This is a genomic window from Streptomyces sp. NPDC006510 (assembly GCF_040611955.1).
In the GTDB taxonomy this organism is placed as follows: Bacteria; Actinomycetota; Actinomycetes; order Streptomycetales; family Streptomycetaceae; genus Streptomyces.
Genome location: NZ_JBEXPH010000060.1, coordinates 1 through 44,567, shown reverse-complemented (window position 1 = coordinate 44,567; position 44,567 = coordinate 1). Strand labels below are relative to the sequence as shown.

Sequence of the window (44,567 nt, the reverse complement as noted above, 5' to 3'; positions counted from 1 at the left end):
GAGCACCAGTGCCGCACCGATGGCCAGCTCCGGGATCAGGGTGATGCCCCGCGGCGACCAGGTCGGCGACGGCGGCCCGCGGGTCGCGGCCGGTGACCAGGGACTCGCCCACGAGCACCGCGTCGGCGCCGGCGTTGGCGTACGCGATCAGGTCGTGCGGGCCGCGGACACCGGACTCGGCGACCTTGACGATGTGGTTGGGGATCTCGGGGGCGACGCGCTCGAAGGTGGAGCGGTCGACCTTCAGGTCCTTCAGGTTGCGCGCGTTGACACCGATGACCTTCGCCCCGGCGTCCACGGCACGCTCCGCCTCCTCCTCGTCGTGCACCTCGACCAGCGGCGTCAGGCCGATGGACTCGGCGCGCTCGATCAGCGAGACCAGGGCCTCCTGGTCGAGGGCGGCGACGATCAGCAGGGCGAGGTCGGCGCCGTAGGCACGGGCCTCCCAGAGCTGGTACGAGGTGACGATGAAGTCCTTGCGCAGGACCGGGATGTCGACCTTGGCGCGGACGGCCTCCAGGTCGGCGAGCGAGCCGCCGAAGCGGCGCTCCTCGGTGAGGACCGAGATGACGGACGCGCCGCCCGCCTCGTAGTCCGCGGCGAGCGCGGCCGGGTCGGCGATCGCGGCAAGGGCCCCCTTGGAGGGGCTGGAACGCTTGACCTCGCAGATGACGGTCACACCCTCGCCGCGCAGGGCGGCGACCCCGTCCTTGGCCCCCGGAGCGCGCGCGGCGCGTTCCTTCAGCTCGTCGAGGCTGACACGCGCCTGCCGCTCTGCGAGGTCGGCGCGTACGCCGTCGATGATCTCGTCGAGCACACTCACGCGAGCGGCCCCCTTTCGGGACGGTGATGATGAGGCAACAGGATCGGACATTCAGCCATATCAATGCTATCCGCAGGAGGGCGACTGGCTCGAATCCGGTTGATGAATGTCCCAGTACCTGGGCATTCAAGGCGCCAGAGCCGAACCGATCGGTAGATTCCGGACGACCGAGAAGATCAGCAGCACAGCTCCGATCCCCCACCAGACGACGGGCTTCGCCGCGATGCTCATGGGCCTGCCACGCCAGGCACGGACCGTCCAGACCGTCCAGAGGACGGCGAAGACCGCGTAGCCGGCGACGGCGAGCGCGTTGGAGCCGAGGGCCGCGGCGATGTCGCCGTGCGCGACGGCGTGGGCGCTGCGCAGCCCGCCGCACCCCGGGCAGTAGAGCCCGGTGAACCGGAGCAGCGGGCAGAGCGGGTAGTGGCCGGGTTGGTTGGGGTCGACGGCACCGACGTAGCCGAACGCCCCGACGACGACGGCCATGACGCCCACCGGCGTGGCCAGCCGCCGGACGCGCGAGGCGGGTACGGGGGCCGGCGGGAAGACCGGCGGGGACGGATGGCCGGGAGCGGGCCCGGAGGCCGGGGCCGGCACTGCGGCGGCGGAGGTAGGCGATGCGTCCACCCGGTGATTGTCCCCGCTGACGCGGAAAGGCGCAGCCCGGGCCGGGCTGCGCCTTGTGTGCGTGCGGATGCCGCGTGGTGTCAGGAGATCTGGGCCTGTGCGGCGTGGGCCCGGGCCGCAGCCATCTCCGCCGACTCCTTCGGCATGCCGAGGCCCGCGGCCTTCATCGCGAGGCCGACGACCCCGCCGAGGAGGACGACGGCGATTCCGGCCCAGAAGCCGACGGGGTTGGCCGCGACCATGAAGACGCCTGCGACGCAGAAGCCGATGAAGGAGATGATGACACCGGTCCAGGCGGCCGGGGTGTGTCCGTGGCTGCTGCCCGCCATGAGTTGCTCCTTGTTGGTGTTGCGCTGTTGGTATCGCTGTACGCAAAGCTGGTGGCGCTGTTGGTACCGCTGTGCTGAAAGCTCGGTTTCATTGTCCCGTACGTGCGTGGCCGGACGTGATCTGGGGGTCACACGTCGCGCGTCGGGTCCTCGCCGCGGTCCAGGGCCTTCCAGAGGTCCTCGGGCCGGTCCGGGTCCGGGGCGGTGCGGGCGGCCTTGCGGGGGCGGGGGGTGCCGTCCCGTTCGTACCGTCCCGACATGGTGGGCCAGAGCTTCCCGTACCGCAGGGCGAGGAGCCCGGCGAGCAGGATCAGCAGGCCGCCGACCGCGGTGATGTAGGGCCATGCGGTGTGGGCGAGCGCGTCGATGGTCGCCGAGGTGTCACCGGTGGACCGGGCGGCCTTCTCGTCGAGCGCCGCGCTGTCGGAGGCGCCGAGGCAGGCGCTCAGTCCGGCGCCGAGTCCGCTGAGGGCGAGGAGCCCGGCGACGAGCAGCCGGCCCGCCCCGCGGACCGCGAAGACGGCGACGAGGGCGGCCAGGCCGACTATGGCCAGGGCCGCCGGGAGGCCGGTGACGTCCTGGCCGTCGGCGGTCAGCGGCAGCGAGCCGCCACCGACGGACGCCCGGCCCTCGGCCCAGGTCTGGCCGGAGGCGAGCAGCACGACGGTGGCGCCCGCCGCCCCGAGGAGCAGGCCTGCGGCCAGGCTGCGGCGGCTTCCCGAGGCGTCGGACGCGATGACGGCTCGGGTACGGGGCTGGGGTACGGGGACAGCACTCACGTACTCCACTATCCCCTACCGGCTCATGCGCCGTGGAGCCGGTTGGCCGTATGCACCGCGCGGAGCACCGCCGCGGCCTTGTTGCGGCATTCGGTGTCCTCGGCGACCGGGTCGGAGTCGGCGACGACACCCGCTCCGGCCTGGACGTACGCCGTGCCGTCGCGGAGCAGCGCGGTACGGATGGCGATGGCGGTGTCGGAGTCCCCGGCGAAGTCGAGATAGCCGACGCAGCCGCCGTACAGTCCGCGGCGGGTCGGTTCGAGCTCGTCGATGATCTGCATCGCGCGGGGCTTGGGGGCGCCGGAGAGGGTGCCCGCGGGGAAGCACGCGGTCAGTACGTCGAAGGCGGTGCGGCCCTCGGCGACGCGGCCGGTGACGGTGGAGACGATGTGCATCACGTGCGAGTACCGCTCGATGGACATGAAGTCGACGACCTCGACGGTGCCGGGCGCGCAGACCCGCCCCAGGTCGTTGCGGCCGAGGTCGACCAGCATCAGGTGCTCGGCCCGTTCCTTCGGATCGGCGAGGAGTTCGTCGGCGAGCGCCTGGTCCTCCTGCGGGGTGGCGCCGCGGTGCCTGGTCCCGGCGATCGGGTGGACCATGGCGCGTCCGTCCTCGACCTTGACGAGGGCCTCCGGGCTGGAGCCCGCGACGTCGAAGCCGTCGAACCGGAAGAGATACATGTACGGCGACGGGTTGGTGGCGCGCAGCACCCGGTAGACATCCAACGCGCTTGCCGTGCACGGGGTTTCGAAGCGCTGGGAGGGAACGACCTGGAAGGCCTCGCCGGCCCTGATGCGCTCCTTCACGTCGTCGACGGCATCCTGGTACGCCTTGCCGCCCCACAGCGCGGTGTACGGAGGCAGCTCGGACGGCGGGAGGGCGGCGGGGGCGTTCTCGACGGGGCGGGAGAGGTCCCGTTCCATGGCGTCGAGGCGGGCGACGGCGTCCGCGTACGCCTCGTCGACGCCGGTCGAGAGGTCGTTGTGGTTGATCGCGTTGGCGATCAGCAGGACGCTGCCGTCCCAGTGGTCGAGCACGGCCAGGTCCGAGGTGAGCAGCATGGTCAGCTCGGGGAGGTGGAGGTCGTCCTCGGCGCTGTCGCCGATCCTCTCCAGGCGGCGCACGATGTCGTAGCCGAGGTAGCCGACCATGCCGCCGGTGAACGGGGGCAGTCCGTCGTCGACGACCAGGTCGTGCGGGGTGTGCAGGGTCTCGATGGTGGCGCGCAGGGCCTCCAGCGGGTCGCCGTCGACGGGGACGCCGACGGGCGGGACGCCCAGCCAGTGGGCCTGTCCGTCACGTGCGGTGAGGGTGGCGGCGCTGCGTACCCCGATGAAGGAGTAGCGCGACCAGGTGCGCCCGTTCTCCGCGGATTCCAGGAGGAAGGTGCCGCTGCGCTCGCCCGCGAGTTTGCGGTAGAGCCCGACGGGGGTGTCGCCGTCCGCGAGGAGCCTGCGGCTGACGGGGATGACGCGCCGGTCGACGGCAAGTTTGCGGAAGGTATCGAGATCCATGGTGGCTGGCCCTTTACTGCGCGAGCGGGAGGACGTCGGCGTCGAAGCAGGTGCGGTCGCCGGTGTGGCAGGCGGCACCCGTCTGGTCGACCCTGACGAGGACGGTGTCGGCGTCACAGTCGAGGGCGACGGACTTGACCTGCTGGATGTGGCCCGAGGTGTCGCCCTTGACCCAGTACTCCTGGCGGCTGCGGGACCAGTAGGTGCAGCGGCCGGTGGTGAGGGTGCGGTGCAGGGCCTCGTCGTCCATCCAGCCGAGCATCAGCACCTCGCCGGTGTCGTACTGCTGGGCGATGGCGGGGACGAGTCCGTCGGCACCGCGCTTGAGCCGGGCCGCGATGGCCGGGTCGAGGTTTCCGGACGGTGTGGGGGTACTGGGCGTGGGCGCGCTGGTCATGCGCCCATTGTGCCGTGGCCGCGGGGGCGTTTCCGTGCGGCGTCCACTGGGCGGACCGGGTGCGGCGGTCGTACGCTGGCGACCATGTCGACCCATGCGAAGCGTGAACGACTTCTGCTCGCCGACCTGTTGGAGGCGGCGGGACCGGAGGCCCCGACCCTGTGCCACGGCTGGACGACCCGGGACCTGGCCGCCCATGTGGTGGTCCGGGAGCGCCGGCCCGACGCGGCGGGCGGGATTCTGCTGGGCGTGCTGAAGAACCGGCTCGAACGGGTGCAGGCCGAATTCGCCGCGAAGCCGTACGAGGAGCTGATCCAGCTGATCCGTACGGGGCCGCCGAGATTCTCCCCGTACGCCGTGAAGCAGGTCGACGAGGCCGCCAACACCGTCGAGTTCTACATCCACGCGGAGGACGTCCGCCGGGCCCAGCCGGACTGGTCGCGGCGGGAGCTGGACCCGGTGTTCGCCGATCTGCTGTGGTCGCGCACCGAGAAGACGGCCCGGCTGCTGGGCCGCAGGTCCCCGGTGGGTCTGGTGCTGCGCCGTCCGGACGGCCGGACGGCGGTGGCGCACAAGGGCACCCCGGTGGTGACGGTCACCGGCGAGCCGGGCGAGCTGCTGCTCTTCGCGTTCGGGCGGCAGGACGCGGCGGCGGTGGGCCTGGAGGGCGACAAGGAGGCGGTGGACCGGCTGCACACGGCCCAGCTGGGGATGTAGGGCGTGCAGGGACGGGTCAGCGCGGGAGTTCGGCGCGGCGCAGCCGGGTGAAGGCGAGACCGGCGGCCCCTCCTGCCGCGCACACCGCGGCGCTGGCCAGGAAAGAAAACTTGCGCAATTCTTATTGCGCAATAAAAGCTGCGGGCGGGTCCTTGCTGCCGCGCCCCGGCCGGGAACGGCCCCTCAGAACGCCGATCGCCGTACGGGCCACAACGGCTCGTACGGCGATCGATGAGTACTGCTCTATGAGTACTGCTCCATGTGAGTACCGAGGGGTCAGCGGACCGGGTGTCCGGCCTCCCTGAGCGCGTCCTTGACCTCGGAGATCCGCAGATCGCCGAAGTGGAAGACGGACGCGGCGAGCACCGCGTCGGCGCCCGCCGCGATGGCGGGCGCGAAGTCGGCGAGCCGGCCGGCGCCACCGGAGGCGATGACGGGGACGGTCACATGCTCGCGCACCGCCGCGATCATCTCGGTGTCGTAGCCGTCCTTGGTGCCGTCGGCGTCCATCGAGTTGAGCAGGATCTCGCCCGCGCCCAGCTCGGCGGCCCGGTGCGCCCATTCGACGGCGTCCATGCCGGTGCCCCTGCGGCCGCCGTGCGTGGTGACCTCGAAGGTGCCCGCGGGGGTGCGCCGGGCGTCCACGGAGAGCACCAGGACCTGGCGGCCGAAGCGCTCGGCGATCTCCCGGATGAGCTCGGGGCGGGCGATGGCGGCGGTGTTGACGCCGACCTTGTCCGCGCCGGCCCGCAGCAGCTTGTCGACATCGTCGGCGGTGCGGACGCCGCCGCCGACCGTGAGCGGGATGAACACCTGCTCGGCGGTGCGGCGCACCACGTCGTAGGTGGTCTCCCGGTCGCCGCTGGACGCGGTGATGTCCAGGAAGGTCAGCTCGTCGGCGCCCTCGGCGTCGTACAGCTTCGCCATCTCGACGGGGTCGCCCGCGTCGCGCAGGTTCTGGAAGTTGACGCCCTTGACGACCCGGCCGTTGTCGACGTCCAGGCACGGGATGACGCGTACCGCGAGGCTCACCGCGCACCTGCCCGGTAGGCCTCGACCTCGACCTCGACGACCAGGCTCGGGTCCACGAAACCGGACACGATGATCATCGAGGCGGCCGGGCGGACGTCGTCGAAGAGCTCCTTGTGGGCGCGGCCGACCTCGTCCACGTCCCGGGCGTGCGTGATGTACATCCGGGTGCGGACGACGTCCTCGCGGCCCAGGCCGAGCTGCTTCAGCGCGTCGAAGGCGACCTTGAAGGAGGTGACGGTCTGCTCGTACGGGCCGCCCGCGGAGATCTGTCCGTTCTCCACCGATGTGCAGCCTGCCACCAGGACGAGGCCGTTCGGCAGCTGCACCGCGCGGGAGTAGCCGAACTTCTCCTCCCACGGGGCGCCGGAGGACACGCGGTTGACGGAGTCGCTCATCCGGAGACCACCTGCAGCGCTTCTTCGAGGGTGAACGCCTTCGCGTACAGCGCCTTGCCGACGATCGCGCCCTCGACGCCGTCCGGGACGAGCGAGGCGATGGCCCGCAGGTCGTCCAGCGAGGAGACGCCGCCGGAGGCGACGACGGGCTTGTCGGTGGCGGCGCAGACGTTCTTCAGGAGCTCCAGGTTGGGGCCCTGGAGGGTGCCGTCCTTGGCGATGTCGGTGACGACGTAGCGGGCGCAGCCCTCGGAGTCGAGACGGGCGAGCGTCTCGTAGAGGTCACCGCCGTCGCGGGTCCAGCCGCGGCCGCGCAGCGTGGTGCCGCGGACGTCGAGGCCGACGGCGATCTGGTCACCGTGCTCGGCGATCACCTTGGCGACCCACTCCGGGGTCTCCAGGGCGGCGGTGCCGAGGTTGACCCGGCGGCAGCCGGTGGCGAGGGCGGCGGCGAGCGAGGCGTCGTCGCGGATGCCGCCGGAGAGCTCGACCTTGATGTCCATGGCGCCGGCCACCTCGGCGATCAGCGCACGGTTGTCCCCGGTGCCGAAGGCGGCGTCCAGGTCGACGAGGTGCAGCCACTCGGCCCCGGCACGCTGCCAGGCGAGGGCGGCCTCCAGCGGGGAACCGTAGGAGGTCTCGGAGCCCGACTCGCCATGGACGAGGCGGACGGCCTGGCCGTCACGGACATCGACGGCGGGGAGCAGTTCAAGCTTCGGCATTACAGCGTCTCGATCCAGTTGGTCAGCAGCTGGGCGCCGGCATCGCCGGACTTCTCGGGGTGGAACTGGGTGGCCCACAGGGCACCGTTCTCCACGGCGGCGACGAACGGCTCGCCGTGGGTGGCCCAGGTGACCCGGGGGGCGCGGATCTTGGGGTTGGTGACTTCCAGGCTCCAGTCGTGCACCGCGTAGGAGTGCACGAAGTAGAACCGGGCGTCGGGATCGAGACCGGCGAAGAGCTGGGAGTCCTCGGGGGCCCGCACGGTGTTCCAGCCCATGTGCGGGACGACCGGGGCCTTCAGCGGGGCGACGGTGCCGGGCCATTCGTCCAGGCCCTCCGTCTCCACGCCGTGCTCGATGCCGCGCTCGAAGAGGATCTGCATTCCGACGCAGATGCCCATGACGGGGCGGCCGCCGGAGAGCCTGCGGCCGATGATCCATTCGCCGCGGGCCTTCTTCAGCCCGTCCATGCAGGCGGAGAACGCTCCGACGCCGGGCACCAGCAGCCCGTCGGCGTTCATCGCCTTCTCGAAGTCGCGGGTGATCTCGACGTCCGCGCCGACGTGGGCGAGGGCCCGCTCGGCGGAACGGACGTTGCCGAAGCCGTAGTCGAAGACGACGACCTTCTTGTTGTCGCTCACAGCTCGTTCCTCAGTCCCAGAGTCCCTGGATCCGCAGAATGCCTGCCAGCAGGCACATCACGGAGGCGAGCGAGAGCAGGACGATGACTCCCTTGGGCATGCCCTGCTTCGCGAAGGAGTAGACGCCGCCGGCCAGGAAGAGGCCGACGACGATCAGGATGGTGTTGAGGCCGGTCACAGCGCGCCCTTCGTGGAGGGGAGGATCCCGGCGGCGCGCGGGTCGTGCTCGCTGGCGTAGCGCAGTGCGCGGGCGAGCGCCTTGAACTGGCACTCCACGATGTGGTGGGCGTTGCGCCCGTACGGCACGTGGACGTGCAGGGCGATCTGCGCCTGCGCGACGAAGGACTCCAGGATGTGCCGGGTCATCGTCGTGTCGTACGCGCCGATCATCGGCGCCATGTTCTCCGGCTCGGTGTGCACCAGGTAGGGGCGGCCGGACAGGTCGACGGTGACCTGGGCGAGCGACTCGTCCAGCGGGACGGTGCAGTTGCCGAAGCGGTAGATGCCGACCTTGTCGCCGAGGGCCTGCCTGAACGCGGCGCCGAGCGCGAGGGCGGTGTCCTCGATGGTGTGGTGCGAGTCGATGTGCAGATCGCCGTCGGTCTTGACCGTGAGGTCGAAGAGCCCGTGCCGGCCGAGCTGGTCGAGCATGTGGTCGTAGAAGCCGACCCCGGTCGACACATCGACCTTGCCGGTGCCGTCGAGGTTTATCTCGACGAGCACCGAGGTTTCCTTGGTGGTGCGTTCGACTCTTCCTACGCGGGCCGCGCGAGTCATGCGTCGTGCTCCTTCTTCAGTTCGCGTACCGCATCGAGGAACGCGTCGTTCTCTGCCGGAGTGCCCGCGGAGACCCGCAGCCATCCCGGTACGCCGTTGTCCCGGACGAGGACGCCCCGGTCGAGGATCCGCTGCCAGGCGGTGTGGCTGTCGGCGAAACGGCCGAACTGGACGAAGTTGGCGTCCGAGTCGGTGACGTCGTAGCCGAGCGCGCGCAGCTCGGTGACGATCCGGTCGCGCTCGTTCTTGAGCTGCGCGACGTATCCGAGCAGCGTATCGGTGTGCTCCAGGGCGGCGAGCGCGGTGGCCTGGGTGACGGAGGACAGGTGGTACGGCAGCCGCACCAGCTGGACCGCGTCCACCACGGCCGGGTCGGCGGCGAGGTAGCCCAGGCGCAGTCCGGCGGCACCGAACGCCTTCGACATGGTGCGCGAGAGCACCAGGTTCGGCCGGCCCTCGATCAGCGGGAGCAGCGAGGCGTGGTGGCTGAACTCGCCGTACGCCTCGTCGACCACGACCATCGACGGCCTGGCCGCCTGGGCGGCTTCGTAGAGCGCGAGGACCGTCTCGGCGTCGACGGCGGTGCCGGTGGGGTTGTTGGGAGAGGTGATGAAGACGACGTCGGGCCGGTGCTCGGCGATGGCCCGCTCGGCGGCCTCGACGTCGATGGTGAAGTCCTCGTTGCGCGGTCCGGAGATCCAGCCGGTGCCGGTGCCGCGGGCGATGAGGGCGTGCATGGAGTACGAGGGCTCGAAGCCGATCGCGGTGCGGCCGGGGCCGCCGAAGGTCTGCAGCAGCTGCTGGAGCACCTCGTTGGAGCCGTTGGCCGCCCAGACGTTGGCCAGGGCGACCTGGTGCCCGGCGGTGCGGGTGAGGTAGCGGGCCAGTTCGGTGCGGAGCTCGACGGCGTCCCGGTCGGGGTAGCGGTTGAGGTCGCGGGCGGCCTCACGGACCCGCTCGGCGATCCGGTCGACGAGCGCCTCGGGCAGCGGGTAGGGGTTCTCGTTGGTGTTCAGCCGCACGGGTACGTCGAGCTGCGGGGCCCCGTAGGGGGACTTGCCGCGCAGTTCGTCGCGGATCGGGAGATCGTCGATGCGGGTGCGAGGGGTGTTGCTGTGCGTCACTGCTGCGGGACCTTCCAGCCGAACCTGGCCTTGAGCGCGGCGCCGTGGGCGGGGAGGTCCTCCGCCTCGGCGAGGGTCACGACGTGGTGGGTGACCTCGGCGAGTGCGTCGCGCGTGTAGTCGACGATGTGGATGCCGCGCAGGAAGGACTGCACGGAGAGGCCCGAGGAGTGGCAGGCGCAGCCGCCGGTGGGCAGGACGTGGTTGGAGCCGGCGCAGTAGTCGCCGAGCGAGACCGGGGCCCAGGGGCCGACGAAGATCGCGCCGGCGTTGCGGACCCGGTCCGCGACGGCCGCGGCGTCGGCCGTCTGGATCTCCAGGTGCTCGGCGGCGTACGCGTCGACGACCTTGAGGCCGTCCTCCAGGTCGTTGACCAGGACGATCGCGGACTGGCGGCCGGCCAGCGCGGGCTCGATCCGGTCGGTGACGTGCTTGGTCGCGGCGATCTGCGGCTTCAGCTCGGCCTCGGTGGCCGCGGCCAGCTCCGCGGAGTCGGTGACCAGGACGGCGGCGGCCATCGGGTCGTGCTCGGCCTGGCTGATCAGGTCGGCGGCGACGTGCACCGGGTCGGCGGTGGAGTCGGCGAGGATCGCGATCTCGGTGGGGCCCGCCTCCGCGTCGATGCCGATGCGGCCCTTGAGGAGGCGCTTGGCGGCGGCGACGTAGATGTTGCCGGGGCCGGTGACGAGGTTCACCGGAAGGCACTCGGCCGTTCCGTACGCGAACATCGCGACGGCCTGGGCGCCGCCGGCCGCGTACACCTCGTCGACGCCGAGCAGGGCGCAGGCGGCGAGGATCGTCGGGTGCGGCAGACCGCCGAAGTCCTTCTGCGGCGGGGAGGCGACGGCGATGCCCTCGACGCCCGCCTCCTGGGCCGGTACGACGTTCATGACCACGGACGAGGGATAGACGGAGCGCCCGCCCGGTACGTACAGCCCGACGCGCTCGACCGGCACCCACTTCTCGGTGACGGTGCCGCCGGGGACGACCTGGGTGGTGTGCGTGGTGCGGCGCTGCTCGCGGTGGACGAGGCGGGCGCGGCGGATCGACTCCTCCAGGGCGGCCCGCACGGCCGGGTCGAGCCGCTCGACGGCGTCGGCGATCGCCTCGGCCGGGACCCGGATCGAGTCGATCCGTACGCCGTCGAATTTCTCCCCCCACTCGATCACTGCCGCGGAGCCACGATGGCGTACGTCCTCGCAGATGGGCCGCACCGTCTCCAGGGCGGCTTCCACGTCGAACTCGGCACGGGGCAGCAGGTCGCGCAGGGCTCCACCCTCGGGGAGGGCGTTGCCGCGCAGATCGATTCGAGAGATCACACCGCAATTCTCGCAGACCGCCTCCGGCGTCCGGTCGCCCGTATCACTGGCTGATACATGTCCCGGATGTCACTGCTGACCAATAGCGTTCACGTCGTCACCCAGGGGGAAGAACAGCTCCGAGCGGAAGGGGCACCCGTGACCGAGCCGCACGATGGCGATTTTCCGGATGGTCTGAGCGCAGCCGAGCTGGGTATGTGGCAGGCCTTCCGGAACGGCAGCACCTACGATCTGCGCGCCCGCGACCCCGCGCGGGACGATCCGTTCGCGCCGCGTGTCTGGGGACCGGAGCGCAGTGTGGACGGGCGCGTCGTCGCCCGGCTGCTGCTGTCCGGTCCGCCGCCGCGGCCGGGGCGGGTGGCGGCGCTGAAGTTACGGGGGGTGCGGATCACCGGAACACTCGATCTCGCGGGCGGGCGCGTCGCGCCGTACGTCGAGATGACCGGCTGTCGCTTCGAGAGCGAGGTGGTGCTGCCGGAATGCCACTTCACGACGTTGCGGATCGTCGGCTGTGCGATGCCGCGGCTGGAGGCGGCCCGGCTGCGCACCGAGGGTGATCTGCATCTGCCGCGCTGCCGGATCCCGCGCGGGCTCCGGCTCACCGACGCCCAGATCGGCACCGATCTGCTGATCAACCAGATCGAGATCGGCCCGGACCGTGGCGGGCGGGCGCTGGCCGGGGACGGGCTGGCGGTCGCCCAGGATCTGCAGGCGGAGCTGATCGAGGCGCGCGGCGAGCTGAGTCTGCGCGGGGCGAAGGTCGGCGGTTCGCTGAGCCTGCGCGGCAGCCGGCTGCGGGGCAGGGAGGGGCGGCGCGCGCTGAACGCCCCGCAACTGACCGTGGAGCGGACGCTGTACATGAGCGAGGCGTGGGTGAGCATCGACACCGGGATCCAGGGCACCACTCCCCCGTTCGGCATCGTCATGGCGTCGACCCCGGCGAACGGCACGCGTTCGCAGGTCTTCGAGTGCCGCGGCGGGGTGCGTCTGGACGACGGGCGGTTCGGCGACGCGGTCGATCTGCACAAGGCGCGGTTCGTGCTGGCCCGGCACGAGGAGCTGTCGCTGCGCCGGATCGTCACCCCGGAGCTGCGGTTCAACGCGGAACGGCCGGAGGAGGGCCGGGTCGTGCTGAACGGCGCGAAGGTCGTCACGCTGATCGACGTGTCGACCAGCTGGCCGGGGCCCGGCGGGCTGGCGATGGGCGGTTTCGTGTACGAGAACCTCGTCCCGTACGGGCACTTCCCGCTCTCCCGGCGCCTGGAGTGGGTGGCGGCGGCGACCCCGGAGTACGTACCGGAGCCGTACGAACGCCTGGCGACGGTGCTGCGCAACTGCGGGGAGGACGCGGACGCCCGGGAGGTGCTGCTGGCCAAGCAGCGGCGGCGGCGCGAGACGCTGCCGCTCGCCGCGAAGCTCTGGGGCTTCCTCCAGGACTGGACGGTGGCGTACGGCTACCGGCCTGGGCGGGCCGCGCTGTGGATGGCGTTGCTGTGGGCGGCGGGGGCGATGGCCTTCTCGCAGCACGTCCCGGCGGCGATCAAACAGGACGAGCACCCGCAGTGGAACCCGGCGCTGTACGCGCTGGATCTGCTGATCCCGGTGATCAATCTGGGCCAGGACGGTTACTGGCGGATGGAGGACGGCTGGCAGTGGGCGGCGGCCGTGCTCGTACTGCTGGGCTGGATACTGGCCACGACCGTCGCGGCGGGCGCCTCCCGGCTGCTGCGCCGGGGCTGACCGGAATCCGGCCACGGCCGGCTGGACGACGGGCCGTGGGACCGTTCGGAATCCCCTCTGCCGAACGGTCGGCGCGGTGTCCATGGACCGTGGTCGAACGATCGCCCGAGCTGCGCTCGAAGGGCCGTACACCATCGGCCGGAACAGCGGGAACAAGCCAGATTCCGCACTTTCCTTTACTTCTTCTTGACCCGGTCCGATACAACCCATTCACTCGGCACCAAAGCTTCACAGCGCGCCTCTGGCGCCGCCCCGACCAGGGCTTTTCAATGGTCTGCACCATGGCAATCCTTCGCTCTCTGCTCCGTGCCGCGTGCACGATCCGGCGCCCCTCACAGGGGCCCGCCACGCTGCCCGCGGACGACGAGGTGCTGCTCGACGCCCCCGACGAGCGGCTCTCCCCCGCACTGGTCGCCGCCGCTCTCGGGGAGTACGGACCGGCCGCGAAACTCCTCGCCACCACCCGGGACGGCGCCGAGTGGGAGAACCGCGACCGCTACCTCGGCCGGCTCGTCACCTTCGCCCGCAACCGCGACGGCTGGCTGACCGACTGGCTCGCCGCCGCCCCGCACGACCCGGACGCGCTGCTCGTCAAGGCAGAGCTGGCGGTCCGCCGGGCCTGGGAGTCGCCCGCGCGGGCCGAGCAGCTGCGCGAGCTGGGACCGCTGATCACGGCGGCGGCCGAGAGCGATCCGCGCGACCCGGTGCCCTGGCGCCTCGCGCTCGACCACGCACGCGGCACCCATGCCACGCACACCACGTTCGAGGCGCTGTGGGAGCAGGCGATCCAGCGCTCCTCGCACCACTACGGCTGCCATGTCGCGGCGCTGCGGTACCTCTCCGCGGCCTGGTACGGCTCGCACCGCGAGTGCTTCGACTTCGCCGAGCGGGCCGCCGAGGACTCGCTGCCCAGCTCGCTGGTGCAGGCGCTGCCGCTGCGGGCCGCCTTCGCCCTGCTGATCGAGGGGCCCGGCGCACGGACCACCTCGGTGCAGGAGGAACGTATCGACGCGGCGGCGGATCTGGCCATCGCGCTGTCCGCCTCGTTCGAGCCGGGCGACCCCTGGCCCGGCGAGGTCCGCAATCTGCTGGCGTTCGTGCTGGTCAGCCGGGGCCGCTGGGACGAGGCACTGGAACAGTTCCGGCAGATCGGACCCCATGCGGCGTCGTTCCCGTGGTCGTCGGTCTCCGACGATCCGCTCGGCCGGTTCCTGGAGGCGCGGGACGACGCACGGCTCCGGACGGCCTGCCCGACGCCGTTCCCCGGACGGGCCGACCGGGGCAGGGCCGGCGGCCATTACGCTTGACCGTTGTGACCACCGCTCGCCTGCCTCTGTTCCCGCTGAACGCGGTGCTGTTCCCCGGCCTCGTGCTGCCGCTGAACGTCTTCGAGGAGCGTTATCGCGCCATGATGCGCGAGCTCCTGAAGACCGACGAGGACGAACCCCGCCGCTTCGCCGTGGTCGCGATCCGCGACGGCCGCGAGACCGCCCCGACGGGCGCCGGAATGCCGGACGCCCTGAACGTCCCCGCCGAACGCGGCCCCTCGGACGGCTTCGGCCCCGACCCCGTCCAGACCTTCCACCGGGTCGGCTGCATCGCCGACGCGGCGAAGATCCGGGAACGGCCGGACGGCAGCTTCGAGGTCCTGGCGACCGGCACCACCCGGGTGAAGCTGCTCTCCGTCGAGGCGAGCGGCCCCTTCCTGACGGCCGAACTCGAAGAGCTGGGCGAGGAGACCGGCGAGGAGGCGGGGGCGCTCGCCGAGGGCGTACTGCGGGCCTTCCGCAGCTACCAGAAGCGACTGGCCGGGGCGAGCGAACGGTCCCTCACGACCGGCGCGGACCTGCCCGACGACCCCTCCGTCGTCTCCTACCTGGTCGCGGCGGCGGCGGTACTCGACGTACCGACCAAGCAACGGCTGCTCCAGGCACCCGACACCGCGACCCGGCTGCGCGAGGAACTGACGCTGCTGCGCTCCGAGACCGCCGTCATCCGCCATCTGCCGTCGCTGCCCGCGGTGGATCTGACCCGCGCCCCGACCCACCCCAACTGATCCGACCGATCCGACCGATCCGACCGAGGACCGTTTCCCCGTGGCGAAGAAGCCCAAGAAGCAGCAGTCCGGCGGCACTCCGGCAACGGTCGCACTGACCGCGTCCGGCACGGCGTTCACCGTCCACTCCTACGACCACGACCCGGCGTCGGCCTCCTACGGCGAGGAGGCGGCCCAGGCGCTGGGCGTCTCCCCCGACCGGGTCTTCAAGACCCTGGTGGCGGACGTCGACGGCACGCTGACCGTGGCGGTCGTCCCGGTGGCCGGCACGCTGGACCTCAAGGCCCTGGCCTCAGCGGTGGGCGGCAAGCGGGCCACGATGGCCGACCCGACGGCCGCGGAACGCACCACCGGCTACGTACGGGGCGGCATCTCCCCACTGGGCCAGCGGAAGCGGCTGCGTACGGTGCTGGACGCCTCGGCACGGTCCCACGAGACGATCTGCGTCTCGGCGGGCCGCCGCGGCCTGGAGGTCGAACTCTCCCCGGCGGATCTGGCGTCGCTGACGGGGGCGGTGTTCGCGGAGATCGGCCGGGGGTAGGGGGACTGCCCCGGCGGCGCTTCATCAGCCCGCCCGGCACTGCTCGGCCGGCTCGGCACTTGTTCCGCCCGGAGCCGGCGCCTCTCAGCCGGCTCGGCACTTGTTCCGCCCGGCCGGAGTTTCTCAGCCCGTCCGGGCACCTTTCAGCCCGTCCGGCGATTGAGGACCGGGTCCGGGGCAGAGCCCCGGTTTCGGGAAGGGGCGGGTAGGGGACAAGCCCCGCGCAGCGGCCCACCCCAGCCACCCCCACGCACCCGCACCGCACCGCACCCGCCCTACGACCCCACCGGCGCCCCGCCCCCGGCCGCCCCGGAACCAGGCGCCCCACCCGGGAACACCCCCCACTCCGGCTCCGGATCCCGTGGCCCGAACAGCGCGGTCAGCCCGAGATGGACCGCCATCGCACCCAGCGGCCAAGCCAGCAGCGCCCCCTTCGCCCGCAGCTGGAGCGGCGCGTCGAAGACCACGCCCTTGCCGACCGCCCGCGCGTGCGCGACCACGTCCTGGGTCGGCCCGAGCCACACCCCCAGCCGCCAGGCCAGCAGCGAACCGAGCAACCCGCCCAGCGCGAGCCCCACCACCAGGGCGATGCCGCCGCGCCGCTGGAACCAGAAGAGCAGCGCCGCGGAGAGCGCCCCGAAGGCGAGGGCCAGCAGCACGAACGTACCGTCGGCGCCGATCGCCTCCTCGCCCTCGCTGTCGCTCAGGAAGACGGCGGTGCTGTCGGAGACGAGCGGAACCCTCGGCGCCAGCCACAGCCAGAGGAGCCCGAGCGCGATGCCCGAGAGAGTCACGAGAGCGGTGACGATCGCGGCCCGCCGCAGATCCGACCGGAGATCCTTCTCCTGCTGCGCCTCCAGCAGGGTTCCGGGGTGGTACGCACCGGACCCGCCGGGCCCACCAGGTCCACCGGGCCTGCCCGGTCCTCCCGGGCCACCCCAGTTCGGCGGGGTCTGCCACGGATCGTTGGACGAGGGCTGGTGAGGCGGCGTCAGAGGTGCGGTCACCGTGCCATCGTGCCAGGCGCCCCCGCGCCGCGCCTCACCGGACCGCTGCCCTGCGGTACGCCCAGGTCGCCACGGCCAGCGAGAGGACGCCGACAAGGGCACAGACGGCGAGGTCCAGCGCGACGACCGCCCAGTCCGGGTGGGCGCCGAAGGACCGCGAGAGCGCCTCGACGCCGTAGGTCGAGGGCAGCAGATCGCGCGCCCAGCCGACCGGCGTCGGCAGCCGGTCGGCCGGGAGCACACCGAGCAGCAGCGCCGCCGACATGCCCAGCTGGCCGAGCAGCGTGGCCAGCTCCTGCCGGGGCGCGAGCAGCCCCAGCGCCGCGCCCAGCCCGGAGAGCGCCGCCCCGGAGAGCGGGATGACGGCGACGAGCACCCACAGATGCGTCAGCGGCAGCCCGAACAGCACGCTGCCGGCCACGGCCGTGACGATCGTGCCGGGCACGGTGAAGGAGGCGTACGCCCCGGCCGCGCCGAGCACCACCGCGGCGGGCGGCACCGGCAGGGTGGCGTAGTGGTCGAGCCCGCCGCCGGCCCGCAGCTGCCCGAAGTACTGGGCGAGGAGATTGAGCGCCACGAAGGCCACGACGAGGACGCTGGAGCCGGCGACGACGGCCCGCGCCTCGGAACCGCCGTCGACGACCCCGCGCATCAGCACCATGATCCCGACCGACTGGAAGGTCGCGACGAAGAGCAGCGGGATCCGGGCGACCCTGGCCCTGGACAGCTGGGCGCGGTAGACGGCCGCGAGCGAAGGGAACAGCCGGGCCCGCGGTGCGAGCGGCGCGGGCGCCGCCCCCTCCCGGCCGACGCCGACGCCGGCGCCGTCGCCGAGGGGACCGGCACGGCCGTCCTCCGCGGCCCGGACGGATCCGGTCACCGCGTGCGCGGGAACGATGCTCGTCACCTGGCGCTGCTCCTGTTCGCTCCCGGCCCGGCCGCGCACCCGCACCCGGTCGTCCCGCTCACCGCGGTCATGCCTTCACCAGCCCCTTGGCCGCGTCCCCGCCGAGCGCGAGATAGACGTCCTCCAGGCTGGGCGTCGCCAGCGTGAAGTCGTCGAGTGCGGCGAAGGCCGCGCCGCCGGTCACCGCGGCGACCGCCACCCGCGCCGCGTCGGGGCCGAGCCGCAGCACCCAGCGCCGCCCGGACTCCTGGGCCGCGCCGCGCAGCGCGGCCACTTCGGGGACGTCCAGCGGCGCCCGCTCGCGCCACACCAGCTCGACCCGGACCTCGCCCGCGACACGCTCCTTGAGCCCGGTCGGCGTGTCGCAGGCGATGACCTTGCCGCGTTCGATCACGGCGACCCGGTCGAGGACCGTCTCGGCCTCGATGACGTTGTGGGTGACGAGCAGCACCGTCGTGCCGCGCTCGGCCCGGCGCCGGTCCACGGCGGCCCAGACGGCGCGCCGCGCGACGGGGTCCATGCCGGTCGTCGGCTCGTCCAGCACCAGCACCGGCCGCTCGCCGACCAGCGCGGCGGCGAAGCAGGCGAGCCGCCGCTGCCCGCCGGAGAGCTTCTTCAGGGGGCGTCCCGCGATCCCGGTGAGGCCGAGCTCGTCGAGTACGGCGTCCCGCTCGGCGCGGGCATCCGCCGCCGCGAGGCCGCGCAGCCGTCCGGTGGTCTCGGCGGCGAGCGACACGGTCAGCTCGTCGAGGGCGGTGGACTCCTGCCCGAGGTAGCCGATCAGCCGGGAGGCGCGCTCCGGATGACGTACGAGATCGTGGCCCAGCACGGTGACGCTGCCGGAATCGGGGCGCATCAGGCCGGTGAGCTGCCGTACGAGGGTGGACTTCCCGGCGCCGTTGGGGCCGAGGAGGCCGAAGATCTCGCCGCGCCGCACATCCAGGCTGATCCCGTCGGTGGCGCGTACCTCGGGTGCGGCGGGTGTGCCGCGGCGGCCGCGGGCTGCGGGATAGGTCTTGACCAGATCACGCACCGCGCACACGGTCCCGGTCGCCGGCTGCGCCTGTGCTGTGCCCGTACTCACGAGGTACGAGGGTACGGGGTCGGAGGCCCCGGATCGCGTCCGGGGCCACGGCGGCCGGGCGCCGACGCGGTGATCGGCGGCCGGTTCGTCCGCCCGCGGCTCCGCTGCGCGGTCAGCCGACGGACGGGGTCGTCCGATCCGCGGCGGGGGTCTGCTCGGCCGCGGCCCGTACATCGATCTCCCGCCAGAATCCCGCCCGGATCGCGTAGCGGTCGTGCTCGTCGATCTGGTCGTCCTTGTGGGCGAGCAGGCCGAACCGTGCCGCGTAGCGCAGCAGTTCGCCGTCGATGCGGTGCGGGATGCGCGGATACATGGTCGACAGCTTCTGCAGGTGGACGGTCTCCGGCAGTCGCTCCATCCAGCGACGGGCGAATACCTGGCCCACCTCGAAGGGGTCACCGCCGACGGTGGTGATGTCCTCCTCGCGGTCCGCCCAGCGCTGCTCGGCGCTGGTGAGCTGGGCCAGCGTCGGCAGCGAGGCGGTCTCGGCGGGCTCGCCCAGCGGTCCGCCGCGCTCCGCCCAGCTCTTGTCGGAGGACCAGCGCAGGGTCGCGCCGGCGGGCGACGGCTGCGGGAGGTGCCGGTCGGGCTGGGCGCCGGGGCCGCGCAGGCTGCCCGCCAGGTCCTTGGGGGTGGGGACGGCCTTGCCGCCGGGTACGGGCCGGTCGGTGGCGGCGCTCTCCTCGGGCGGTGCCACGGCGCCGTTGGCGGCGGCTGCCGCCTGGGCCTCCGAGGCCCGCTCGGCGGAGGCGGCGAGGGCGGCCTCGGGCAGCGGCGCCGAGAGAATCGCGGCGATCTCCGGGCGGGGCACGGGCTGCGGGGCGCAGACGCCGCCGGTCTCCTTGGGCCGTACGGCCTGGGTGATCCAGGCCCGGTCGAGCACCCTTCGTTCATCGGCCTCGGCCACCAGGTCCTCGGACTGGTTGTAGTCGCCGTCGGCGGCCTGGACGGCCCACAGATGGACGGCGACTCCGTGCTCCTTGGCGGACATCAGACCGGGCAGCAGATCGCCGTCGCCGGTCACCAGCACCACGTCGGAGCAGGCCCGGTTCCTGGCCAGTTCGGTGAGCTCGGCGTGCATCGCGGCGTCGACGCCCTTCTGTGCCCAGCGCCCGTCGCTCCGGGTCAGGGCGCCGAGGCGGACGGTCACCCGGGGCATCACACGCAGCCTGCGGTGCTCGGGCTGCGGCACGCGGTCGGGGGCTCCGTCGAACCAGTAGATCCGCAGCAGCGGCTGCTGCGTATCGGCCTCGGCCCGCTCGCGCAGGCCCCGGATGAGGGCCGCGTGGTCGACCGTGATGCGGGAACGGGCGGGCTCTCCGGCCAGCAGGCTCGCGGCTGCGCCCAGCAAGTAGCCGGCGTCCACCAGGACGACGCAACGGTCCACGCGATCCACCCTCTTCCAGAAGTTCGGGTGCGGTCTTTGCCAAGGGTTTCCTTCGAGTCTGCCCGACCGCGCAGGGGTTGACGTCCGGAACTCGATCATCGGCGTGGCGGATCCGGAAAACGACGCACCATGCACCCCCACTACGCACGGTAATGATCCAACATGCATGGTTTACCCCGCTATGTGAATCTGAACGCGGTCCTGGCCCCGAGAGTCCCCACAGGAGGAACACCATGGCCAAGAACAAGAACCGCAAGCAGGGCAGCCGGCAGAACCGCGCGTCCGGTCCGGAGCGCGGCGCGGAAGAGACCAAGACGACCGCGTACGAGTCTCAGATACAGCCTCAGTCGCAGGCCCAGGGCAGCCCTGCTGATGTTGCCCGTAAGCACCAGCGGCGCTTCGGCCACAACTGACCGGAGATGTCTCCGGTCCGGTCGCGGGCCGGGTAGCCGAGAGGGGCGCTCCCGCTTTCGCGGGGCGCCCCTCTCGTACGTCTGCGGGAGAGCCGGATCAGCCGGCCAGGCAGGACGGGCCGAGCAGCACCTTCAGGTCGCCGAAGAGCGCCGGGTCGGGCTTGACCCGGTGCCGGTCGAGCCGGAGCACCGTGGTCTTGCGGGGACCCTGGAGCTTGATCCGCACCTCGGTGTCGCCGCGGTGGCTGCTGAGGACCTCGCCGAGGCGGCTGACCATCGGCGGGGTGATCTTGACGGTGGGGATGGTCAGCACCACGGGGGCGTTGGTGCCGGCCGAGGAGATGTCGGGGACCTGCATCTCCATGGCGACCAGCCGCGGCACGTCCTCCCGCTTGTCGAGGCGGCCCTTGACGAAGACGACGGTGTCCTCGACGAGCTGGGTGGAGACCAGCTGGTAGGTGGCCGGGAAGAACATGCACTCGATGGAACCGGCCAGGTCCTCGACGGTGGCGATGGCCCAGGCGTTGCCCTGCTTGGTCATCTTGCGCTGGAGGCCGGAGATGATGCCGCCGACGGTGACGATGGCGCCGTCGGCGTGCTCGCCGCCGGTCAGCTGGGAGATCGAGGAGTCGGCCTTGTCGGACAGCACGTGTTCCAGACCGAAGAGCGGGTGGTCGGAGACGTACAGGCCGAGCATCTCGCGCTCCTGGGCCAGCAGGTAGGACTTCTCCCACTCGATGTCGGAGAACTCCACATCGAGCCCGAAGCCCGGCTCGTCGCTCTCCTCCTCGCCCATGCCGCCGAAGAGGTCGAACTGCCCCTCGGCCTCCTTGCGCTTGACCTGCACCACGTTGTCGATCATCGGTTCGTGGTGGGCCACCAGGCCCTTGCGGGTGTGGCCCATCTCGTCGAAGGCGCCGGCCTTGATCAGCGATTCGACGGTGCGCTTGTTGCAGACGACCGCTTCGACCTTGTCCAGGAAGTCGGGGAAGGAGCTGTACTTCCCCTTCGCCTTGCGGCACCGGATGATCGAGTCGACGACGTTCTGGCCGACGTTGCGCACGGCGGTGAGGCCGAAGAGGATCACGTCGTCGCCCTGGGCGGCGAAGTTCGACAGGGACTCGTTCACATTGGGCGGCAGCACCTTGATGCCCATGCGACGGCACTCGTTGAGGTAGACGGCCGACTTGTCCTTGTCGTCCTTGACCGAGGTCAGCAGCGCCGCCATGTACTCGGCGGGGTAGTTCGCCTTGAGGTACGCGGTCCAGTAGGTGACCAGGCCGTACGCGGAGGAGTGCGCCTTGTTGAACGCGTATCCGGCGAACGGGACCAGCACGTCCCACAGGGCCTTGATCGCGGCGTCGGAGAAGCCCTTCTCCTTGGCCCCCGCTTCGAAGAGGACGAAGTTCTTCGCCAGCTCCTCGGGCTTCTTCTTGCCCATCACACGGCGCAGGATGTCGGCCTCGCCGAGCGAGTAGCCGGCGACGATCTGGGCGGCCTTCTGCACCTGCTCCTGGTACACGATCAGGCCGTAGGTGAGGCCGAGGACCTCCTTGAGGGGCTCCTCCAGCTCCGGGTGGATCGGAGTGATCTCCTGGCGGCCGTTCTTGCGCTCGGCGTAGTTCGTGTGCGAGTTCATGCCCATCGGGCCCGGCCGGTACAGGGCCGAGACGGCGGAAATGTCCTCGAAGTTGTCGGGCTGCATCTGGCGCAGCAGGGAGCGCATCGGACCGCCGTCGAACTGGAACACGCCGAGCGTGTCACCGCGGCAGAGCATCTCGTACGTCTTGGCGTCGTCCAGCGGGAGGCCGAGCAGGTCCAGCTTGACGCCCTTGTTGGACTCCACCATCTTCACGGCGTCGTCCATGATGGTGAGGTTGCGCAGGCCCAGGAAGTCCATCTTCAGCAGGCCGAGCGACTCGCACTGCGGGTAGTCCCACTGCGTGATGGTGACGCCGTCGGTGTGCCGCACCCAGATCGGGGCGTGGTCGACGATCGGCTCGCTGGACATGATGACGCCGGCGGCGTGCACGCCCATCTGCCGGACCAGGCCCTCGACGCCCTTCGCGGTGTCGATGACCTTCTTGACGTCCGGCTCGTTCTCGTACATCCCCCGGATCTCGCCCGCCTCGCTGTAGCGCGGGTGCTTGGGGTCGGTGATGCCGTTGAGGTCGATGCCCTTGCCGAGGACGTCGGCGGGCATGGCCTTGGTGAGCCGGTCGCCCATCGCGTAGGGGTAGCCGAGGACCCGGGCGGAGTCCTTGATGGCGTTCTTCGCCTTGATCTTTCCGTACGTGCCGATCATGGCGACCTTGTCGGCGCCGTACTTCTCCGTCACGTACCTGATCACTTCGACGCGCCGGCGCTCGTCGAAGTCGATGTCGACATCGGGCATGGAGACGCGCTCGGGGTTGAGGAACCGCTCGAAGATAAGTCCGTGCTCGATCGGGTCGAGGTCGGTGATGCCCATCGCGTACGCCACGATCGAACCGGCGGCGGAACCTCGGCCGGGGCCGACCGCGATGCCGTTGTTCTTCGCCCACATGATGAAGTCGGCGACGACCAGGAAGTACCCCGGGAACCCCATCTGGATGATGATGTCCATCTCGTACTCGACCTGCTTCTGCCGGTCCTCGGGGACACCGCCCGGGAAGCGCCGGTTCATCCCGACGCGGACCTCTTCCTGGAACCAGGTGATCTCCGTGTAGCCGTCCGGGATGTCGAACTTCGGCATCAGGTCGCGCTTCTCGAACATGCCGGTGGTGTCGATCTGCTGCGCGACCAGCAGGGTGTTGGCGCAGCCCTCCTGCCAGGCGTCGGAGGAGTCGACGGCGTACATCTCGTCGGTCGTCTTGAGGTAGTAGCCGGTGCCGTCGAAGCGGAAGCGGTCCGGGTCGGAGAGGTTCTTCCCGGTCTGGATGCAGAGCAGGGCGTCGTGCGCGGTGGCCTCGTGCGCGTAGGTGTAGTGCGAGTCGTTGGTCACCAGCGGCGGGATGTTCAGCTTCTTGCCGATTTCGAGGAGCCCGTCACGGACCCGGCGCTCGATCTCGATGCCGTGGTCCATCAGCTCCAGGAAGTACTTGCCCTCGCCGAAGATGTCCTTGTAGTCGGAGGCGGCCTGGACCGCCTCGTCGAACTGGCCGAGCCGCAGCCGGGTCTGCACCTCGCCCGAGGGGCAGCCGGTGGACGCGATCAGGCCCTCGGACCACTGGGCGATGGTCTCCTTGTCCATGCGCGGCCACTTCTGCAGCCAGCCCTCCGCGTACGCGTCCGAGGACAGCCTGAAGAGGTTGTGCAGGCCCGTCGCGTTCGACGCCCAGATCGTCTTGTGGGTGTAACCACCCGAACCCGACACGTCGTCGCGCTTCTGGTGCGGCTGACCCCACTGGATCTTCCGCTTGTGCTTGCGCGACTCCGGGGCGACGTATGCCTCGATGCCGATGATCGGCGTGACGCCCGCCTTCTGCGCCGAGTGGAAGAAGTCGTACGCCCCGTGCAGGTTGCCGTGGTCCGTCATCGCGATGTGCGACATGCCCATCTCATTACAGGCAGCGAACATGTCCTTGAGCCGCGCGGCACCGTCCAGCAGCGAGTACTGGGTGTGGACGTGAAGGTGCGTGAAGGGCGGCTTGGTCACGGCGCTGTGCCTCCGGGAAACGGACGATGACGGTTTTGGGGGACAGCGTGGAAGTCTACGTCTCCGAGGTGCCGGGCGACGGGCACTCCCCGGTACGGTCGCGCGTTGAAGGGCTGGGACGCCCGTCCCATTTGTCATGCACGTCTGTCATGCACGTCAGGTACCAGGAGGCACCCAGAGATGTCGGAAGCGCAGACCGGCGCAGCGCAGCGCGGGGAGCAGATTCTTGAGGTCTTCGACACCGCGTTCGGGGAGCTGCTGGCCGCCGATCCGGCTGCCTTCCGGGTCAAGTTCCGCAAGATGGCGGGATCTGCGTTCGCCTTCTACCGGGGCACGGCGTGCCTGTTCTACAACGACCTGGAGCGGGAGCGGCACGGCGGCCCGTACCTGGACGAGCGGACCGGCCGGGTGTGGATCCACGGCGATCTGCACGCCGAGAATTTCGGCACGTACATGGACGCCAACGGCCGGCTGGTCTTCAACGTGAACGACTTCGACGAGGCGTACGTCGGCCCGTTCACCTGGGACCTCAAGCGGTTCGCCGCCTCCGTCGCGCTGATCGGGTACGCGAAGGCGCTGAGCGACGACCAGATCACCGAGCTGGTCCGGGTCTACGCGGCGGCCTACCGCGAGCGGATCCACGCGCTGGCGACGGGCGCGAAGAACGACGAGGTGCCGCCCTTCACGCTGGACACGGCCGAGGGCCCGCTGCTGGACGCGCTGCGCGACGCCCGGTCGCTGACCCGGTTCTCGCTGCTGGACTCGATGACGGAGATCCGGGACTTCGAGCGCCGGTTCGCGCCGGGCGGCGGCTCGATCGATCTGGACGCGGCGACGCGCTACAAGGTGCTGGCCGCCTTCGACGGCTATCTGGAGACGCTGCCGGAGTCGAGCCTGACCCGCCCCGACTCCTACCGGGTGAAGGATGTCGTCGGCCGTCGCGGCATCGGCATCGGTTCGGCCGGGCTGCCCTCGTACAACATCCTTCTTGAGGGCAACAGCGACGCCCTGGAGAACGATGTGGTGATCTACCTCAAGCAGGCGCAGACACCCGCGGTCTCCCGGCACGTCACCGACGCGGCGGTGCGCGAGTACTTCCAGCACGAGGGCCACCGCACCGTGATCTCGCAGCGCGCCCTCCAGGCGCACGCCGACCCGTGGCTCGGCTGGACCGAGCTGGGCGGGGCGGGCCAGCTGGTCGCCGAGGTGTCTCCGTACGCGGTCGATCTGGACTGGTCCGACATCGACGAGCCGGAGGAGATCGCGGCGGTCGTCGCCGATCTCGGCCGGGCGACGGCGACGATGCACTCCGCGGCGGACGACGAGAGCGGCCACTCGCTGGTGCCGTTCTCCACCGAGCGGGCGATCGACGCGGCGATCGCGGCCGACGAGGAGGGCTTCGCCGGTCTGCTGGTGGACTTCGCCCACGGCTACGGCTCCCGGGCCCGCGCCGACCACCAGATCTTCGTGGATCTCTTCCGCAACGGCCGCATTCCGGGGCTGTAGGCCCGCCCTTCAGGGGTCACTTACAGGTAGGCATGCGACACTCCTCGGCGATGGACATATCCGGGACGCAGCTCAGAGTCGTTCGCGCGGCGCTTTTCACGGCGCTCGTCGTGACGCTCTCCGCTGCGTCCCATGTGCTGCTCTCCCGGGTCCCGCTGCCGCTGACCGCCGTCGCCGTGCTGGCCGGCGCGGTCTTCGCCGTGGCGTACGCGCTGGCCGGCCGGGAGCGCGGTTTCGGGGCGATCGCCGGGCTGCTGGTCCCGCTGGAGCTGGCCGCCGACACCGTCTTCACCACCGGTCAGCACCTCTGTTACGGCGCGGCCGGCGGCCCGATCGCGGGGCCGCTGCGTTCGGTCGGCGTCGATGTGCTGTGCGGCGGCGAGTTCGGCACCGGTGCGGCCGGGGCCGGTGACGTCGGCACCCCGCTCGCCTCGGTGACCGATGCCGGGCACACGACGGCCGCGCTGCTGGCCTCGCCCGGCCCCGCGGTGCCGTGGCTGCTGCTCGGCGCCCATGTGACGGTCGGCCTGCTCGCCGCGGCCTGGCTCCGGCGGGGCGAGTCCGCGCTGGCCGGCCTGCTGGAGGCGGTGGCCGTCCTGGCGTTCCGGCCGCTGCTGATCGCGGTCGCCGTGGTCGGTACGGCCGGCCGCCGGGTACGCCGCCGGGTGCGGCCCGCCGGACACGGCCCGCACCTGCTCGTACACGCCCGTCTGCTCGTTCACTCCGTGGGACGGAGGGGACCGCCGCGCTGGGCACGCGCCTTCGCCTGAGCACGCACCTCCCCGACGACGTACCACTCACACCATGGAGATACAGACATGAGCAAGCGCAACAGCCAGGCCAACAAGGCAGCGGCCCGCGAGCGGCTGCGCGCCGAGCGCGAGCGCCAGGCCAAGAAGGACAAGGCCCGCCGGCAGATCATCGTCGGCGTCTCGATCGTCGGCGTGCTGGCCGTCGTGGGTGCCGCCACCTGGGGTGTCATGCAGCTGAACAAGCCGTCCCACTGGGAGGCGGCCAAGGACGCGAAGAACGTGACCGCGCCCAAGAACACCTCGGGCGACAACGGCACCACCGTCGTCATCGGCAAGTCGACCGCCAAGAAGACCCTGGAGCTGTACGAGGACTCGCGCTGCCCGATCTGCGGAACGTTCGAGCAGGCCATCGGCGAGACGGTGCACAAGGACGTCGACGCCGGGAAGTACAAGATCAAGTACATCGGTGCCACGTTCATCGACGACATGGCCGGCGGCGAGGGCTCGAAGAACGCGCTGAGCGCGCTCGGCGCCGCGCTCGATGTCAGCCCGGAGGCCTTCCTCGACTACAAGGCCGCGCTCTACTCCGCGAAGTACCACCCGGAGGAGACGGTCGACAAGTTCAAGGACGACTCCTACCTGATCAAGATCGCCGACTCGGTGGACGCGCTCAAGGGCAACGCCGCCTTCCAGAAGAACGTCAAGGACGGCACGTTCGACAGCTGGGCGATGAAGATGTCCGAGGCGTTCGAAAAGAGCGGCGTGAGGGGCACCCCGACGCTGAAGATGGACGGCAAGGCGCTCACCGACGGGAAGAGCGAGAACGCTCCGATGACGGTGGACGACTTCAACACCGCGATCACGGCCGCGCTGAAGGGCTGACCGGCCGGTCACATTCCGGCAGCGGCTCCCCGACGGGCAGGCGAACTTCCTTTGTTCGCCTGCCCGTTCGCTTTACCCGCCAGTAGGATTTTTGTCCGTGACCAGTCGACAGCACTCCTCACCGCTTTCCGCCCCCAGCCGCCGCACGGTCGTCAGGGCCGCTGCCGCCACCGCCGTCGCGGCCCCTGTGCTGGGCTCCGCCGCCACCGCACGCGCCGCGGACGGCCCCGCCTTCCTGCACGGCGTCGCCTCCGGCGACCCCCTCCCCAACGGCATCCTGCTCTGGACGCGCGTCACCCCGACCCCCGACGCGGTGCCCGGTTCGGGCCTCGGCTCCGATACGGCGGTGCGCTGGGAGGTCGCCGAGGACAAGGACTTCGCCCGGGTCGTCGCGCAGGGCACCACCGTCGCGAAGGCCTCGTCCGACCACACGGTCAAGGCCGATGTGCGGGGCCTGGCCCCCGCCACCGCGTACTGGTTCCGCTTCTCGGTGGGCGACGCCGCCCGGACCGTCTCACCGGCCGGCCGCACCCGGACGGCCCCCGCAGCCGGGGCCGCCATGCCCGGTGTGCGGTTCGGGGTGGTGTCGTGCGCCAACTGGGAGGCCGGGTACTTCTCCCCGTACCGCCACCTCGCCGCGCGCGCCGACCTCGACGCGGTCCTGCATCTCGGCGACTACATCTACGAGTACGCGTCGGGCAGTTACCCGGACGCGAAGTACGTCGTACGGCCGCACGAGCCGAAACACGAGATCCTCACCCTCGCCGACTACCGCACCCGGCACGGCACGTACAAGACGGACACCGACCTCCAGACCCTGCACGCCACGCACCCGTTGATCGCGATCTGGGACGACCACGAGTTCGCCAACGACGCCTGGTCGGGCGGGGCCGAGAACCACACGCCGGGCACGGAGGGCTCCTGGGCCGACCGGGTGGCGGGCGCCAAGCAGGCGTACTTCGAGTGGATGCCGGTCCGCACCTCCACCGAGGGCACCGTCTACCGGCGGCTGCGCTTCGGCGACCTGGCCGATCTCCACCTCCTCGATCTGCGCAGCTTCCGCTCCCAACAGGCGTCGATCGGCAGTGGCTCGGTCGACGACCCGGAACGCACCATCACCGGCCGGGCACAGCTGGACTGGCTGAAGTCGGGGCTGGCCGGCTCGGACGCCACCTGGCAGCTGGTCGGCACCTCGGTGATGATCTCGCCGGTCGCGTTCGGCTCCGTACCCGCCCATCTGCTGGAACCGCTGGCCGAGTTGCTGGGGCTGCCCAAGGAAGGGCTGGCCGTCAACGTCGACCAGTGGGACGGCTACACGGACGACCGCAAGGAGCTGATCTCGCATCTGCGGGACCGGTCGATCACCAACACCGTCTTCCTGACCGGCGACATCCACATGGCCTGGGCCAATGACGTACCGGCGAAGGCGGCCACGTATCCGCTCTCCGGATCGGCCGCCACCGAGTTCGTGGTGACGTCGGTGACCTCGGACAACATCGACGACATCCTGCATGTGGCGCCGCAGACGGTCTCGCTGGTCGCGGCCGCCGCGGTCAAGGCCGCCAACCGCCATGTGAAGTGGGTGGACATGGACTCGCACGGCTACGGCGTCCTCGATGTGACCGCCGAGCGCTCACAGATGGACTACTACGCGGTCTCCGACCGGACGAAGCGGGACGCGACCGCCGCCTGGACGCGTTCGTACCGGACGCTCAGCGGGACGCAGAAGGTCGAGCGGGTGGACCGCCCAGTGCACTGAGGGATCATTTTCAGCCACTCCCGCATATGTTGACGGTGCATTACATCGCTACGGCGGGTGGCGTGTCCCAGGGCCCGAATGGGGACACACCACCCGCCGGGGCAACGCCTACGGTTACGTCGCCATCTCAAACTCTGAAACACCAAGAAAGATTTCTTCCGGTTTCTACCCTTTGGCGAATGCCTGATTGGGCTTGATCATTCCTCCTCGAAGGCTGACATGCGCACGTAATCTCCCGGCGGCGGGTGAGGAAATGCCTCTCCCACACATCCGCAAGGAGTCCCTGTGCGCGCTCTTGCCCGTATATCGCCGCGTATGCGTAACCGTGCGATCGGCACCGCCGTCCTGGCCGGAACCCTGGCCTTGGCACCGCTCTCCGCTCCTTCCGGCTCCACCGCTGCGGCCGCCTCCAAGGTCTCCGCGTCATCCGCCCAGAAGTGCGCGGACGACGCGGGCACCAGTGCCACGGCCCGCGAGGCCCGCCCCTCGGGCGCCGCCCACACCGACGACCCCAATGAGCTCACCGCGACCCAGGCCAAGGCCATGGACGCGCAGTTGAAGCAGAGACTCGCGGACCGCCGGCTCAGCGGCTCCTCGCTCGCCGCGGGCGCCACGATCCCGGTGTACTTCCACGTCGTGCACTCCGGGACGACCGGCAAGCTCAGCGCGTCCGCGATCAGCAGCCAGATGAGCGTCCTGAACGCCGCCTACGGCGGACAGGGCTCGGGCAACACGGACTCCGGCTTCCAGTTCACGCTGGCCGGCACGGACTACACGGACAACAGCTCCTGGTACAACGGCGTCTCCCCGGGCTCCGCCGCCGAGAAGGCCATGAAGTCCTCGCTGCGCAAGGGCGGCGCGAACGCCCTCAACATCTACACCGCCGACCTCGGCGGCGGCCTGCTGGGCTGGGCCACCTTCCCCAGCTCGTACAAGTCCAACCCCTCGGACGACGGCGTGGTCATGCTCGACGCCTCGCTGCCCGGCGGCTCCGCGGCCAACTACAACGAGGGCGACACCGCCACCCACGAGGTCGGCCACTGGATGGGGCTCTACCACACGTTCCAGGGCGGCTGTAACGGCAACGGTGACTACGTCGCCGACACCCCGGCCGAGAAGAGCCCCGCGTACGAGTGCCCGGCCGGGCGTGACACCTGCACCAACAAGACCGGGGTCGACCCGATCCACAACTTCATGGACTACACGTACGACGCGTGCATGACCCAGTTCACCGCTGGCCAGGTGCAGCGGATGAGCGACAGCTGGATCGCCTACCGGGGCTGATCCGTCCCGTCCGTACGAAGGGCCCCGCGCGGTGCGGGGCCCTTCGCGCGGTCACAGCGTGGCGAGGAAGCCGAGCGCGACCTTCCAGGCCAGCTCGGCCGACGCCTGGTCGAAGTCGGGCAGTTCGGCGTCGGTGAAGAGATGGCCCGCGCCCGGGTAGCGGTAGACCTCGACATCGGCGCCGGTCCGCTGCATCCGCAGATACCAGGAGTTCAGCCAGTCGTGCGTCTCGAACGGGTCCGGGTCGGCGACGTGCAGCTGTACGGGCAGCTCGTCCACGGACGCGTTCTCGGCGATGTCCGAGGTGCCGTGGAACATCAGCAGGCCGCGGGCCTTCTCGTCACCGAGCGCCAGGGTCTGCGCGGTGGCGGCGCCGAACGAGAAGCCCGCGTACACCAGGCCCCGGTCCGAGTAGGGCGCGGCGGCCAGCACGGCCCGCTTGAGCAGTTCGTCCTTGCCCACCTCTTCCTTGAAGGCCAGGCCCTCCTCGACGGTTTCGAACGTGCGCCCCTCGAAGAGATCGGGCACCTGCACCTCGTGCCCGGCGGCGCGCAGCCGGCCGGCCGCGGCATGCACCGCGGGGCGCAGACCGTACGTCGAGTGGAAAAGCATGATGTTCATGGGTCCCATGGTGCCAGCTACGGTCGGGGACATGGAGAACGACGGGATGGAGAACATACTGCGCCCGCTGATCGTCGTCGGCGGCTCGGTCGTGATCACGCTGCTGGTCGGCGCGCTGGTGGATCTGCTGCTCAGACGGGCCGACGGCCGGCACCGCGACACCCCGCTGTGGGGGCTGCTGCGACGCTGCCGGGTTCCGCTCCAGCTGACGCTGTGCGCGGCGCTGCTGCGGGGCTCGTACACCCACGCCCGGCTGGAGATGATCAAGGACCATCGGACCGGGATCGGCCAGGTCCTGACCCTGGTGCTGATCGGGGCCTCGGCCTGGCTGGTGGTGCGGATCGCGACGGCCGTAGTCGATTCGCTCTACGCGAGGTACGCCGCGAACACCCCCGATCCGGCGCGAGTGCGACGGGTCCGTACCCAGGTGACGCTGATCCAGCGGGTGCTCACCGCGATCGTGGCGACGGTCGCCGCCGGCGCGATGCTCCTGACGTTCCCGGCGATGCGGACGTTCGGCACCTCGATGCTGGCCTCGGCCGGTGTGCTCGGCATCGTCGCGGGTGTGGCCGCCCAGTCGACGCTCGGCAATCTCTTCGCAGGGCTGCAGATCGCGTTCGGCGACATGGTGCGCATCGGTGACACGGTGGTGGTGGACGGCGAGTGGGGCACGATCGAGGAGATCACGCTGACCTTCCTCGCGGTACGGACCTGGGACGAGCGGCGGATCACGATGCCGGTCTCGTACTTCACCAGCAAGCCGTTCGAGAACTGGTCGCGCGGCGGCGCGCAGATGACCGGTTCGGTCTTCTTCCATCTCGACCATTCCGCCCCGGTCGCCGAGATGCGCGAGCAGCTGCGGGACATCCTGGGCGAGTGCGCCGCCTGGGACGGCCGTGACTGGTCCCTCGCCGTCACCGACACCACACCGTCGACGATCCTGGTCCGCGCGGTGGTCACGGCGAAGGACTCGGGCGACATCTGGACGGTGCGCTGTGCCGTACGGGAGCAGCTCATCGGCTGGCTGCGCGACCACCATCCGTACGCGCTGCCGAGGATCGCGACGGCGCCCGCGGTGCTCGCGCCGGACGACGGGTGGCCGCATCCGTCCCGCCCGGTGAACGAGAAGCCGTCGGACCGGGACCGGTCCCCCCGCACGGGACGCGGCTGACGGGGCCCGGCCTCACCGCAGGCTGCGGACGTCCAGCTGTCGCAGCACCCGGTCGACGATCTCCGGGTCCGTCCCCGCCTCGTTGCGGGCCGACAGCACCGCGTGGCGGGCGGCCGACATCATCTCGCGCTGGACGCGGCTGACCGCCCTGAAGCGCTCGGCCCGCTTCGCGTACGCCTCGCGGCGCTCGTCGTCGACCATGTCGGGGCTGATCCGCGCCCCCACGTCGTACGCCAGCCGCTGCAGCCGCTCGGTGACCTCGTCCGGGAACTCCTCGACCTCCTGGATCTCCTTGAGGCGCTGCTTCGCGGCCTTCGCGGCGCGGATCGCGAGGTCCTTCTCCAGCGCCTCCTCGGCGTCCGTGTCCGCCTTGACCCGGAGCTTGCGGACCAGCCAGGGCAGGGTGAGTCCCTGGATGACGAGCGTGGCCATGATCACCGCGAAGGCGATGAAGACGATCTCGTCGCGGCCCGGGAACGGTTTCCCGTCGTCCGTCTTCAGCGGGATCGCGAGTGCCAGCGCGACCGAGGCCACTCCGCGCATCCCGGCCCACCACATGACGACGGTCTCCCGCCAGCTGGTCGGGATCTCCTCGCTGACGTCGCGCCGGGTGTGCAGCCGCTTGGCGAGCCAAGTGGCTGGCAGCAGATACAGCAGCCGTACGCCGACGACGACCACGACCACGACAAGTCCCCAGCCCAGCATCTGGAGTTCGCGGCCGTCCGCGGTGCCGAACGCGTTGTGCAGTTCGAGGCCGATCAGCCCGAAGGCGACCCCGGTGACGAGAGTGTCGACGATCTCCCAGAAGGTACGGCCGGTGAGCCGGCCGAGGACGTCATCGGCATCGGCGGTGTGCTCGGCGAGGAAGAGGGCGGTGGTCAGGACGGCGAGGACGCCCGAGCCCTTCAGCTCCTCCGCGAGCACATAGCTCACGAACGGCACCAGCAGGGTGAGTCCGACCTGGAGCGTGGCGTCGCCGAGCAGACCCATGAGCTTGATGGTGAGCCAGCCGAGCACCAGCCCCACCACCACGGCCACCACCGCGGAGAGGAACAGCAGCCCGAAGGCCTCCGGCAGCGAGAAGCTCCCGCTCACCGCGGCGGCGATCGCCACGTGGTAGAGGACGATCGCGGTCACGTCGTTGAACAGCCCCTCGCCCTCCAGGATGGAGACGAGCCTGCGCGGCAGCCCGACCGAACCGGCGACGGCCGTCGCCGCGACCGGGTCGGGCGGGGCAACGAGCGCGCCGAGCGCCACGGCAGCGGCGATGGGCAGCCCGGGGACGATCGCATTGGCGACCGCGGCGACGGCGGCCGTCGTGACGAAGACAAGCGCCACGGCCAGCAGAAAGATCGGTCGTTTATTGGCGGCGAACTGCCGCCAGGAGGTTCGCTGCACGGAGGCGTAGAGCAGCGGCGGCAGCAGCGCCGGAAGGATGATCTCGGGCGGGATGTCCACATTCGGTACGAAGCTGAGGAACGCCATACCGACCCCGGCGAGCGTCATCAGCACCGGCGCCGGCAGCCCGAGACGCTCCCCCAGCGGCACCGTGACCACAGCCCCGAGCAACAGCAGGAGGAGCAGTGCCATTTGGTCCACGAGGTGCCTTCCGGAGCGCGGGGCGCCGATCTCCACGATCGGCGGATCTGGGGTCAAAGCCTGCCACGCAAGGCCCGCAATCCAGACAACACCCCCTCATTCCCGCCACCCTGACCGGCATTCCTCCGATGTCTATCCGGTCGCCCCCTTCCGCTGCTCCCTCGGGGCGGGCAGTATGCGGCGTGCGCGATTCAAGGACCAGAGCTGTCACCACATACATGACTGGCAGGAGAGACCACGTAACCGCGTTCTCCCGAAGGCATTTCGTCTTCACAGCCGCTGCCGGAACATCCGCCCATGGCCCCCATCCACGGCTCCAACCACCCCGACCTCGACTCGGTGACGGGCGCCTTCCGCCGCTTCGAGCACAACCTCCCGGCCTCCGTCCCGGCCGCCCACCGCGACGGCGAGAGCTACGCGCTGGGTGCGGGTGCACAGCGAGGCGGGCGCACCGCTGACCCTGGACCACTCGGTCAAGGGCCGGATCGAGGTACGGGACGCGCACGGGCGCCCGCTCCACCGGCGGGAGACCGGGCCGGGCCGGATCACCCTCGCCCTGCCGCACGGCTCCACAGCGGTGGTCACCCCGCAGGGTTCGGGCCGCCCGCTCACGGCCCCGCGCGATGTGCCGTCGAACGGCACGTGGACCCGCTGGGGCCCGCCCGGCTGAGCCGCCGGGCCGGCGGGGCTCTCAGCCCCGCAGCGCGCGGCGCATCGCCTGGTGGGGGATGCCCGCGTCCGGGAACTCGGGGCCGTACGCCACATAGCCGAGGCGCTCGTAGAAGCCCAGCGCATGGGTCTGGGCGTGCAGCTCGACGGCGTCCAGACCGAGCTCGCGGGCCGCGTCCTCGATGGCCCGGACCAGCGCCGCGCCGACACCGAGGCCGCGTGCCTCCTTGGTCACCGCGAGCCTGCCGAGCGAACCGACGGCCGGGTCGCCGCCGGTCCTGGCCGCGGCGACCGGGCCGTGCAGCAGCCGCCCGGTGCCCAGCGCCGAGCCGTCCGCCGCGACGGCGATGACATGCAGGGCGACCGCGTCGTACTCGTCGTACTCGATCTCCTCGGGCACGTCCTGCTCGCCGACGAAGACGTCCTTGCGGACCAGGAAGCAGGCCGCGAGGTCCTGCTCGCCGACGACGGTACGCGTGGTGTACGGGGCGGGCGTGCCGGTCATTCGCTCTCCGCCGCGATCCTGTCCAGGGCCTGCTGGAGGTCGTCCGGGTAGCTGCTGGTGAACTCCACCCAGCTGCCGTCGGACGGGTGCTCGAAGCCGAGCCGGACGGCGTGCAGCCACTGCCGGGTCAGGCCGAGACGCTTGGCCATCGTCGGATCGGCGCCGTAGGTGAGGTCACCGACACAGGGGTGGCGGTGGGCGGACATGTGCACCCGGATCTGGTGCGTACGGCCGGTCTCCAGCTTGATGTCCAGGAGGCTGGCGGAGCGGTATGCCTCGATGAGGTCGTAGTGCGTCACGGAGGGCTTGCCCTCGGCCGTGACGGCCCACTTGTAGTCGTGGTTGGGGTGGCGCCCGATGGGGGCGTCGATGGTGCCGCTCATCGGGTCCGGGTGGCCCTGCACCAGCGCGTTGTACTTCTTCTCCACGACCCGGTCGCGGAACTGCGCCTTCAGCAGGGTGTAGGCCCGCTCGGACTTGGCGACGACCATCAGGCCGGAGGTGCCGACGTCGAGACGGTGGACGATGCCCTGGCGCTCAGCGGCACCGGACGTCGAGATCCGGTACCCGGCGGCGGCGAGACCCCCGATGACGGTGGTGCCGGTCCAGCCGGGGCTCGGGTGGGCGGCGACCCCGACCGGCTTCACGATCACGACGATGTCGTCGTCGTCGTGCACGATCTCCATGCCCTCGACGGGCTCGGCGACGATCTGCACCGGAGCGGGAGCCTGCGGCATCTCCACTTCCAGCCAGGCACCGCCCCGGACCCGCTCGGACTTCCCGACGACCGAGCCGTCCACCTGCACCTTCCCGGCGGCTGCCAGGTCAGCGGCCTTGGTGCGGGAGAAACCGAACATCCGGGAAATGGCGGCGTCGACACGCTCGCCCTCCAGACCGTCGGGTACGGGCAGGGTGCGGACTTCGGGATACGTACTCACCTGTCGAGTATGCCTTGCAGGACCTAGTCCTTGTGCACCGTGCCGTCGGGGTCCAGGCCCTTGAAGGAGAGGAACACGATCAGGATGCCGCCGCAGACGATCGCGGAGTCGGCGAGGTTGAAAACGGCGAAGTGCGCGGGGGCGATGAAGTCCACCACCGCACCCTGGAAGGTGCCGGGGGCGCGGAAGATGCGGTCGGTGAGGTTGCCGAGCGCACCGCCGAGCAGCAGACCGAGCGCGATGGCCCACGGCAGGCTGTAGAGCTTGCGCGCGAGCCGGGCGATCACGACGATGACGGTCGCCGCGATGAACGTGAAGATGATGGTGAACGCCTCACCGATCCCGAACGCGGCACCGGGGTTGCGGATCGCGCTGAGCTGCAGCCAGTCGCCGATGATCTTGATCGGCTCGTGGTGCTCCAGCTTCGCGACCACGATCATCTTGCTGATCAGGTCGAGGAGATAGGCCAGCACGGCCACGGCGAAGAGCACCATGATCTTCCGCTCGCCCCTGCTCGGGGCGGTCTCCTCGACCCGGTCCTCGGCCCCGTCCCCTTCGGTCCCCTCAGCATCGGGGATGTCCGGCGTACCGATGATGCGCTCCGCCTCTGCCACGTGAATCCCTCAACCTAGGTTCCTGACTGAGGACGAGGGTACGACACGCCGCCGGGGATCAGCCGCGTCGCTCCTGCTTCTGTTTGTCCTCGACGCAGAGCGTGGCGCGCGGGAATGCCTGCATCCTTGCCTTGCCGATCGGATTGCCGCAGATCTCGCACAGTCCGTACGTCCCGGCGTCGAGCCGGGCCAGGGCCCGCTCGGTCTGGTCCAGCATCTCCTGGGCGTTGGCGGCGAGCGACATCTCGTGCTCGCGGGTGATGTTCTTGGTGCCGGTGTCCGCCTCGTCGTCACCCGCACCGTCACCGGAGTCGCGCATCAGTCCGGCGAGCGCGGCACTCGCGGCCTCCAGCTCACTGCGCAGCCGCATGGTCTCGCTGCTCAGCACGGCCCGCGCCTCGGCGACCTCCTCCGGGGTCCAGGGGTCCTCGCCCGGCCGGACCGCCAGTTCGCCGGGGGCTGTCGCGGCGACCCCACGGGCCGGGAGCACGGGCGTCGTGCCCGTGCCGGCCGTGCGGGTCCGGGCCGCGCTCTTCTTGGCTACCACCGTGTGGGCTCCCGTCTTCCCGGCGGCCTCGGCCGCCCCCTTGGCCGCGTCGGCCTTCTTCGAAGCCTTCTTGGCCGCGCTCTTCCTCGCAGGCGCCTTGTTGAGCGGCGCCTCGTGCCCGGCATCCGCGTGCTCGCCGGGCGCCGCCTTCATCTCGGCCGCCGTCTTCCTGGCCGCGGCTTTCTTGGCCGCGGTCTTCTTCACAACGGTCTTCTTCACCGCGGTGCTCGTCGCACCGGCCTCCGGGACGGTTTCCATGCCCGCGTCGCCACCCGTCTCTCCGGTCGCCGCGCCCGTGGATCCGGCCGGCACCGTCTTCTTTGCGGCGGTCTTCTTCGCCACCATGGCCGCGGCCCCTTCACATATTGTGATCTTGCACGCGAATCGTGCTGGGACGATAAATCGACCCCAGCGCCGCGGCAACGGGGCACGCCGCCGAATCGCTCCTCCCCGGGTCCGGATTCCGACCTGCTTGCATCCGTTGTGCCCAGCTCACCGCCGGGTAATCCGGCTCCCGGCCCCCCGCCCGGACTCCGTACGCCGCCGTCTGCCCATTCGGGTCACGCCCCGCCCCCCGCGTTGAACCGGTCGGCCGTCCCCCGTACGGGCCCGTACACTGGGCTCAGCGAGAGGCGTGGATGGGACGAGTAGCGTCGTACGCAGCCAGGAGCGACCCGGGGACGGTGGAAGCCCGGGGGCGAGCGCGTCGTGAAGATCACCCGGAGCCGTCGGAAGAACGCCGCAAGGCAAGTAGAACCGGCATCGCGACCCCAATGAGGGGGCCACGGGCAACACGCCCGGGGCCAAGGAGGGTGGTACCGCGGGAGTCGATGAGGCCCTCGTCCCTCTGACGGAAGTGGAAAACGTCCGCCGGAGGAAGTCCGCCCATGACATCGCCGCAGTACCGCCAGGTACCCGCCCAGGTCGACCTGCCCGCGCTGGAGCACGCCGTGCTCGATTTCTGGCGCGACAGCAAGGTCTTCGCCAAGAGCCTCGAACAGTCCGAGGGCCGCCCCGAGTGGGTCTTCTACGAGGGCCCGCCCACCGCCAACGGCATGCCGGGCGCCCACCACATCGAGGCCCGCGTCTTCAAGGACGTCTTCCCCCGCTTCCGCACCATGCAGGGCTACCACGTCGGCCGCAAGGCCGGCTGGGACTGCCACGGACTGCCGGTCGAGCTCGCGGTCGAGAAGGAGCTGGGCTTCAACGGCAAGAAGGACATCGAGGCGTACGGCATCGCCGAGTTCAACGCCAGGTGCCGCGAGTCCGTGACCCGCCACACCGACGCGTTCACCGAGCTCACGACCCGCATGGGCTACTGGGTCGACCTCGACGACGCCTACCGCACGATGGACCCCGAGTACGTCGAGTCGGTGTGGTGGTCGCTGAAGGAGATCTTCAACAAGGGCCTCCTGGTCCAGGACCATCGCGTCGCCCCCTGGTGCCCCCGCTGCGGCACCGGTCTCTCCGACCACGAGCTGGCACAGGGGTACGAGACGGTCGTCGACCCCTCGGTCTTCGTCCGCTTCCCGCTGACGAGCGGCCCGCTGGCCGGCGAGGCCTCGCTCCTCGTCTGGACGACCACCCCCTGGACCCTGGTCTCCAACACCGCCGTCGCCGCGCACCCCGACGTCACCTATGTCGTCGCGACCAACGGCGAGGAGAAACTCGTCGTCGCGCAGCCGCTCGTCGAGAAGGCGCTGGGCGAGGGCTGGGAGACCACCGGCGAGACCTTCACCGGCCGCGAGATGGAGCGCTGGACGTACGAGCGCCCCTTCACGCTGGTGGACTTCCCCGCCGAGGCGCACTACGTGGTCAACGCCGAGTACGTGACGACCGAGGACGGTACGGGTCTGGTCCACCAGTCCCCCGCCTTCGGCGCCGACGACCTCGTCGTCTGCCGCTCCTACGGCCTGCCGGTCGTGAACCCGGTCCGCCCCGACGGCACCTTCGAGGAGGACCTGCCGCTGGTCGGCGGCGTCTTCTTCAAGAAGGCCGACGAGACGCTCACCGAGGACCTGGCCGCCCGCGGCAAGCTCTTCCGGCACGTCCCGTACGAGCACAGCTACCCGCACTGCTGGCGCTGCCACACCGCGCTGCTCTACTACGCGCAGCCGTCCTGGTACATCCGTACGACCGCCATCAAGGACCGGCTGCTCCAGGAGAACGAGAAGACCAACTGGTTCCCGGACTCCGTCAAGAACGGCCGCTTCGGCGACTGGCTGAACAACAACGTCGACTGGGCGCTGTCCCGCAACCGCTACTGGGGCACCCCGCTGCCGGTCTGGCGCTGCGAGGACGGCCACCTCACCTGTGTGGGCTCCCGCGCCGAGCTCGGCGAGCTCACCGGCACCGACCTCTCGGGCCTCGACCCGCACCGCCCGTTCATCGACGAGATCACGTTCACCTGCTCGCACGAGAACTGCCAGCTGGAGGCGTACCGCGTCCCCGAGGTCATCGACGCCTGGTACGACTCGGGGTCGATGCCGTTCGCGCAGTGGGGCTACCCGTACAAGAACAAGGAACTCTTCGAGAGCCGCTACCCGGCGCAGTTCATCTCGGAGGCCATCGACCAGACCCGCGGCTGGTTCTACACGCTGATGGCGGTCGGCACCCTGGTCTTCGACAAGTCGTCCTACGAGAACGTGGTCTGCCTGGGCCACATCCTCGCCGAGGACGGCCGCAAGATGTCCAAGCACCTCGGCAACATCCTCCAGCCGATCCCTCTCATGGACCAGCACGGCGCGGACGCGGTGCGCTGGTTCATGGCGGCGGGCGGTTCCCCGTGGGCGGCGCGCCGCGTCGGCCACAACACCATCCAGGAGGTCGTCCGCAAGACCCTCCTGACGTACTGGAACACGGTCGCCTTCCAGGCCCTGTACGCCCGTACGTCGGACTGGGCGCCGTCCGCGGCCGACCCGGCCCCGGCGGACCGCACGGTCCTGGACCGCTGGCTGCTGAGCGAACTGAACGCGCTGGTGGACCAGGTCACGCAGGCCCTGGAGGGTTACGACACCCAGCGCGCCGGCAAGCTGCTGTCCGCCTTCGTCGACGACCTGTCCAACTGGTACGTACGCCGCTCGCGCCGCCGCTTCTGGCAGGGCGACAAGGCGGCGCTGCGCACCCTGCACGAGGTCATCGAGACAGTGACCCGGCTGATGGCCCCGCTCACCCCGTTCATCACCGAGCGTGTCTGGCAGGACCTGGTCGTACCGGTCACGCCGGACGCCCCCGAGTCGGTCCACCTCTCCAGCTGGCCGAAGGCGAACCTGGCCGCGATCGACCCCGCCCTCTCCACCCAGATGGCGCTGGTCCGCCGTCTGGTCGAGCTGGGCCGGGCCACTCGCGCCGAGTCCGGCGTGAAGACCCGTCAGCCGCTGTCCCGGGCCCTGGTCGCGGCGGCCGGCTTCGAGGCGCTCTCCCCCGAACTGCACGCCCAGATCACGGAGGAGCTGAACGTCTCCTCGCTGGCCTCCCTCGCTGATTCCTCCGCTGGTGCAGCAGGCGGCGGCTCACTGGTCGACACGACCGCGAAGGCGAACTTCCGGGCGCTCGGCAAGCGGTTCGGCAAGGGCGTCCAGGCGGTGGCCAAGGCGGTCGCGAACGCCGACGCGGCGGCCCTCTCGCTGGCCCTGCGCGAGGGCACGGCCTCGGTCGAGGTGGACGGCGAGCCGGTCACCCTCTCCCCCGACGAGGTGATCATCACCGAGACCCCGCGCGAGGGCTGGTCGGTCGCGTCCGACTCGGGCGCGACGGTCGCCCTGGACCTGGAGATCACCCCGGAGCTGCGGCGCGCGGGCCTCGCCCGTGACGCGATCCGCCTCATCCAGGAGGCCCGCAAGAACAGCGGCCTGGACGTCGCGGACCGCATCGCCGTCCGCTGGACGTCCGACTCCCCCGCCACGACGGAGGCCCTGACCGAGCACGCGGCGCTGATCGCGGACGAGGTCCTGGCACTGGACTACGCCCAGGGCGACGCGGACACGGCATACGGCGAGCCCTTCGAGGACGAGGGCCTGTCCCTGACGTTCAGCCTCCGCAAGACGGAGCAGTAACCCCGCGGCAGGAAGAGGGGCCCGGCCGGACAACAGTCCGCCCGGGCCCTTCCTTCTGCCCTCTTCAGCCCCCGGCGTCGCTCCCCAGCCGTGCGGCCCTCCCTCTTGAGCCCCGGCGTCACTCCTGAGCCCTCCGGCGATTGAGGAGCGGGGACCGGGGCAGAGCCCCAGGTCCGGGAAGGGGCGGGGAGGGGAACAGCCCCGCGCAGCGGCCCCGCACCCCCGGCACCCCGGCACCCCGGCACCTGCCCACGGCAAAAGGGCCGGGCCCCGGGGAAACCCCGGGGCCCGGCCCTCAGCCTGCCGACGGCTACGCGCTCACCACGCGCACCCGGCTCAGTTGTCGTCCTCGTCGATCAGGAACCCGCGCATCGGCGAAGGAGCCTGCTGCATCGGCTGCGGCGCCTGCGGCCGCACCGGCGCCATCGGCTGGGTCATCGCCGGCGACATCTGCTGCTGGCCGCCGTACGAGGGCCCACCACCCATGGACGGGCTGCCGCCCATCTGCTGGTTGCCGTGGTTGCCGCCCATGGTGTGGCCCATGGCGCCCGCACCGGCCGGAGCCAGCGAAGGCGACGGCGGCAGCGAAGCGGTCGCCGGGGTCCGCGGCGGGGCGAGCGAGTCGTCCGCCTGGGTCTCCAGCTGACGCAGCTGGCTCTCCAGGTAGGACTTCAGACGGGTCCGGTACTCGCGCTCGAAGCCACGCAGGTCCTCGACCTTGCGCTCCAGCGTCGCGCGGGCCGACTCCAGCGAGCCCATCGCCACGCGGTGCTTCTCCTGCGCGTCCCGCTCCAGGGCGTCCGCCTTGGCACGAGCGTCCCGCTCCAGGCCCTCGGCGCGGCTGCGTGCCTCGCCGACGATCTTGTTGGCCTCGGAACGGGCCTCCGCGATCGCCTGGTCGGCGGTCTGCTGCGCGAGCGAGAGGACACGGGCGGCGCTGTCACCACCGGGGCCCTGACCGGGCTGCTGCATCTGCGGCTGCTGCATCTGCTGCATCTGCTGCTGCGGGGCGTGACCGCCCATGGGACCGCCCATCGGGCCACCCATGGGACCGCCCTGCATCGGCCCGGGGCCGTGCGGGCCCTGCGGACCGGGGCCGTGCTGGCCCTGGGGACCAGGACCGTGACCGCTGGGACCGGCGGGCAGCTGCGGAGCACCACCGGGCAGCTGGGGGGGACCCATCTGCGGGGGCTGCTGCTGGACCGGCGGACCTGATATGGCGGCGGGCACAGGTGCCCCGGGCCGGTCCTGCGGCTCCGGCTTGCGCATGCCCTGCTGCTGGTTCTGCGCGGCGGCACGCGTGGCAGCGGCCAGCTTCGCACGCAGGTCCTCGTTCTCACGGAGCAGGCGGGTCAGCTCGGACTCGACCTCGTCGAGGAAGGCATCGACCTCGTCCTCGTCATAGCCTTCTCGGAGGCGGACGGTCGTGAACTGCTTGTTCCGCACGTCCTCAGGAGTCAGCGGCATCTCTTCTTCACCTCTACGTAGTCGTCGGCAGTCGGCAAGACCGTATCGCTCACAGCCTGATCACGATGCTGATCAGGCTGTAGACGATGATCATCAGAACGAAGAAGGACAGGTCGAGTGCCACGCCCCCGAGACGCAGCGGCGGGATGAACCGCCGCAGAAGCTTGAGCGGTGGATCGGTGAGTGTGTAGGTGGCCTCAAGTATGACCACCATCGGCTTGCCGGGCTGCCATGAACGCGCGAACTGGAAGACGTAGTCCATGACCAGCCGGAAGATCAGCACGATGAGGAAACACATCAGCGCGATATAGACAACCTGTAGTGCGACGCCCATTTCGCGCTTCCCTCTCCCCTGGCTCTCGTAGCTCCGGCCTCGCGGCCGGGTTGTTCCCGGTGTCGTGTTCTCAGCTCTGGTTGAAGAATCCGCCCTCAGCGATACGGGCCTTGTCCTCCGCCGTGACATCGACGTTAGCAGGCGACAACAGGAACACCTTCTGCGTCACGCGCTCAATGCTGCCATGGAGACCGAAGACGAGTCCTGCGGCAAAGTCGACAAGTCGCTTTGCGTCCGTATCGTCCATCTCTGTGAGATTCATGATCACCGGAGTGCCCTCACGGAAGTGTTCCCCGATGGTACGGGCCTCGTTGTAGGTCCTGGGGTGCAGCGTGGTGATGCGGTACGGCTCCCGCTCGGACACAACCTTGGGCATGATCACCGGTGCGTTCTTCTCCATGTTCGGGCGTTCAGGTGTGATGGATGCCACGGGGGCGATTCGGGCGGGTCGCTCTCTTTCCGCCGGGATCTGAACCGGCTCCCGCTGCGCGGGAGGCTGCACCACTCGTACCGGTTCGTCCCGCTCCCGGTCCCGCTCCACCTGATGCGCGGGCTGGTGCCGCCGCCGGTCGCGCTCGGGCTCCGGCTCGGGTTCGAATTCGTCGTCGGGGTCGAACCCCGGACCGTCGTACCCATCGTCCTCCACGAGGCCGAGGTAGACCGCCATCTTGCGCATCGCGCCGGCCATGCTCTGAGTCCTCCGCTCTGTGGTGGATCGGCATCTGTCACCAAGTGCCCCGCGATCCACTGAGGCCTGCCCGCCATAGGCGGGAATGACCATATTTTCTGCTGTGGTCCGACCTGCTTGGCGACGTTACCCGAGCCCGGGTCGGACTCCGAGTACCGCCGTACCGACGCGCACATGTGTCGCTCCGGCCGCGACCGCATCCTCGAGGTCCGCACTCATCCCTGCAGAGACCATGTTCGCAGCCGGATGGTTCCCGCGCAGGCGGGATGAGAATTCCATCAGCCGGTCGAAGGCGGCCCGTTGCCGTCCCGCGTACGGTCCGGCGAGTGGCGCGACGGTCATCAGACCGCCGAGCCGCAGCCCCGGCGCGGCCTCGACCGCGGCGGCCAACTCCTCGATCCCGTCCGGCGCGACGCCGCCCCGGTCGCCCCGCTCGCCGCTCTCCGCGTCGAGCGCCACCTGGATGAGACAGCCGAGTTCGCGCCCCTCGCGCACGGCGGCCGCCGAGAGGGCCGTGACCAGTCTGGCCCGGTCCACCGACTGCACGACATCGGCATAACTCGCCACAGAACGAACCTTATTCGTCTGCAATTGACCGACAAAGTGCCATGTGAGCGACAGATCCGCACATTCGGCTGCCTTGGGAGCCGCGTCCTGGTCACGATTCTCCGCGACATGACGCACACCCAGTTCATGCAGAATCCGCACATCGCTCGCGGGGTAGGTCTTGGTGACCACGATGAGGGTCACTTCTTCCCGCTCACGACCGGCGGCGACACAGGCGGAAACAATGCGTTCCTCCACCCGCGCCAGATTTTCGGCGAGTTGAGCCTTACGGTCCGTCATGCCCTATCAGTCCAACCAGACATATCCGGCGAGCCGCCCGGTGGTACGGTCGCGGCGGTACGAGAAGTGGTCACTCGATTCGAGGGTGCAGACCGACGAGGCCTGCCGATCCTCGACCCCGAGCGCTTCGAGCTGGGCATGGACTCCGGCGGTGACGTCCACGGCCGGGGTGCCCCAGCTGGTCTCGGACCAGGCGGCCGGCACGCTCCGCGCGACTTCGGCGCGCATGTCGGCCGGCACCTCGTAGCACCGGCCGCAGACCGCCGGTCCCGTGCGGGCGATGATCCGGGAGGTGTCGGCGCCGAGGCCGGCCATGGCCTCGACCACGGCGGGGACGACCCCGGCGACCAGGCCGGGAC

At 70.7% G+C, this 44,567-nt stretch carries 44 protein-coding genes; 14 read left to right on the top strand and 30 right to left on the bottom strand.

Features of this window, described 5'->3' with window-relative positions; genetic code table 11:
* The 6 genes from trpC to hisI form a co-directional block, all read right to left on the bottom strand.
* On the bottom strand, window positions 1-823 hold an 823-nt coding region (gene trpC, locus ABZY11_RS19840; protein WP_356480372.1), incomplete at its 3' end, for an indole-3-glycerol phosphate synthase TrpC.
* 126 nt (window positions 824-949) lie between these two features.
* On the bottom strand, window positions 950-1,330 hold the full coding sequence (locus ABZY11_RS19835) for a DUF2752 domain-containing protein (RefSeq protein ID WP_356480377.1): 381 nt from the start codon (window positions 1,328-1,330) through the stop codon (window positions 950-952).
* Window positions 1,331-1,530: 200 nt separating this feature from the next.
* On the bottom strand, window positions 1,531-1,779 hold the full coding sequence (locus tag ABZY11_RS19830) for an HGxxPAAW family protein (RefSeq protein WP_356480371.1): 249 nt from the start codon (window positions 1,777-1,779) through the stop codon (window positions 1,531-1,533).
* Between the two features lie 128 nt (window positions 1,780-1,907).
* Complete coding sequence (locus tag ABZY11_RS19825) at window positions 1,908-2,567, bottom strand: TIGR02234 family membrane protein (RefSeq protein WP_356480370.1); 660 nt, start codon at window positions 2,565-2,567, stop codon at window positions 1,908-1,910.
* Between the two features lie 14 nt (window positions 2,568-2,581).
* Window positions 2,582-4,153 carry an anthranilate synthase component I gene (locus ABZY11_RS19820; RefSeq protein WP_356480369.1) on the bottom strand — a complete coding sequence of 524 codons (1,572 nt, stop codon included), beginning with the start codon at window positions 4,151-4,153 and terminating at the stop codon, window positions 2,582-2,584.
* Window positions 4,089-4,472 (bottom strand): phosphoribosyl-AMP cyclohydrolase, encoded by a 384-nt coding sequence (hisI, locus tag ABZY11_RS19815; protein WP_356480368.1) that lies wholly within the window; start codon window positions 4,470-4,472, stop codon window positions 4,089-4,091. The genes ABZY11_RS19820 and hisI overlap by 65 nt, the downstream gene beginning before the upstream one ends.
* Before the next feature lie 84 nt (window positions 4,473-4,556).
* On the opposite strand from hisI, the gene ABZY11_RS19810 reads away from it, so the two are divergent.
* The gene (locus ABZY11_RS19810) at window positions 4,557-5,189 is read left to right on the top strand and encodes a TIGR03085 family metal-binding protein (protein WP_356480367.1); all 633 of its coding nucleotides are present in this window, start codon (window positions 4,557-4,559) and stop codon (window positions 5,187-5,189) included.
* A gap of 276 nt (window positions 5,190-5,465) precedes the next feature.
* Here ABZY11_RS19810 and hisF read toward each other — a convergent pair whose 3' ends face one another.
* From hisF to hisD, 8 genes are read right to left on the bottom strand one after another with little or no spacing between them, the layout of a single operon-like run.
* A complete protein-coding gene (hisF, locus tag ABZY11_RS19805; protein WP_356480366.1) occupies window positions 5,466-6,221 on the bottom strand; it encodes an imidazole glycerol phosphate synthase subunit HisF in 756 nt (251 codons plus the stop codon).
* On the bottom strand, window positions 6,218-6,616 hold the full coding sequence (locus tag ABZY11_RS19800; protein ID WP_356480365.1) for a RidA family protein: 399 nt from the start codon (window positions 6,614-6,616) through the stop codon (window positions 6,218-6,220). Before ABZY11_RS19800 ends, hisF begins: the two co-directional genes overlap by 4 nt.
* Window positions 6,613-7,338, bottom strand: a complete 726-nt coding sequence (gene priA, locus ABZY11_RS19795; protein WP_266736675.1) for a bifunctional 1-(5-phosphoribosyl)-5-((5-phosphoribosylamino)methylideneamino)imidazole-4-carboxamide isomerase/phosphoribosylanthranilate isomerase PriA — start codon at window positions 7,336-7,338, stop codon at window positions 6,613-6,615. The genes ABZY11_RS19800 and priA overlap by 4 nt, the downstream gene beginning before the upstream one ends.
* On the bottom strand, window positions 7,338-7,979 hold the full coding sequence (gene hisH / locus ABZY11_RS19790; protein WP_356480364.1) for an imidazole glycerol phosphate synthase subunit HisH: 642 nt from the start codon (window positions 7,977-7,979) through the stop codon (window positions 7,338-7,340). Before hisH ends, priA begins: the two co-directional genes overlap by 1 nt.
* Before the next feature lie 10 nt (window positions 7,980-7,989).
* Complete coding sequence (locus tag ABZY11_RS19785) at window positions 7,990-8,157, bottom strand: hypothetical protein (protein ID WP_164495228.1); 168 nt, start codon at window positions 8,155-8,157, stop codon at window positions 7,990-7,992.
* Window positions 8,154-8,756, bottom strand: coding sequence for an imidazoleglycerol-phosphate dehydratase HisB (gene hisB, locus ABZY11_RS19780; RefSeq protein ID WP_356480363.1), 603 nt, complete (start codon window positions 8,754-8,756; stop codon window positions 8,154-8,156). The genes ABZY11_RS19785 and hisB overlap by 4 nt, the downstream gene beginning before the upstream one ends.
* A complete protein-coding gene (locus ABZY11_RS19775; RefSeq protein WP_356480362.1) occupies window positions 8,753-9,880 on the bottom strand; it encodes a histidinol-phosphate transaminase in 1,128 nt (375 codons plus the stop codon). Before ABZY11_RS19775 ends, hisB begins: the two co-directional genes overlap by 4 nt.
* Complete coding sequence (gene hisD, locus ABZY11_RS19770; RefSeq protein WP_356480361.1) at window positions 9,877-11,199, bottom strand: histidinol dehydrogenase; 1,323 nt, start codon at window positions 11,197-11,199, stop codon at window positions 9,877-9,879. The genes ABZY11_RS19775 and hisD overlap by 4 nt, the downstream gene beginning before the upstream one ends.
* 138 nt (window positions 11,200-11,337) lie before the next feature.
* On the opposite strand from hisD, the gene ABZY11_RS19765 reads away from it, so the two are divergent.
* The 4 genes from ABZY11_RS19765 to ybaK all read left to right on the top strand — a co-directional run bounded on the left by ABZY11_RS19765 (window position 11,338) and on the right by ybaK (window position 15,536).
* On the top strand, window positions 11,338-12,939 hold the full coding sequence (locus tag ABZY11_RS19765) for an oxidoreductase (protein WP_356480360.1): 1,602 nt from the start codon (window positions 11,338-11,340) through the stop codon (window positions 12,937-12,939).
* Window positions 12,940-13,208: 269 nt separating this feature from the next.
* The gene (locus tag ABZY11_RS19760) at window positions 13,209-14,246 is read left to right on the top strand and encodes a hypothetical protein (RefSeq protein WP_356480359.1); all 1,038 of its coding nucleotides are present in this window, start codon (window positions 13,209-13,211) and stop codon (window positions 14,244-14,246) included.
* 5 nt (window positions 14,247-14,251) lie between these two features.
* The gene (locus ABZY11_RS19755) at window positions 14,252-14,995 is read left to right on the top strand and encodes an LON peptidase substrate-binding domain-containing protein (RefSeq protein ID WP_356480358.1); all 744 of its coding nucleotides are present in this window, start codon (window positions 14,252-14,254) and stop codon (window positions 14,993-14,995) included.
* A 40-nt stretch (window positions 14,996-15,035) separates the two neighbouring features.
* Entirely contained in the window at window positions 15,036-15,536 is a 501-nt protein-coding gene (ybaK, locus tag ABZY11_RS19750) for a Cys-tRNA(Pro) deacylase (RefSeq protein ID WP_356480357.1), read from the top strand.
* Window positions 15,537-15,811: 275 nt separating this feature from the next.
* On the opposite strand, the gene ABZY11_RS19745 is transcribed toward ybaK, so the two are convergent.
* The 4 genes from ABZY11_RS19745 to ABZY11_RS19730 form a co-directional block, all read right to left on the bottom strand.
* Window positions 15,812-16,543 carry an ABC transporter permease gene (locus tag ABZY11_RS19745; protein ID WP_356480356.1) on the bottom strand — a complete coding sequence of 244 codons (732 nt, stop codon included), beginning with the start codon at window positions 16,541-16,543 and terminating at the stop codon, window positions 15,812-15,814.
* A gap of 34 nt (window positions 16,544-16,577) precedes the next feature.
* A complete protein-coding gene (locus ABZY11_RS19740) occupies window positions 16,578-17,306 on the bottom strand; it encodes an ABC transporter permease (protein ID WP_356480376.1) in 729 nt (242 codons plus the stop codon).
* Window positions 17,307-17,517: 211 nt separating this feature from the next.
* Window positions 17,518-18,492: an ABC transporter ATP-binding protein gene (locus ABZY11_RS19735; protein ID WP_356480375.1), complete on the bottom strand. Its 975-nt coding sequence runs from the start codon at window positions 18,490-18,492 to the stop codon at window positions 17,518-17,520.
* Between the two features lie 154 nt (window positions 18,493-18,646).
* The gene (locus ABZY11_RS19730) at window positions 18,647-19,930 is read right to left on the bottom strand and encodes an NYN domain-containing protein (RefSeq protein WP_356480355.1); all 1,284 of its coding nucleotides are present in this window, start codon (window positions 19,928-19,930) and stop codon (window positions 18,647-18,649) included.
* Between the two features lie 224 nt (window positions 19,931-20,154).
* On the opposite strand from ABZY11_RS19730, the gene ABZY11_RS19725 reads away from it, so the two are divergent.
* Window positions 20,155-20,334 carry a hypothetical protein gene (locus tag ABZY11_RS19725; RefSeq protein ID WP_356480354.1) on the top strand — a complete coding sequence of 60 codons (180 nt, stop codon included), beginning with the start codon at window positions 20,155-20,157 and terminating at the stop codon, window positions 20,332-20,334.
* Between the two features lie 97 nt (window positions 20,335-20,431).
* On the opposite strand, the gene dnaE is transcribed toward ABZY11_RS19725, so the two are convergent.
* A complete protein-coding gene (gene dnaE, locus ABZY11_RS19720; protein ID WP_356480353.1) occupies window positions 20,432-23,971 on the bottom strand; it encodes a DNA polymerase III subunit alpha in 3,540 nt (1,179 codons plus the stop codon).
* 180 nt (window positions 23,972-24,151) lie between these two features.
* Here dnaE and ABZY11_RS19715 point away from each other — a divergent pair, with 180 nt between their 5' ends.
* The 5 genes from ABZY11_RS19715 (at window position 24,152) to ABZY11_RS19695 (ending at window position 30,154) form a co-directional block, all read left to right on the top strand.
* Window positions 24,152-25,477: a DUF2252 domain-containing protein gene (locus ABZY11_RS19715; protein ID WP_356480352.1), complete on the top strand. Its 1,326-nt coding sequence runs from the start codon at window positions 24,152-24,154 to the stop codon at window positions 25,475-25,477.
* Window positions 25,478-25,527: 50 nt separating this feature from the next.
* Window positions 25,528-26,247 carry a hypothetical protein gene (locus ABZY11_RS19710; RefSeq protein WP_356480351.1) on the top strand — a complete coding sequence of 240 codons (720 nt, stop codon included), beginning with the start codon at window positions 25,528-25,530 and terminating at the stop codon, window positions 26,245-26,247.
* 48 nt (window positions 26,248-26,295) lie between these two features.
* On the top strand, window positions 26,296-27,111 hold the full coding sequence (locus tag ABZY11_RS19705; RefSeq protein ID WP_356480350.1) for a DsbA family protein: 816 nt from the start codon (window positions 26,296-26,298) through the stop codon (window positions 27,109-27,111).
* A 97-nt stretch (window positions 27,112-27,208) separates the two neighbouring features.
* Window positions 27,209-28,870: an alkaline phosphatase D family protein gene (locus ABZY11_RS19700; RefSeq protein WP_356480349.1), complete on the top strand. Its 1,662-nt coding sequence runs from the start codon at window positions 27,209-27,211 to the stop codon at window positions 28,868-28,870.
* 315 nt (window positions 28,871-29,185) lie between these two features.
* Window positions 29,186-30,154, top strand: coding sequence for a zinc metalloprotease (locus tag ABZY11_RS19695; protein WP_356480348.1), 969 nt, complete (start codon window positions 29,186-29,188; stop codon window positions 30,152-30,154).
* A 51-nt stretch (window positions 30,155-30,205) separates the two neighbouring features.
* Here the strand turns inward: ABZY11_RS19695 and ABZY11_RS19690 are convergent, their stop codons facing one another.
* Entirely contained in the window at window positions 30,206-30,784 is a 579-nt protein-coding gene (locus ABZY11_RS19690; RefSeq protein WP_356480347.1) for a dienelactone hydrolase family protein, read from the bottom strand.
* Window positions 30,785-30,821: 37 nt separating this feature from the next.
* Between ABZY11_RS19690 and ABZY11_RS19685 the strand changes: the two genes are divergently transcribed.
* Window positions 30,822-31,946 (top strand): mechanosensitive ion channel domain-containing protein, encoded by a 1,125-nt coding sequence (locus tag ABZY11_RS19685; RefSeq protein WP_356480374.1) that lies wholly within the window; start codon window positions 30,822-30,824, stop codon window positions 31,944-31,946.
* Between the two features lie 12 nt (window positions 31,947-31,958).
* Here the strand turns inward: ABZY11_RS19685 and ABZY11_RS19680 are convergent, their stop codons facing one another.
* Complete coding sequence (locus ABZY11_RS19680; RefSeq protein ID WP_356480346.1) at window positions 31,959-33,545, bottom strand: Na+/H+ antiporter; 1,587 nt, start codon at window positions 33,543-33,545, stop codon at window positions 31,959-31,961.
* Window positions 33,546-33,969: 424 nt separating this feature from the next.
* Here ABZY11_RS19680 and ABZY11_RS19675 point away from each other — a divergent pair, with 424 nt between their 5' ends.
* Window positions 33,970-34,215, top strand: a complete 246-nt coding sequence (locus ABZY11_RS19675; RefSeq protein WP_356480345.1) for a hypothetical protein — start codon at window positions 33,970-33,972, stop codon at window positions 34,213-34,215.
* Window positions 34,216-34,236: 21 nt separating this feature from the next.
* On the opposite strand, the gene ABZY11_RS19670 is transcribed toward ABZY11_RS19675, so the two are convergent.
* Genes ABZY11_RS19670 through ABZY11_RS19655 form a run of 4 tightly spaced genes read right to left on the bottom strand, consistent with a single transcriptional unit; the run spans window position 34,237 to window position 37,076 of the window.
* Window positions 34,237-34,719, bottom strand: a complete 483-nt coding sequence (locus ABZY11_RS19670; protein ID WP_356480344.1) for a GNAT family N-acetyltransferase — start codon at window positions 34,717-34,719, stop codon at window positions 34,237-34,239.
* Entirely contained in the window at window positions 34,716-35,657 is a 942-nt protein-coding gene (locus ABZY11_RS19665) for an RluA family pseudouridine synthase (protein WP_356480343.1), read from the bottom strand. The genes ABZY11_RS19670 and ABZY11_RS19665 overlap by 4 nt, the downstream gene beginning before the upstream one ends.
* A 23-nt stretch (window positions 35,658-35,680) precedes the next feature.
* Window positions 35,681-36,271 (bottom strand): signal peptidase II, encoded by a 591-nt coding sequence (gene lspA / locus ABZY11_RS19660; RefSeq protein WP_356480342.1) that lies wholly within the window; start codon window positions 36,269-36,271, stop codon window positions 35,681-35,683.
* A 58-nt stretch (window positions 36,272-36,329) separates the two neighbouring features.
* Window positions 36,330-37,076 (bottom strand): TraR/DksA C4-type zinc finger protein, encoded by a 747-nt coding sequence (locus tag ABZY11_RS19655; protein ID WP_356480373.1) that lies wholly within the window; start codon window positions 37,074-37,076, stop codon window positions 36,330-36,332.
* Window positions 37,077-37,705: 629 nt separating this feature from the next.
* On the opposite strand from ABZY11_RS19655, the gene ileS reads away from it, so the two are divergent.
* Window positions 37,706-40,873: an isoleucine--tRNA ligase gene (ileS, locus tag ABZY11_RS19650; RefSeq protein ID WP_356480341.1), complete on the top strand. Its 3,168-nt coding sequence runs from the start codon at window positions 37,706-37,708 to the stop codon at window positions 40,871-40,873.
* Between the two features lie 336 nt (window positions 40,874-41,209).
* On the opposite strand, the gene ABZY11_RS19645 is transcribed toward ileS, so the two are convergent.
* From ABZY11_RS19645 to ABZY11_RS19625, 5 genes are all read right to left on the bottom strand, one after another.
* A complete protein-coding gene (locus tag ABZY11_RS19645) occupies window positions 41,210-42,340 on the bottom strand; it encodes a DivIVA domain-containing protein (RefSeq protein WP_356480340.1) in 1,131 nt (376 codons plus the stop codon).
* A 49-nt stretch (window positions 42,341-42,389) separates the two neighbouring features.
* Window positions 42,390-42,674, bottom strand: coding sequence for a YggT family protein (locus tag ABZY11_RS19640; protein ID WP_356480339.1), 285 nt, complete (start codon window positions 42,672-42,674; stop codon window positions 42,390-42,392).
* Window positions 42,675-42,744: 70 nt separating this feature from the next.
* Window positions 42,745-43,362, bottom strand: coding sequence for a cell division protein SepF (gene sepF, locus ABZY11_RS19635; protein WP_114244064.1), 618 nt, complete (start codon window positions 43,360-43,362; stop codon window positions 42,745-42,747).
* A 126-nt stretch (window positions 43,363-43,488) separates the two neighbouring features.
* A complete protein-coding gene (locus ABZY11_RS19630) occupies window positions 43,489-44,208 on the bottom strand; it encodes a YggS family pyridoxal phosphate-dependent enzyme (RefSeq protein ID WP_356480338.1) in 720 nt (239 codons plus the stop codon).
* A gap of 6 nt (window positions 44,209-44,214) precedes the next feature.
* Window positions 44,215-44,567 (bottom strand): polyphenol oxidase family protein (locus tag ABZY11_RS19625; protein ID WP_356480337.1); only part of this gene is annotated, 353 nt, incomplete at its 5' end.

Excerpts from the sequence above, each read along its gene's own strand:
- ABZY11_RS19830 (WP_356480371.1), bottom strand. The coding sequence starts at position 1,779 with ATGGCGGGCAGCAGCCACGGACACACCCCGGCCGCCTGGACCGGTGTC.
- hisI (WP_356480368.1), bottom strand. The coding sequence starts at position 4,472 with ATGACCAGCGCGCCCACGCCCAGTACCCCCACACCGTCCGGAAACCTC.
- ABZY11_RS19810 (WP_356480367.1), top strand. The coding sequence starts at position 4,557 with ATGTCGACCCATGCGAAGCGTGAACGACTTCTGCTCGCCGACCTGTTG.
- ABZY11_RS19800 (WP_356480365.1), bottom strand. The coding sequence starts at position 6,616 with ATGAGCGACTCCGTCAACCGCGTGTCCTCCGGCGCCCCGTGGGAGGAG.
- priA (WP_266736675.1), bottom strand. The coding sequence starts at position 7,338 with ATGCCGAAGCTTGAACTGCTCCCCGCCGTCGATGTCCGTGACGGCCAG.
- hisB (WP_356480363.1), bottom strand. The coding sequence starts at position 8,756 with ATGACTCGCGCGGCCCGCGTAGGAAGAGTCGAACGCACCACCAAGGAA.
- ABZY11_RS19760 (WP_356480359.1), top strand. The coding sequence starts at position 13,209 with ATGGTCTGCACCATGGCAATCCTTCGCTCTCTGCTCCGTGCCGCGTGC.
- ABZY11_RS19725 (WP_356480354.1), top strand. The coding sequence starts at position 20,155 with ATGGCCAAGAACAAGAACCGCAAGCAGGGCAGCCGGCAGAACCGCGCG.
- ABZY11_RS19715 (WP_356480352.1), top strand. The coding sequence starts at position 24,152 with ATGTCGGAAGCGCAGACCGGCGCAGCGCAGCGCGGGGAGCAGATTCTT.
- ABZY11_RS19710 (WP_356480351.1), top strand. The coding sequence starts at position 25,528 with ATGGACATATCCGGGACGCAGCTCAGAGTCGTTCGCGCGGCGCTTTTC.
- ABZY11_RS19705 (WP_356480350.1), top strand. The coding sequence starts at position 26,296 with ATGAGCAAGCGCAACAGCCAGGCCAACAAGGCAGCGGCCCGCGAGCGG.
- ABZY11_RS19695 (WP_356480348.1), top strand. The coding sequence starts at position 29,186 with ATGCGTAACCGTGCGATCGGCACCGCCGTCCTGGCCGGAACCCTGGCC.
- ABZY11_RS19690 (WP_356480347.1), bottom strand. The coding sequence starts at position 30,784 with ATGGGACCCATGAACATCATGCTTTTCCACTCGACGTACGGTCTGCGC.
- ABZY11_RS19685 (WP_356480374.1), top strand. The coding sequence starts at position 30,822 with ATGGAGAACATACTGCGCCCGCTGATCGTCGTCGGCGGCTCGGTCGTG.
- ABZY11_RS19670 (WP_356480344.1), bottom strand. The coding sequence starts at position 34,719 with ATGACCGGCACGCCCGCCCCGTACACCACGCGTACCGTCGTCGGCGAG.
- ABZY11_RS19655 (WP_356480373.1), bottom strand. The coding sequence starts at position 37,076 with ATGGAAACCGTCCCGGAGGCCGGTGCGACGAGCACCGCGGTGAAGAAG.
- ileS (WP_356480341.1), top strand. The coding sequence starts at position 37,706 with ATGACATCGCCGCAGTACCGCCAGGTACCCGCCCAGGTCGACCTGCCC.
- ABZY11_RS19645 (WP_356480340.1), bottom strand. The coding sequence starts at position 42,340 with ATGCCGCTGACTCCTGAGGACGTGCGGAACAAGCAGTTCACGACCGTC.
- ABZY11_RS19640 (WP_356480339.1), bottom strand. The coding sequence starts at position 42,674 with ATGGGCGTCGCACTACAGGTTGTCTATATCGCGCTGATGTGTTTCCTC.
- sepF (WP_114244064.1), bottom strand. The coding sequence starts at position 43,362 with ATGGCCGGCGCGATGCGCAAGATGGCGGTCTACCTCGGCCTCGTGGAG.
- ABZY11_RS19630 (WP_356480338.1), bottom strand. The coding sequence starts at position 44,208 with ATGACGGACCGTAAGGCTCAACTCGCCGAAAATCTGGCGCGGGTGGAG.